This is a genomic window from Streptomyces sp. NPDC007917 (genome assembly GCF_042959105.1).
Classification (GTDB): Bacteria; Actinomycetota; Actinomycetes; order Streptomycetales; family Streptomycetaceae; genus Streptomyces.
Map to the genome: position 1 here is coordinate 1 of NZ_JBIBKK010000033.1, position 53887 is coordinate 53887.

Below are 53887 nucleotides of genomic sequence, written 5' to 3' on the forward strand. Positions count from 1 at the left end.
AGCGGGTACTTCCTCGGGGCAGGCATCGTCTGGTCTCCTCTCCTGAGACCCATCTGACCCGCTGTCACCTCTCCCCGCATCTCGGGGGAACCTCAGACCCGCGGCGGCTGCTTGCTCTGCCGGGGCCGGGAGCAATGGCCGCACCACCCTGTTGCGTCGCGGAGATAGCCCGGTTCGCCGCAGCGCGGGCAGGGCTGCAGGGCCGCGGTCCGCTCGGCCTTGCGGCGGCAGTCCCGGCATAGCCGGTTCCCGGCCGCGCGGACCGGGTGAGCGCACTGTTCGCAGACGCGCGAACAGATGATGCACCGGCCGGTGTCCTCTTGAAGCACCCGGTCCTTGCCGCAGGACGGACACGTCCTCTTCGTGGCCTGTTCCTTCATACGGCGCCAGCACAGGCAGCAGTGCTCGCGGTCGCGATAGCCGACCGGGGCACCGCAGGTGACGCAGTCCCGTTGCCTCTTGCCCACCGCGGTCTCCGCCGGTCACAGGGGCGGCATCGACCGGCCCCGTCCGGAGGCGGCCTGCGGGAGGTCGGCGACCGGCCGGGGCGGTGCGACGGGCCGCTCAACGGGGGTGGTGTCGACCTCGATCAGGTCGTTGGGGGTGCACTCCAGCGCGGTGCACAACGCGGCCAGCGTGGTCATCTTCACCTGCGACGGTTCCTTGGTGAACAGCGCGGACACCGACGCGGAGGACAGTTCCAGGCCGGCTTTCTCGGCCAGCAGACGCCGCAACTCGGTCCCGGTCCACACCTCGCGCTGGGCGGCGGCCATCCGAAGCCTCCATCGGATCTTCATGCCGTGGTGTCCTTCCCGGTCAGCTCGGCCAGAGTGCCGGCGACGGCCCGCTGATAGGCGTCCTCGATGAACGTCGCGGAGGGCCGGACATAACGCATGGTCGAGCTGACCGTCCAGTGACCGGGCATCTGCTGGATCGCCACCAGGTCGACGCCGCGTTCATAGTTGTGGGTCGCGCAGGCCCTCCGCAGGGCATGCGGGCTGAACCGCTCGGACGGCGGGCGTCCTTCGAGTTCCATGAGATAGCGGAGCCGGTTGCGGATCGTCCCACGATGCAGAGGCCCGCCGGACTCGTCGGCGAACAGCACCGGGGAGTAGGGGAGCCTTGGCCGCACGTCGTCCAGGAACCACCGCAGCACCAGGTCCAAGCCGTCTAGCATGGGCACCCAGCGCGGCCGCGGCCCGGAGGTGTGGGCCCCCTTACCGAAGCGGACGTGGAGTTTCCCGAACGGACCTCGCGAGAAGTGCACGTCCGGCTTGTCCAGCAGCGATGCCTCCTCCGAGCGGAGCCCGGCGTGATACAGGGTCCGGAACATCGCATAGTCCCTCGCGGCGGGTCCGTACTTCCTCGCCGTCGCAATCCGCTGCTTCATGAAGTCGAAGAACTCCGCCACCCGCTCAGGTGTCGGCGGCGGCACCAGGGCCGGGGAGTCGTCGCCGACATGCCGGGAGGCATTGAACTCGTCGACCGGGCAGACCAGCCGGATGCCGAACGCGGCCTCGATCTGGGCTGCCTTGCGGGCCTGCAGGAACCGGTGGAATCCCTTGAAGATCTGGACATACTCGCGCCGGGTCGAGGTCTTGCGGCCCTTGACCGCGAGGTCACCGACCACGCGGTCGATGTCCTCCGGGGTCACCTCCCACGCGGGCCGGCCCAGTGCGGTCAGCGTCCGCTCCAGCAGGCCGATGTCGTTGTCGATGGTCACCGGGCTGAACCCGCGGGCCCGCCACGAGGCGACGAACGCGTCGACACGCGCGGCCTGGAACTGCCACGGGTCCGTCGCCAGGGGCTCTTGCGGGACGGCCCCGCCCGCGATGACCTGGAGTCTGGCCTCGCCCACCGGCACACCTTCCTCGCACCTGAACGGTCAAGGCAGCACCTGGAAAACTGGAGTGCTACCGCGAGAACCAACGAGGACCCCAGGAGCGGGATACGGCCAGGTGGCAACGGCAACCCTTGTGAGGGAACAAGTGCCAGCCCCAGATGAATGGGGCCAGGTCTTCGGCGACGAGGTCCTCGCCACCGCCATCCTCGACCGACTCCTCCACCCCTGCGAAGTGATCTCCATCAACGGCCCCAGCTACCGGCTGGAGAACCGCCTCGAAGCCATCGAGCGAGAGAACGACGTGGCCTGACCAGCTGCGATCAGGACACCGGGCTCTCACCCGGCGGGATGAAGGCGTCGGCGCCATCAGCATCCTCGACATGCCCCTGGGCATCGACCGTGATGGCCGTCGCCCGCCCCTGCGACGTGATGAGCCAGGCCAGCACTTGTTCCGTCAGCGGTGTTCCCCCCGGGCCCTCGTCCTTCCAGTGCACCCGCCACCCCCCACCAGGCACCGCAGCCACAACCTGATCGGCTCGCTCCAAGTGAGAGAAGTCCTCGTAGTCCGTCACCGCACGCAGGGCTCCACGCTTGGGATCCACGACCAGAGCCGTCCCCGTCGCCTGGTCCCAGCCCTCCACACGCACCATGCGGCCGATCTCCGTGTCGGTCCCATTGAAGATCGCGATCCAGCCGGTCTGATTGAAATAACGAAGAGACACCGCCCCATCATCTCGAACAACGACGCTCGCGCTTCACAGGGCTCCATGCTCTGCACGTTCATCCGTACGCGGCTCTGCACATAGGCGAGCACGCCGACAAGCGCGCTCCAACAGATCATGGACCTCAGGCCTCGAGCCGTGCTGAAATGGATTGTTCTGGCTACGGCTGCATAAGCGCATGAGTCGGCCCGGCTGGTTCGCCATAGCTGGGTGGATCAGTCCCGCTCGGGACCAAGCCGTCTTGGATGGCCCGGGTAAGTTTTTGAGACCAGTAGTGCATAGATACAGAATTTTGGCACTTGAATTCAATTCTGGACAGATTGAGTTTCCCTGAGTTGCTGGTAGCCGTTTGCGGGCTCAGACTGATTCTTGGGCCGGAGACGGACTCGCCGCGCACCTTCGGATCAAGGTCTGCCGCTGTGTGTGACGGGCAGCTTCGAAGGTCGGTCGCAGTCACCCCGCACAGACTCAGCTCTTGCTCCGAGCGCCGTGCATCGGCCCTTGTGCGTCCTTCGAGGGCTGTGGGACCAGGAACTTGAAAGGAAACCCTTGACATGGCGGGTGCAGCACTGATGAAGGTCCTTGTCGCAGGAGCGGGCACTGACTTCGTGTTCGAAGCCGCCATACGCCTCGCTGAGAAGGGCTTCGATGTGATCGCCGGAGTGGAGATCTACGCCCAGGTGCAGACGCTGAAATGGCAGGCGGCTGAGCACGGGGTCAGGCTTCGGGTCGAGAAGCTCGACGTGACCAACGAGGGAGACCGTCGCAAGGCCCTCGACTGGGGTGTGGAGATTCTGGTGAACAATGCCGGTGTCGGTGAGGGGGGCTCCTCGGTCGACATTCCCGAGTCGAACATTCGGCAAGGGTTCGAGGTCAACGTCACGGGGCTGCTCGCCCTCACCCAGGGAGTCGCCAAGCAGATGATCAACCGCGGGGCCCGCCACATCGTCTGGGTGTCCTCGCGGGAAGGCTTGAACGTCAACCCGTTTACCGGCATCTACTCTGCCTCGAAGCACGCGGTTGAGGCGATCGCCGAGACCATGGCCTACGAGCTGCCGAAATACAACGTCGAAGTCGCCACAGTCAACCCGGGGCCCTTCCTGACAGGCTTCAACGACGGAATGTTCCAGACCTGGGAAAGCTGGGAGGACGACCCGTCGCAGAGGCTCTTCGACCATTCCAGGCTCGCCTTCCCCCGCCCGCGATTCGACCCTGAAGCGGTCTTCGCCACGCTGACGGCTGTCGCCGCCGGAGAAGTCGACAGCTACCGCAACCTGGAGCCCAAGTCGATTCTTGAGGAGACCAAGCGCCTCCAGACGGTTCCGTGGGAGGGCAAGGTCACGGACGGCCTCGGGACCCGCCGCCCGGCCATCCAGCGCTCCTACGAGATGCAGCCCGAGACTCCCGTCGAGTGATCGCCTCCCGGGTAACCGCGAGTGGCAAGGCCGCCTGGGACGCGCCGCGGGCAGAACCCGAGTGTCAAAGCGGCCGTGTGCGGCACGGGAAGGCCGTGAACATGACAGCAATCGTTTGGTGAGAGCCGACCGTGGGCCTGGTGACGGGCCCTCACGCCGGCGTAGCCACGCTCGCCCATGAGCGCACGGCGCTCACGACAGCTGGAGGTACATCAATGCCTGTCAGGCCAACTGTGCTGCAGGATCGCTACCGTAACCGCGGCACGGCTTTCACGCTGGAGGAGCGGGCGAAGCTCGGGATCACGGGTCGGCTGCCGGCAGCCGTTGAGACTCTCGACGAACAGGCCGACCGCGCTTACGCGCAGCTGCGGCAGCAGCCCTCCAACCTGCAGAAGTACATCTACCTCAACGAGGTCCACGACCGCAATCAGGTGCTGTACTTCAAGCTGCTCGCCGACCACCTCGAGGAGTTGCTCCCTGTGGTCTACGACCCCACAGTCGGCGAGGCGATCGAGAAGTGGTCCGTCGACTACCGTGACTCGCGAGCGGTGTACCTGTCGATCGACCGTTCCGAGGACGTGAGGGCCTCGTTCGAGTCGCTGGGTCTTGGCGCAGATGATGTCGATCTGATCGTCGTTTCCGATGCCCAGGAGATTCTGGGCATCGGGGACTGGGGCGTCAACGGGACCGACATCTCCATTGGGAAACTCGCCGTCTACTCCGCTGCCGCCGGCATCGATCCCAACCGTGTCATAGCTGTGAACCTTGACGTGGGGACAGACAACGAGCAGCTTCTCAACAATCCGTCGTACCTGGGTAACCGGCACGCACGGGTCACCGGAAAGCGGTACGACGACTTCATCGCCCTCTACCTCGAGACCGTGTCCGAACTGTTCCCGAGCGCGCTTCTGCACTTCGAGGACTTCGGACCGTCGAACGCCCGGCGGATCCTGGTGGAGAACTCCGACAGATACCGGATCTTCAACGACGACATGCAGGGCACCGGTGCCATCGTCATGGCTTCAGTGTTTTCGGCTCTGAAGGTGACCCGGGGACGCTGGTCCGAGCAACGGCTCGTCGTCTTCGGCGCGGGCACCGCCGGCACCGGTATGGCCGACCAGATCCACGCAGCGATGCTGCGTGACGGTGCGACCCCCGAGGAGGCGAAGAAGAACATCTGGCTCGTCGACGTCCACGGCCTGGTCACCGATGACATGCGAGACCTGCCCGATCACCAGCAGGTCTATGCACGGCCGAAGTCGGAGGTGAGCGACTGGTCTGACGGTGAGATCGATCTGCTCACCACCGTCGAACACGTCAAGCCCACCATCCTCATCGGTACCTCCACCGCACACAACGCGTTCACCGAGGACGTTGTGCGCACGCTGGCCGAGGGCGTCGAGCGTCCGATCCTCCTGCCGCTGTCGAACCCGACGAGCCGTATCGAAGTCATGCCGTCGGATGCAGTGCCGTGGTCCGAGGGCAGAGCACTGATGGCGGTCGGTATCCCGGTCGAGCCGGTCCAGTACAACGGGGTCTCCTATAAGATCGGGCAGGCCAACAACGCCCTCCTCTACCCGGGGCTCGGCCTCGGAACGATCGTCTCGGGTGCCCGGCACGTAACGGATAACATGCTGCTTGCCGCCGCCGAGGCGGTGGCAAGCCAGGTCGATGTGTCGCTGCCAGGAGCATCACTCCTGCCACCGGTCGCGAACCTGAGGGCGTCCTCAGCGACGGTCGCGGTCGCCGTCGCCCGTGCCGCGGCAGATGACGGTGTCGCAACCAAGTCCCACGACGACCTCATTCAGGCTGTCCAAGACTCAATGTGGCAGCCGACCTACCCCACGGACGAACCGGAGGGCGGGCAATGAGCGACAACCAGTTGCCCTCTAAGATGCAGAACACGGCGATCGGGATCCAAGCCAGTGGAAACCGGCAGGAATTCGACAGCATGGGCACCGTCGAGGTGCCGGCAGATCGGTATTGGGGCGCGCAGACGCAGCGCTCGCTCCTCCACTTCTCCATCGGCGACGACCGGATGCCGAAGGAGGTCTATCACGCCTACGGCTACGTGAAGAAGGCGGCAGCGCTGGTGAACGCAGCCGCCGGGCGGCTGCCCGAGTGGAAGAAGCAGGCCATCGTACGGGCAGCTGAGGAGACGATCGCAGGGGAGCTCGACGACCACTTTCCGCTCTTCGTCTGGCAGACGGGGTCGGGCACCCAGAGCAACATGAACGTCAACGAGGTCATATCAAACCGTGCGTCACAGCTGCTCGGCGGCACGCTCGGGACGCAGCAGCCGATCGCCCCGAACGACGACGTCAACATGGGGCAGTCCAGCAACGACAGCTTCCCGACCGCGATGCACATCGCCTCCGTGCAACAGATCGACGAGCATCTCTTGCCTCAGGCCCGGGAACTCGCCGCATCCATCGAGGCAAAGGCCACGGAATGGGCCGAGGTCGTCAAGATCGGCCGCACGCACCTCGAGGACGCCGTACCGCTGACCGTCGGACAGGAGTGGTCCGGCTATGCAGCGCAACTGCACGCCTGCATCCAGGAAATCGAGCACAGCCGCCGCTGCCTGCTCGAACTTGCCCTGGGCGGCACCGCCGTCGGCACGGGGCTGAACGCGCCAAAGGGCTTCAGCCGGGACGTCGCGAACAAGATCGCCGAATTGACCGGCAAGCCCTTCGCCACGGCCGAGAACAAGTTCATGGCACAGGGATCCCTGGACCCGATGGTGCGGGCGCACGGGGCACTACGCGCACTGGCCGTGGCCTTGATGAAGATCGCCAACGACATGCGGTGGCTGGCCTCGGGCCCGCGCACCGGATTCGCCGAGCTGCTGCTTCCACAGAATGAACCCGGCTCCTCGATCATGCCCGGCAAAGTCAATCCGACCCAGTGCGAAGCCATCGTTATGATCGCAATTCAAGTGCTCGGCAACGACTCAGCAGTTGCATTCGCCGGGAGCCAGGGCAACTTCGAGTTGAATGCTATGCGCCCGGTCATTATAAACAACTTCATTCACTCCGCGCGCATCCTTGCCGACGGGATGGAGAAGTTCCGGGAATTCTCCGTCAGCGGCACGGAGCTCAACCGGGAAAGGATTGCCCAGTACGTTGACGAGAGCCTGATGCTGGTCACGGCGCTGAGCCCCGTCATCGGGTATCAGAACGCCGCACACATCGCCAAATCCGCGCTGGCCAATGGTCAGACGCTCAAAGAGGCAGCCCTGGCCAGCGGTCACGTCGACGAGAAGACGTTCGACTCCGTTGTCGATCCGCTCTCCATGGTCGGCCACGGCGTTGCCGGCGCCTGACGCGGAGGCTCCAGACGGCTTCGAGGAATACCCCGAGGCTGGAGAGGAAGTCACACCCAGCGTACTGATCCGCCGGGGCACCCCACGTCGCGGACGCGGGCTCCTGCCTGGCTTGTTGACAGAACTGCGTGGGACATTCCAAGGAAATGTCATGCCCTTCGTTACCGTGGGCCAGGAGAACTCTGGGCCGATCGGGCTGTACTACGAGGACCATGGATCGAGTCGGCCAATCGTGCTGATCGCGGGCTTCCCGCTCAACTGCCGGGCTGGGAGCGCCAGGAGCATGCGCTACTGACGTCGGGACGTCGGGTGATCACCTCCTACCAGCGGGGGTTCGGGCGCTCAAGCCAGCCGGTCACGGGCTACGACTACGACGCGTTCGCCGCGGGCCTGGACAAGCTGCCGTCCGCTTTGGGCCTGACCAACGTTGACCTGGCCGGGCACTTGATGGGGGGCGGCGAGATCGCGCGCTACCTCGCTGTCGGTGGACGCCGGCCTGGCCACGCAACTGCAGACCACCGCACAGCCGACCGCGCCGGGCTGCGACGCCGCCGTCCGGCGCCTGAGCGTGGATCGGGCACCGGACGGCAGACCCGGGCCGTCACCGTCGACCCCGTGACCGCCTTCCGTGCGGCCTTTCGCGGAATGGGAGGGCTGCCCAGCTGGGCAGCGGGGCCAGGGTCTCTGAAATCGCCGCCCGGTGGCAATATTCCGGCACGCCGGGACCTCGATGCTCGCCCTGCACCTGCTCCAGTCCGCGCTCGTGCACGTCAACACCCTGCTGGTGCGAACAGGTCCTGGCCGAACCGGCCTGGGCGAAGAAGCTGACCGACGAGGACCGGCGCGGCCTGACCGCGCTGTTCTGGTCGAACGTCAACCCGTACAGCACCTTCCGCCTGGACATGGACAAGCGCCTCGACCTGAGTCTCGCGGTGCCTCGCTCCCGCACCCCGGCGGAGACCGCTGGCCGATCGGCCACCCAGGTTGGAGGAGTCCAGGCCTCCGGATGATGGCCTCTTGCCGGTTGCCGATCCGATGCGTGCGGACGCCTACCGCCGGTCGCCACTCTCAGAGGCGGCCACCCACATGTTCCCACAGGTTGTCTGTTTCACATGGCGGGGCGCAGGGGGTGGCGTACAGGCAGTCCGGACGGCGCCACGAAACCGCTGTCGCTGCAGGCGCCAGTGGCCTGGCAGATTGCGTCGAGTACCGCCCCGACAAACGCAGCAGCGCCTGCGGAGAAGAAGGCTGCGGCGGCTGCCTGTGCGACCGTCGGGACGCTGAGACTCGTTGCCGTGGCGATCGCAATGATCGCGTCGAACTGTGCGATCCCCGCGGCGGCAGCTGCCAGACCTGCGGGTCCGGTAGCGATGCAGGCAGCGGCGACGAGCACGAACGTGGCGGCAGCACCTCCAGCGACAAGACATTTGCACAGTGTGCAGCTCAGCCAGCTCGCCCACGCCTCGTCACTGAGGGAGGACGCTCTACTGAATTGGACGGTCTTCAGCCACGCGGTGAACTGGTCTTGGCCGCTTGGTGCGCCTGACACGCTGTCACCCAGGTTGTCCATGGCGGAGTCCGGAAGCCCGGCCTGGCTCAGAACTTGCAAAGGATCCGTGTCCCAGGCCTCCCACAAGGGCTGCGCACCGCTCACCAGGAACATAACAAGCTGGACGATCGGGCCGACGTCACTGGCTTGGCTCAACAGTGGGTAACGCTGCCAACCGCCGTTCGTGATCTCCACCGTGTTGTCGTCGAGAACCGAGATGAGGACATCACCCACCACCTGGAGCTGCACGGAACCGTTGATCGTTAGGTTGGTCATGCCATTGGTCGTGCCGGTCGGAACCAGGGTCAGGGAACCGATGTCCCCGCAGGAGACGACGTAGCCGGCGGACTCGTCGGCGAGCGGTGTGCCCAATTGCTGCTGGCCGATGTTGGAACCGGACCCACCCCATACTCCACCGACTGGTTCACCGTTGGCCGCTGTGATGCTCTTGATATCCCACATGGCCGTGCACTCCCATTTCGTCGAAACAGCGTCTCGTCCTCAATGACCCGGAAGTCATCGGGTAGTCCGGTGGTCAGCCTCGCGGCCCGAACTCCTGGCGTGTCCGCGCCGGCCGCCTCGGCTTCCCCAGCGGCGGGCCTCCAGGTCGGCAGCACCCGTCGGCAGGCTGGCCAGTGCCATCACCCGCAGCATGCTGCTCTTGCCGGGATCCGGCCCTGGGCCAGGCCGCTGTGTTACTCCCGCCCCAGGCCCGCCGACGCATGCCGGTAGCGAGCGCTCCTCCGCATCTGCCAGGTCAGTCATGTCGTCGTCCGTGGTAGCCACGTAAACAGACTGCTGGGCCGGTGCCGGACCGGCGAGCCAGGTAACCCGAACGAATGACAAGCGGCAGCGCTTCGCCAAGAACATCGGTGCGGACGAGCTGGGCCCAGGCGGCGGGATGCAGTCGCTTCGCGGACACCGGGCATCTCCAAGACCCGCCGGCCCTGTGCTGGTGAAGCTCCGGCCGGGGGACATGTCCCCCGGCCGGAGCTTCACCAGCACAGGGCCGACTTCGCGGTACTCAGTTGGCTATGCCGACGGGGTGGACCTGGATCTTGTCGTCGTACGGACCGGCCAGCTTCAGCGCCTCCGCGGGCCACTTCAGGGACACACTGTGGGTCTCGTTGGGCGGCGTCACGATGATGTTGGTCGGGGACGCGAGGCTGTCGCCACTGAAGTCGACCTCGTACGAGATGCTGAAGGTGGCGGTGTCACCGGGCTTCAGGTCGGTGATGCGGGGCTGCTCACCGCCGCGATGGACAGGGGCGGACGTGCCATCGATGTCCTTCAAGTCGACGCCCGCGAAGCCCGTCGCCGAGCAGGTCTTCGCGCCCTTGTTGGTCATCTGAACGGTGACCTCACCCACCTTCTCGTCGGGCGAGCTGTCCACAGCCTCCATGATCAGGTCGTTCAGGGCCGCTGCGCTGGAGCATGTGCGGCCAGGGCCGTGGCCGGTCACACACATCACGTGTAGTAGGTGTCGAACGATCCGATCCATGACGCAGCCAACGGCAGGACGCACACCTGTACGCCGGCTGTGATCCAGCACCGACACAGGGCCGCGATCCCGGAGGTCCACCACGCCGTCGTGCGCAGTGCGCTCACCGCTCCGGCCTGATAGCCCTGCCCGGAGGGATCCGTCATCCCGGGGTAACCCATCCAGTCCTCTGTGAAGATGCCGTCCGACCCGAACACGATGACCGCCGACACGAGCCACAGATCGACCAGGAGGGCCGACACGGCGAGCACCACGTCAAGACGCAGGTACGCGTGCGTCGGCACCAGCAGCCGCACCGCCGGGTGTCCGTCGCGCCGCACCCAGTCCCGGGGCGAGATACGTACCAGCACAACGGCGGCGTACACCAGCCCAGCGACGGCCGCCGCCCACCCGCCCATGAAGACCAGTCCGAAGAACAACATCCCGAAACCCATGCCAGGCCAGATGCCGCACCGTTTCGAATGGTTCCCTCCACATCAATGATGCGGGGAAGCTGACGGGATGCGTCGAACAGATTGCCGGGTGTGCTACGGCGACCGCGGTGGGCACTGCCGGGTGCTCGTCCGGCGAAGACGGCAGTTGCTGGTGCGTCTGCGTGCCCTTGCGGATCACTCCCAGCAGTTGCTCACCGGGCAGCGGGTCACGCTGCCGGCTGGTCAGCAGCTCGCTCGCCCAAGCCCCGTTGGAGACTCAGAACGCGAGCAGGGCCCAGTCCCGGTTGTGGCCCAGCGCGGCGAACAGGTCGTTGAACCGGCCGTCGGGTATTCGCCGCGGCAAGCGGCGCGGCACCGAAGGTCGGTACCGGCCTCCGGTCGACTGCCGTGTCGCCCGGCCTGCGGCGCCCGGCCGACGGCGGCGCTCTCGCGCGGTGGGGAACGGGCTGATGATCGGCCCGTGCCCTCCTCCAGATGAAAGGCGTGGAACGACCGCAGCACGGTCTCGCAGTGCCCCTGGTTTGTGTCGATGCCGAGTACAACCCGGCCGGGCGCGGCCCGGCCGGTCACCGGATTCGGCGCCGCGGCCGACGGCAGGGACACCGGCGAGGGGGCGATCGCACCCGGGCTCTGGAGGCGCCCCATACCGTGAAGCGGCGATGCGCAATGGCGGGCGACGTGCCGAACGTCGGCGGCAGATGCCGCCAGGTCCAGCCGCTGGCCAGCGCGTACACCACTGCCGTGATCACGGCCCGCTCGTCACACGGAGCGGTCCCACCACCTTGCGGACGAGCAGCGAACGACGGCAGCAACGGGGCAGGCCAGCTCCCAGAGTTCATCAGGAACCAGACGCTTCGATAGATCAGGACCCACGACCGGCATCATGCCGCACGGACATCAAGTCACGTGAGACAACTCTAAGCCTTGATCGGTGCGGCCGACCTGGCGGCCTGCTCGATCTTCGCGCAGCAGGCTGCACGGGCTTCCTCGTCGATCGGCTTCTCGTTTTCGGCGCGCACCCCGGTCCGGCCGTCGAGGCCCTCGCGCAGGATATCGGCGTGCCCGGCATGCCGGATGGACTCGCCGAGTACATGGACCATGATGGCGAACAGGTTCGTGTTGGGATAAGGCTCCGGCCACCACGGCACGTGGCCGGGGGCGTCCAGGGGAAGCTCGTTGATCGTCGCGTCCGAGTGTTCCCACGTACGCCGGTAGAACCCGATGATCTGATCGCGGGTCTCGTCCTCGGTCGCCCACAGATCACTGCCGTTGGAGTCCTGCCACCGGGGCAGCGGTTCCGGGGAAGGGCGGTCGAAGACCTCGCCGAAGTACCTGGCCTCGACGGTAGCCACGTGTTTGACCAGGCCGAGGAGGTTGGTTCCGGTCGCTGTCAAAGGTCGGCGGGCGTCGTATTCGGACAAGCCGTCGAGTTTCCAGAGCAGCGCCTTGCGGTCCCGCCACAGTCTCCCGTGCAGGTTGCCTTTCGCGAATTCATCGATCATGCGGCATGAGCCTGCCATGGGCTGCTCGCGGTCTCAAGATCCCGTATGTGGTCCGCAAAAACGTGCTGAATTGCATCAGATACAACATTGCGCACGGTGACGGCAGCAGCATTGTCGCTGGTCGGCAGCCCTTGGGGGCAGCCCCGTTGTCAGGCTGATCACGGCGTCGACCTGGACCCCAGCACGCAGACTCAACAATGTTGCATTTGATGCAACAGGTGTGTGAGTGTGCAAGCGCCGGGTTCGGCACGTCTCGTGCTGGCGTGGGCCAGCTGTCTTCGACGCGATGCTGGAGGGGTGGGCGAGGCAGCAGTCCGCGCGGTTCCTGAAGGAGGAGACGATCCGCCCGCGGCTACGGCTGATCAAGCGGCTTGAGGAGTTCACCGGCCTGTACCCGTGGCAGTGGACCCCTGCGGACGGTGAGGCGTTCATCGCGCACCTGCGGAGCGGGGCCGATCCGATCCAGATGTCCACGGCCCGCACCTACGAGGTGACGGTCAGCCTGTTCCTCGAGTATCTGCTGGACGCCCGTTACGAGTGGATCGACACGTGCCTGGAGCGCTTCGGCGAGGTTCCCCAGGCGGTCTTCCACGAGGGCAACTCGGTCCTGCACACCGTCGAGTATGAGGCCGACCCGCGCCGCCGTCCGCTGACCTACGACGAGGTCCAGGCCCTGTTCGACGCCGCCGACGCCCGGCCGGGCCGGATACGCGGCCTGGGCCGCAAGGGATCCTTGTCCGCTTTACGCGATGCGGCCGTCCTGAAGACGATCTACGCCTACGGCACCCGCCGCACCGAGTCATCCAAGGTCGATCTGGCCGACCTGCGGCGGAATCGCAAGACGCCGCAGTACGGCAAGTACGGCAGCGTTATGGTGCGGTTCGGCAAGTCGAGCAAGGGGGCACCGCCGAAGCGGCGGACTGTGCTGCTGATCCCGGAGATGGACTGGGTCACCGACACCCTGGACCACTATCTGGCCGAGGTCCGCCCGCAGCTTTTCCCCACGGGCGGCACCCCGCTCTGTGGATCACCGAGCGGGTCGGCCGGCTGTCCCCGCGGTCGATCAACGAGGCATTCGTCGCCGCCCGCCGGGACGCCGACCTCGACCTGCGCTGCCTGAGGCACAGGTGGATCACACACGCGACTGAATTCGGCTATCCGGCCCGGTTCGTACAGGAAAACGTCGGCCATTCCCACGCATCGACTACGGCGATCTACATGAGCCCTCGGGAATTGCATCAGCCGGGCGAGAAGTTGCAGGTCGCCTGGTCGCGACGGGAATCGGAAGGAGTTCGCGGAGCCTACGAGCTGGCCTTCTGAGCAGGGGTGTTGCCGAACCGATCCCTTCTGATGCATGATCTGCCCTCCAGAAGGGATGGTCTGGAGTGGTGCATCAGCGCAAGGTGGCCCTTGCCGGGGCGGCCCATATGGAGCTCGTCTCCGGGGTGGTCCAGCTGCGTCCCGAGGACGCAATGTTCGACGCGATGCTGCGGGGCTGGCGTGCTCAGTAGAAGTCGCGGGGACTGAAGGACGAGACGATCGACCCGAGGGAACGGCTGATCCGCCGGTTCCTGGACTTCACGAACGAGTACCCGTGGCGATGGGCGCCGGCCCACTTGGACGAATGGTCCGCGTCGCTGACGAGCGAGAAGCGCTTGGCGCCGTCCACGGTTCGCAGTTACCAGGGTACTGTCCGGCTGTTCACCGAGCTCCTCATCGACGCCCGCTACGGCTGGGGTCCGGCATGCGAGGAAGCCTTTGGCACCTTCCCGGTGGCGATCTGTCACGAGTGGAATGCCTTGCCTCACCTGCAGGATTACGAAGGCGACCCGGAGGCGAGGCCCTTCACACGGGAAGAGCTACAGCTCTTCTTCGACTACGCCGACGACCAGGTCGAACGAGCGGTATAAGCGAAACGCAAGGGCGCCCTGGCGGTCTACCGTGACGCCACCCTCTTCAAGGTGATCTACGGGTGGGGGCTTCGCCGGACCGAGACGTCCAAGCTCGATGTGGTCGACTTCGGCCGCAATCCGCAGGCTGGGCAGTTCGGCCGGTACGGCACGCTCAACGTCCGCTATGGCAAGGCGAAGCAGGGGCAGCCGCCGCGGCGGCGGAACGTGTTGTCGGTGATGGACTGGGCCGTCGAGGCGGTCGCCGACTACGTCGAGAACGTCCGCCCGCGCTTCGGATTCCCGGATCATCCGGCTCTGTGGATCACCGAGCGCGGGGGTCGCCTGCAGCCCGGCTCGATCAACGACCGGTTCGAGGCATACCGGGACGCCCTGAGGCTGCCCAAAGAGTTGACCCCGCACGGACTTCGCCACTCATACGTCACACATCTGACCGAGGACGGGGTGGACCGGCGCTTCATCCAGCAGCAGGTCGGCCACGAGTGCGACAGCTCCCTGGCCATCTACACGCACGTCAGCGACGACTTCATGAACACTTCCCTGCACAAGGCACTGGCCCCGGCGTTCGCCGGGGCCTGACGAGGAGGGACCCGGCGATGGCCGCCAAGCTCGACTACCACTGGCACCTGCGCAAAGTCATGGCCGACCGCGGGATGTTCTCCACCACCGACCTCCTCCCCCCGCTCGCCGAACGCGGTATCACCCTGTCCTCCAGCCAGGTCTACCGGCTCGTCGTCGAGCGACCGGAGCGACTGAGCCTGAAGATCCTCATGGCCCTGCTCGACATCCTCGACTGCACCATGGACGACCTCATCGAGCCCATCGCAGTTGCCGGGGCCGTGAAGAAGCCGAAGAAGGCAGCTGCCGGCGGCTCGGCGCCCGATGCGGAGGGACTCGGCGGACTGCGGTCAAAGAAGGCCCGGATCAGAGGAGTTGACCGGTCTTGATCACGGCTGACCAGCTGGATCGTGCCGTCACGGACCCGATCGGCCTGATCACAGACCTCGTCACCGATGTCGAGAAGGAACTCGGCGCCGAGACGATCCGGGCCGTGGTTACCGCGGTTGCGGGCGGCCGCGCGAAGTCGCGCCAGGTGGCCAAGGCCCTGGCGATGCGGTCCGCAGCCCTGACCGACGGCCGGTCCCCGGCGCCCCGGGCGATCGGTGATCTGCTCATCGGGCTCCGCAAGGCCGGCGCCTCGGCGATCGAGGCACCAGTCTGCGCGGAGTGCGGCAAGCAGCTGCGAACCCTCCAGCGCAAGGGCCAGGACTGGTACTGCTCGGTCTGCGGGCAGGAGAGAGCCGAGTGCACCGCCTGCGGCAACGTCAGACGCGTCGGCTTCCGGGACCGCAAGGGCCTGCCACGCTGCAAAATGTGTCCCGACACTGACGACCGCGATCCCGTCACGGTCGTCCACGAGCTGATCGCCACGATTGCTCCGGGCGCCAACCGTGACGTGGTCGCCGAAGCCCTCCGCCGGACGGCACCCCACCGTCCCCACTATCGCCAGCGAGTGGTCTGGGCCCTGGAGGAGAACCCTCGTCTGCTGACCGGAGAGGGCTGTCTGGCGCCGCATCGCGCCATCTTGAAGTTCGTCGACCTGCTACACGAGGCCGGTGTCGCGGGGATCGACCGGCCCGCCTGCCCTCGCTGCCAGCGGGTGGTCCGCATCGACAAGCCGCTCCACGGACAGCGAGTCTGCCGCAACTGCATCGCCAAGTCCCGCGTCGAAGAATGCGTACGCTGCGGAGCCCGGCGCGAGCCGGCCACCCGCGACGACCAGGGGCGACCGCTGTGTCCGAACTGCCTGATCACCGACCCCGCGAATGCCGAAGTCTGCATCAGCTGCCGCCGCGAACGACGGCGAGTGCAAACCCGCACCCCCGAGGGTCCTCAGTGCCCCAACTGCTGCCCCCTGCCCATCGTGGTCTGCTCCATCTGCGGCCGCACCGCACCCGGCATGCTCTCGACCCTCACCGGCCTGCCCCGTTGTCGCGGCTGCTTCCAACGCCAAGCCCGCTGCACCGCCTGCGGACGCGTCCGCGGCATCCACTCCGGCACCGCCGATGCCCCCGTCTGCGGGCCCTGCACCAAACCGGATGCCGAGCTCTGGCACCCCTGCCCCACCTGCGGGCAGGCCGAACGGCTCCGTGCTCCGGGGCCCTGTCGTCGCTGCACGCTCAGACAGCGGCTGCACGAACTCCTCGCCGATGGCACCGGTGCCATACCGCCGAAGCTGCAGCCCCTTCACGACGCTCTGGCCGGCACTGAACGCGCGGCCACCGCCATGCGCTGGCTGGCAGGCGGCATCGTCGCCACCGTGCTGTCCGATCTCGGCTCCGGCCGCCGCCCCCCTGACCCACAAGGCCCTGGACGAGCTCCCCGAGGGCAAGGTCGTCGAGCACATCCGCAGCGTCCTCGTCGCCACCGACGTCCTGCCCGCCCGGGACGAGCAGATGATCCGCCTCGAACGGCACATGAAGGACCTCGTCGCCTCGCATGTGACGGCCGAGGGACGGAAAATCCTGCACCGGTACGCAACCTTCCTGCGCCGGCTTCGCCGACGCAGCCGCGGCAAGGAGATCACCCACTACCAACTCACCGTCGCGCGACAGCACCTGCGGGCGGCCGTCTATCTCCTGGACTGGCTGGAAGGGCAGAACCTGACCTTGGTCACCTGCCGGCAGTCCGACCTTGAGCGATGGATGACCAGCGACGACATCCGCCTGCGCCGGGAGGCAGGCCACTTCGTGCGCTGGACTCTCGCCCAGAAGATCACCCGCGACCTCAGCTTCCCCGCCGAACGATGGAACGGCCCCACCCAGCCGATGGACGACGAAGCCCGCTGGGCCACCGCCCGACGCTTGCTGCACGACCACATGCTCAAGCCCGAAGACCGCCTCGCCGGCTTGCTGTTGCTCCTCTATGCCCAGTGGCCCGCCGCGATCTCCCGGCTCACCGTCAAGGACGTCGAGGAGAGGGACGGAACCGTCCGCATCCGCCTCGGCGCCGTCCCGGTCGAGCTACCAGAGCCCGTCGCCCAACTGGCCCTGCAGCAAGTCGAAGTCCGACGCAGCCATGCCGTCCTCGGCCGCACGGACTCTCCTTGGCTCTTTCGCGGCGGCCAGCCCGGCCGCCCGATCAGTGCCTGGGCCATGGGCGAACGGCTCCGCAACCTCGGCATCCGGCTCGCCGAAGCCCGCTCGACCGCTCTGTTCCAGCTCGCCACCGAGCTGCCCGCAGCCGTCCTCGCCCGCACCCTCGGCCTCGACATCACCGTCGCCGTCAAATGGCAGCGAGCCGCCGCCGGCGACTGGGCCGCCTACGCCGCCGAGGCAGCCACCGAACCAGCACCCAGGAGTGACATGCCTCTTCTTCCCTACGACGCCGTGCTCTGCGACATCGACGGCGTGATCCGCCATTGGCCGGCCGCCGACGAGCTGGAGCAAGAGCACGGACTTCCCATCGGCGCGCTCGCAGCCGCAGCGTTCGCACCCGCCCGCCTGCACCCGGCCATCACCGGGCAGATCACCGACGAGCAGTGGCGATCGGCGGTCGCCGCCGACCTCGCCGCCCGCCACGGATCAAAGGAACGAGCGGATGCGTCGGTGCGGGCCTGGTCCGCCCTCCTGCCCATCGTCGATCAAGAAGTCGTCGCGCTGCTCGAGAAGGTACGCGAGGTCGCGTCCGTCGCCCTGGTCTCCAACGCAACCACCCGGTTGGAGTGGGACCTGGAACGCCAAGGACTCGCCGACCTCGCCGATGCCGTCGTGAACACAGCGCGCATCGGCGTCGCGAAACCCGATCTTCGTGTCTACCGCACCGCTGCCGAGCGTCTCGACGCGGCGATCGACCGCTGCTTGTTCATCGACGACACCGAAGCCAATGTCACAGCGGCCCGCGAAGCCGGGATGACCGCCCTCCACTACCGCCAGCTCGAAGATCTACACGAGGCTCTGTCGCCGCTTCTCAAAGGATCGAGCTGAAGGGCATTCCGGGAGTTCCAATACCCGAGCCCACCATTACACGTGCACGACAACCACATCGAACAGACGTGGGCGGCGGCGAACCAGCGGGTCGCCTCCCGTCTGGGCCTGGGCTGAGGAGCAGGGTATGCGCTGGAACCTGCGGATGAAAGCCGCCGAGCGGGGGATCTGGAAATCCACCGAGATGCGCCGCCGCCTGGGGGAGGCAGGGCTGGAGATCAGCGGGCAAGATGTCCGCGCTGTGGCCGGGAACGCCGACCACCGTTCGGCTCGATGACCTGGACATCATCTGCGCGGTGCTGGAGTGCACCACGGCGGACCTGCTGATCCACGAGCCGGAGGTGGCAGCGGCCCGGCGCCCGAAGCCCGAGCCCCAGGCGGCGACCGGATCGGCGACGGTGGGTGCCGCGGCTGGGTCGCGCCGGACCCTTCCCCCGATCTGATGGCGCTGCCGAGGATGTACCCGCGGTGCCGAACACGGCCGGTGTCCACCTACGGGGCGAAGTACTGCCACCGGTGCCGGCCACAGCCGTGCGACCCGCCGCCGTGCCGCCAGTGCGGCTCGACAGAGGACTACTGGTCAGCCCACAAATGCCGTAATTGTTACCGCGGTTCGTCAGCAGAGCGTCCGGCGTCCTGCCCGGACTGCTTCGCCTGGGGGATGCTGCGTCGCTACGGCGGGATGTGCCTGGGCTGCCGAGGTTGGCGCCGGCTCAATCCCGGCACCGGCCCGTGCCGGGTCTGCGGCCGGGAGCTGTCCCTGCGCGATGGCGCCTGTCGTCTGTGCTTCAAGCAGGCCCAGCTGCTGCGGCGCCCTCACTGCGCCATGGTGCTGGAGGAGGCGAACCGGCACGGGCAGCAGCTGTACTTCGCCGACATGGAACGGCGTGTCCGGCTGATGACGCCGGGGCCGACCTGCCGCCGCTCCGAGCCGCCTCCAACGCCCCGCCCTTGCTCCTGCCGGTGAAGCATCGACAGCTGGTGCTGTCCCCGCCGCACGGACGGGACCTACGGCGCGGGCAGCAGCACGGTTTCCCCGAGGCGGACGCGCCCGAGGCGGCTGCGGCTCTGCAGGCCGCGGCCGACGACTACGCGCGACGGCACGGTCTGGAGTACTTCACCGCACAGGGCCTGGACCGCAGCCTGCGCATTCTCCTGGCCCTCCAGGACACTCCCGGCGCCCCGTTCCAGGCGTCCGACGTTCTGCTCCTGCGAGACCTGCATCTGCCGGCCAGGCCCCTACTGAAGCTGCTATCCCAAATCGACATGCTCGACGACGACCGCATCCCGCCGGTGGTGCCCTGGTTCCGCGAGCTCACCGCCGACTTCCCCGAACAGATGGCCGCTGAGCTGAAGACCTGGTTCGAGCTCATGCTCGCGGGCAGTACCACCGCACCACGGTAAAGGCACGATCGGCCCGGTGGATCCGGCGCATGGTGAGAGCCGCGCTGCCCGCCCTGCGCACGTGGGCAGAACAGGGCAAGGACTCTCTTCGATCCATCACCCGGGACAACGTCCTGGACGTCCTGCCCGACAGCGGAACGCCGCGGGCAACATGCTCCAGGGCCTGCGGCACATCTTCCGGCCTCTCAAGCGTCGGCGGATCATCTTCACCGACCCCACCACCCGGATCTTCTGCGGCATGCCGACCGCCACCATTCCTCTGCCGGTCGAGGTCACCAACCTCCGCCAGGTCCTCCAGGACCAGGCGGCGCCGAAGGCGGCCCTGTCAGCGCTGGTCATCTTCCACGCACTCACCTTCAAGGAACTACGTACCGTCCTGACCACGGACCTGTGCGATGGAAGGCTATTCCTACCCAACCGCACCGTCCTGCTCGCCGAAGCCGTACGCGACCGACTAACGGCCTACCTGGACTACCGCAACAGCCGGTGGCCACGCACGGCCAACTCCCACCTGTTCCTGTCCCAGACCACGGCATGCGGCGTGGAACCCGTCAGCAACGTCTGGATCAACGACGTCCTCGGCATGCCCGCCCGACGCCTCCGCGAGGACCGCCTCCTTCACGAGGCCGAGGCCACCGGCGGCGATCCCCGCCGGATCTGCGATCTGTTCGGCCTGACCGTCGGCGCGGCCCTGCGCTACACCTCCACCGTCAACCAGACGGGCCTCGTCGAATACAACCTTCGCAACGCCGGCCACACCCGAGAACACGAGCCGATGACAGCTGACCTCGGTGCGTGCTGTCGGTCAGAAACGGGCCCCAGCAGCGTCGGCTCTGTTCTCGTACAGCTGCCGCCACCCGACAAGTACACAGTGACAGCGTCAGCGGCGAGACGCCGACGGACACACCAAGGACAAGCTCGAAGACCGACTGGCTTCCGCCTGCGCCTTGCAGAGCCCATCAGGGGTCACCTGGCGGGCGGTGCCGTGATCAGGTCCATGCCTGGGTAGCGGCCAGCGACGAAGCCCGCGGCTTCGTAGACCGGCTTCCCGGCCTCGCTGGTGTGCAGTTGGATGTAGTGGATGCCCGCCCCCTGGAGCCAGCCGACCAGCTCGTCCACGATGCGGCGTGCGTGGCCGCGGCCGCGGGCCGGGGCGTCGGTCACGATGCCGTCGAGGTAGCCGCGGCGCCCCTCGGGCCAGCGCGAACCGGGCAGATGGTAGGTGACCCAGGCCATGCCGCAGGCGACGAGGGGTTCGCCGGGGCCGCCGCCGACGACGAGGCAGACGCAGTCGTCGCGGCGGTTGATGCGCTCCTCGAACCAGTCGCGGGCGATCCGCCGCCACGGTGTGTCGGCCGGTCCGGGATCGGTGCCCAGGCTCTCCAGCGCGACGGCGCGCAGCCGGATCAGTTCCGGTATATCGGCTGTGGAGGCCTTGCGAGGCTGCATGTCGTGGCTCCTCTAGTTTCGGCCCGGTTCAGCGGGCCATGGTGAGCAGGACGCGGCCGAAGGGCCGCTCCTCGATCAGATGACGCTGCGCTTCGGCCGCCTGTTCCAGCGGGAACACGCGGGCGATGGCGGGGGTGATGCGGCCCGCGTCCAGCCATTCCAGCAGGGTCACGCGGGCGGCGCGGGCGACGTCCGGCGGGGTCATCGTGAACGTGTAGCCGTAGGCGGTGGCGTTCTTCCACATCAGGTCGGTGATGTTCACCGTGCCTTCGGTGCCGCCGGAGTATCCGACGCCGACGTAGACGCCGCCGTGTGCGAGGGAAGCGATGCAGGGACCGAGCAGCGGACCGGCGACGCCGTCGACCACGACGTCCACGCCCCTGCCATCGGTGATGCGCGCGACGCCGTCGGTCAGGGATTCGCGGGACAGGTCGATGACGTGCTCGTGGCCGGCGGCGCGGGCGGCTTCGGCTTTGTCGGTGCGGCTTGCGGTGGAGACGGCTAGGGATGCGCCGAGTTCGCGGGCCACCTCCACGGTGCCCATGCCGACGGAGCCACCGATGCCTGGCGCCAGGACGGTACCGCCGGCCTTCAGCCCGGCAAGTCTGGTCAGAACGAGGTAGGCGGTGCTGTATCCGGCACCGGCGAACAGCGCGCAGGCGGCCTCGTCGCTCACCCCGTCGGGGATCGGTATCAGCTGGTTGGCGTCCGCGGTCAGTTGCTCGCGCCAGGTGCCGTCGGTGCGCCAGCCGAGCCCGCCGCCGCCGACCACGACGCGCGCCCCCTCCGCCAGGCCGGTCGCCCCGGGGTCGGTGATCCGCCCCACCGCGCCGCCGCCGGGTATGTGGGGCGGCGTCTGGTGCAGAGAGGGGTCCATCCGGCCTGCCCTGATGGTGTTGTCGGCCGGGCTCACCTCGGCGTAGGAGAGCCGGATCGACGCCCGGCCGCCGGTGGCCGGTTCGGCCGGACGGTCCACAAGTCGCAGTTCCCCGTAGCCGCCGTGGCGGTAGTACTCGATCGCCCGCATGGCGTTCCACCTCCGTACGTCGGATCACGGGCCGCCCGGCGACCCTTGGTGATCCAAGTCAATGAAACAGATTCTGTTACAACTGCACGCAAGGGCAAGCCCCGGCCGACCCCGCTCGGCGGTTCAGCCGGAGCGGGCAGCCAGGGTGTCCCGCAGGACGTCCGCGATCGAAACCCCCGCGAGCTCCCGCCGGACGGCCTCCTCCGCGTCGACGTAGACGTGGCGCAGCGCGGGCTGGATGCCGCGGCCGACGGGGCACGCCTGGTTCGGTTCGCCGTGGTGCAGGGCGAACAGCGGCTCGTCGTGCACCGCGCGGAAGACATCGAGCAGCGTGATGGACTCCGGTGCGCGAGCCAGCGTCCAGCCAGCCCCCGCGCCGTGACGGACCGTCACCAAACCCGCCTTTCGCAGATCGGCGAGGCTGCGCCGGATCACGACCGGGTTGGTGGCCACGCTCGTGGCGATCTGGTCCGAGGTGACCACGTCGCGCCCGCGGCCGTGCACCAGGGCCATCCAGGTCAGCACATGGACGGCGACCGTCATCCTGCTGTTCGCACTCACGTCCTTCACCCCCTTGCTGTAACGATAACAGTTACAGCAAGGCTTCAGCCGGGGGGTCGGGTGGTTCGCATCGAAAGAACAACGAAGCACCCTCTGAGCTGCAGCAATGACGGACCACATGGGTGCCTGGGCTGGCGTTGGTTCGGTTCAGCTCTTCAGACCTGGGTGGTGACGGAGTCTCTCCAAGGTCCCGTCCATGAAGTCGCACCAGGCCAAGCATGCGGAGACGCCAAGGGCCGGTTGTACGCGGCCAGGGCGTTGGTGATCTGCCTCGTAGTCGAGCCGCCGGGGGCACCCGGCCGCGAAGTCCGGTAGCCGTAGGCGTCCCGGATCTCCCACGCGTGCTCGTACCGCCGCTGCAACCGCCCCCGTACTCCGCGTAGTGCGCGTCGTCCACGCCCAGCTGCTCGGCGACGAACCGCACCACCACCGCCGGCACCGCGTCCGGGTCTTCCGTCAGGAACGTCCCCAGCCTCCGGACCGTCCCCCACTGCACCGCCCACCCCAGCCGCGTCGCCGCACGGCGCGTCGCCGCACGGCGCTTCGCCGCCGCCAGCTCCAGCACCCGCGCGTCCAGGCGATAGAACTGCTCCAGCTCACCCGGCGACGGTTCCGCGGCGAACCGACCGAAGCGGCCCTCTTGCTCAACAGGCAGATACTCAACAGGCATGACCAGGACCGCAAGAGCCCCTGACCAGGCAAAACGGACCCGTCATCGAACCGGAACCAAGATCATCCCGCTACCGCTACAACCGGTTCCGATACCCCCCGCCCCCAGGAAGAGTCGTGCCCCGCAGCCTCGATGAGCAAGCGCGCCCAGTCTCACCGGGCGGCTGTTGCGACAGGCAGCGTGGACCTGGGCACGCCCCCACGGCCTGGGGCCCGAGCAAGAACGAAACAGAGAACCGGAACGGGCGGGGTCAGGGGGGTGTGAGTGTGTCGAGTTGTGCAGCGAGGTCGGGGTGGGTGGTGATCAGGTGGGGGCGGGCGGCCTCGAGGGGGCGGATGAGCTCGGCGGGGTCGTCGTGGGCAAGGGCCGCGTGGAGCTGGCTGAGCGGGAGGCGGGCCGTACTGGGAAGGTCGGTGAGGGCGGTGATCTGGCCGGCGATGCGGCGCAGGTCGGCCGCGTTGCGGCGGGCCCAGGTGGCGGTGGTGCGTTCGGCGGCTCGGCGTTCACGGGTGGCCTGGACGCGTTGTTCGCCGGTGGTGCCGGCGGGGCCGGGGCGGCCACGCAGGTAGCGGCGTTCGGCGGCCTGGCGGCTGGCGACGCCGAGGGGGTGAGCGAGGTCGGCCCAGCTGGCTCCCGCGTCGCGGGCGGTTTCGATCAGGCCGGTCTCCCATCCGGCGAGTTGCTCGCGCACCTGCCGCAGCAGCAGCAGGGAGGCCAGCGCCTGCTCCGGCCCGGGTTCGGGCGCATCCGGGGTGTCCGGGGACTCTCGCATGGCGTCGCGCAGGGCGTCGTCTATGGCATGCAGGGCCGCCGCGGCGGCGAGGAACGATGCCGGGCTGTGGGCATTCGTGCTGTTCGTGGGCGGCTGGTCGGCTGCGGCCACGGACACCTCCCTCGGATTGTCATCGAGTAGACGACATTGCGTTTGTCATCCATTGGATGACATGTTACAACGGTGTCAGTGAGGCGCATTGGCAGCAACTGCTGAACCCGCTGGAGGTGTTTTCACAATGTTGATGCGCACTGACCCCTTCCGTGAGCTGGACCGGCTGGCGCAACAGCTGATGGGCCCGGGCACCTGGTCCCGCCCGTCGGCGATGCCGATGGACGCCTACCGCGAGGGCGACGAGTATGTGGTGGCCTTCGACCTTCCGGGCGTTACCGCGGACGCGATCGACATCGACGTCGAGCGGAACATGCTCACCGTCAAGGCCGAGCGGCGGCCGGCGGCGAAGGCCGACGACGTGCAGATGGAGCTGTCCGAGCGGCCGCTGGGTGTCTTCTCCCGCCAGATCGTGCTCGCCGACACCCTCGACACCGAGCACATCCAGGCCGACTACGACGCGGGCGTGCTCACCCTGCGCATCCCGATCGCCGAGCGCGCCAAGCCCCGCAAGATCTCCATCGGCGCCGGATCCGGCCGCAAGGAGATCTCCGGCTGACACCAGCCGGACGCGTGCGGAGGACGGGCACCTGTTCTCCCCCTCACCCCGCCCTCCGCACCCCGTGGCAGTCCGAAGAAAGGGGTGGCGGCCGAGATGACTCTGCGACGCGAAGCGTTCCTCGGCCACGTTAAGGAACGCGGCGAGTGCGAAACTCTGGAGGAAGCCGAGCGCGCGGCCCGTGTGGTGCTCGCCCTCCTCGGCGCGCACCTGGTCGGCGATGTCCGCGCCCGGCTGGCGGCGCGCCTGCCTGAAGCGTTCGCCCTGATCCTGCTCAATCCGCTGCAGAGTGCCGAGCCGCTGTCCCCGGAGCGGTTCGTCCGCGCAACCGCCGCGTGGATCGAAGGCGCCACCGAGCAGACCGCGGCCTGGGACGTCAGCGCCGTGCTGTCCACCGTCGCCGACGCCGCCGGCGAGGATCTGATGGGCCAGATACTGCTCCAGCTCCCCGCCGGCTACGACCTGCTCTTCGGCCGCCCCCAGCCCACCTGATCATCCCGCACACCGGTGCCCGAACACCGGCCACAGCAAGAAAGGCAACCACCCCAGTGATCTCCGACCGGCACGCACCGTCCCGGCAGCCGCACGGGACGGCATACGAGCAGATGCTGGAGAAGGTCCGCTACGAGGGCGCCTACCCCACCCGCGAGAAGGCCGACGAAGCCGTCCGCCTGGTTCTCGCCGGACTGGGGCGCCAGCTGACCGGCGACGAACGCGTCGACCTCGCCGCCTGCCTGCCCTTGGAAGCCGCACGTGTGCTGACCGCGCAGATCCCCGACACCCAGCCGCTGACCGGCTGGGCCTTCGTCAAGGACCTCGCCGCCCGCACCGGCGCCTCCCTGGCCACCACCCGCTGGGACACCGGCTCCGTCTTCTCCGCTGTCGCCGCCCACGCCGGCCCCGATCTGACCGCCCGCATCCTCCACCAGCTCCCCACCGGCTACGCCCTGCTGTTCGGCCAAGCCGAACTCACACGCGCCGCGTAGACGACGACGTGCGCACTCGGGGCGGGCACGACGACCCCTGCGTCGCTGTCCGCCCTGCGCGCCCTGCGCCCCGAGGCGCGCGAGGAGAAGGTCGTCGTTCCTGGCCGAGGTCCCGGTCCCAGGGCCTCTCTAACGCATATCTGGGTCACCCACCCACCACGTCCGCCGTGGCCCCCTGACCTGCTCTTCGGCCGCCGCGATCAGCTTCGGCGCGCTCCGGCGCAGCTTGGCGCCATACGCGGGGGCGGCGGGGACGATGTCCAGGCGGTCGGTGTCCGCGTCGAACTTCACCATTTGGACGTGCCTGAGGAGTTCGGGCGCCGCCACGGCGAGGATGCTCTCCCATTGGGCGAGGACGCTGCCGCCGACGGCCGGGGCGATCATGGCGCGCTCGGTCATCATCAGGGAGATCGTGGCGGCGAGCCCGAGCGGCTCGCGTCCGTTCTGTTGTATCGCCCGGCCGTCCGGGACCGCTTCGGCTTCTCCTTGTGGCGGCCGTTCTTCTTCGCCGCTTCCCGGGCCGCGACCAGGGGCTGGCGCTCGAGGTCGACCCCGCTCAGCTTGGTGCTCATGCGAGCACCGCCCCGGCAGGGTCGCCCTCGAGCGAACGGGCGGCGAGCTCGGGCAGCCGGTCCGCCCACGGCGCGGGGCCGGCCGCCTCGGTGTGGTCCGCGGCCTGCTCGCGCAGCTGCTCCAGCCGCGCCTCGAGCAGGTACTGGGCGGTGCGCCCCGGGCGGTGTCGGCCGCTTTCGTCGCGGCGGCGACGGCGTTCGCGCCGTTCGGGTCGGCCCTGAACCAGCGGCGGTTCTGCCCGGGCGCGTGCGCCCGGCGGGCCTCCGCTTCGGCTTCCTCGGTGCGGCCCAGCATCGCCAGCGCGTTCTGCCGGTACTCCGGCGCCGCCTGCTCCACGGCCTGGAGCGCGGCGAAGGGGAGCGCGGATGCCGCCGCGACCGGGTTCGTTTCCAGTTCGTCGGAGTCCAGCAGCTCCAGGAACTACGCGCGGGCGGCCTCGATGTCGGCCCCAGCGACGCGCGGACGTGGGCGATGACGGCGGCGACGTCGCCCGGGTCGTCCAGGGCCGCGGACCAGGTGGCCGCGACCATGCCGGCCTCCACGATCAGGGCCTCGGTCCGGCGCCGGTAGCCGCACGCCTCGCACAGCCCGGCCGCCCGCTTCTGTCCGCAGTCCTCGCACGGCAGCGCCTGGCGGACCTCTCCGGCGGCCACCGCGGCCGCGCGCTCGCCCTCCCCCATCGGGATGCTGCGAAAACACCGCCTCCGGGCCCGAAACAGCCTCCACAGGGGCCAGGACCCGGCCGTACGCGTGGGCAACCGGCAACAGCATGACCCAGCCGCGGCCGTTCATCCGCGTTGTCGTCGCCTTCCGCTGCCGCGCCACGACCCCGGCCTCCGTCAACCGCATCAGGACCTTCCGCGCCCCGGACCCGGACGGCGAGCAGCCCAGCAGCCGCGCCAGCGTCGCCGCCCCCGCCCCTCCCGCTTCTTCACCGAGCCGCCGCACAGCTGCAGCCAGCCCGACGCCCGCGTGCTCAGCACCATCAGCAACAGCCCGAGCCGATCCGTCGCCGCACCCTTGCCCGTACGGCCGGCCAGCAACCCGGCCGGGATCGGCTCCTTGCCCTTCGGCGCCCAGCACGGCCCGAGCAGCGCCAAGCTCCGCGCCCAGAAAAAGGCAACCACCGCCAAGACCACGACGCGCACCGAGCAGCCCAAGCCATCCCAGAAGAAGGCACAGAGCTCGGACTACCGGGGCAAGGGGGCGTCAGGGCCACGACTGCCTGAGCCTCCAACCCATCGATGTACCGGCGGCGTGGGAGGTGGGTGCGCGCTGCGCTGGCGATTTGACGGGCCGCCGGCCTGGGAGTGTGCGAAGTAGCCCCGTCCTTCTTCCCGCGGTCGTAGCCGCGTGAGGCGGCCGGCACCGTCGCGGCGGCCCGCACCAACTGCACGTCGATGATTCCCGCCGTGGGCTCGGCCTCACGGCCCTCGCGCTCACGGACCTTCCCGCGCAGCCGGTCGTGGAACTCGGTGATCAGCCCGTGTTCGCGCCAGCGGCGGACGAAGGCGTAGACCCGGCCCCAGCCAGGGAAGTCCGCGGGCATCGCCCGCCCCCCTGACGACCGATGCCGGTCTCGAGGTCGTCACCACTGGAATTCCGATACCCCGCATGAACTCGCCCATGGGCTCTGGATACAGACCTGCCGCAGGGAGATGCTGGACCAGACCTCGATCTGGAACGGGAGCCACCTTCTCCACGCCCTGCGCGAGTACAAATCGTTCTACAACGAGCACCACCCGCACAGGGCCCTGAACTGCACGGAAGATTTATCGGCACCCGCAGTGTTCGGCAGGGTTGTGCTGGCACCCTGAACGGAGCAGGGGCGCAAGGCGGGCGGCGGCTGCCGTCGAGGGCGTAGAGCACAGCACGATCGGCCCACGAGAGCCGCGGGCGCTCGACCTGCCGACGCAGCACAGCGCCCTCATGGCGGAGAGCGAGGATCTCGAGGTTGTTCGCGGCGGGCGAGCGGCCCAGCAAGAGGAGGCAGCCCAGCCGGGGGCACAAGATCAGGTAGACCAGTCGCAGACCCACGATCAACGATCACGCCCCTACTTGGGCGATCACAAGATCCCAGGTCAACCACCCTTTCGCGATAAAGACACCGTTCAGACAGGCTGGCGACCCGGCGATCGGCGCCTCCTGCAGATCTTCCCTGTGAACGGTCCACTTCGATGCCTGTTCCCGCATGGGGCCGGCACCGCACGGATGGCAGCGGCACGCAGGTGCGCCTAGCCTGGAGGCTGCCGATCCCCCCGAACTTTCGGAGGCGGACATGGATGACCTCCGTTACAAGATGATCATGGCGTTGACCGCCGCGGACTTCGGCAACCCCCTCTGCGAGCAGGCGGCCGACATCTGCGCCGAGATCGCCGACCAGCACTGCACACAACTGCACGTCGCCGACCGGGGAGCCCCCGACGCTGTGCCGGCGGTGACGGTTCCGCCCGGCGCCCGGGGACGGCCGTGAGCGCGGCGGTACGCCGGGGGCGGAAAGGACGCATGCGATGACCGCTGCTCTGCAACCGACGGTGGACATCCGTCGCAGCCGAGAACGGTACAAAACACAGCTGTCCTGGCTTGATTCCAAGCACTCCTTCTCCTTCTCGCACCACTACGACCCCCAGAACACCCACCATGGACTGCTGCTGGTCAACAACGACGACATCGTCACCGCCGGCACTGGCTTCGAAACGCATCCACACCAGGACATGGAGATCGTCACGTGGGTGCTGCAGGGATCACTGGTCCACCAGGACTCCACCGGCCACGCCGGGCTGATCTACCCCGGACTCGCCCAGCGCATGAGTGCCGGGACGGGCATCCTGCATTCGGAGAAGAATGACTCCTGGCGACTTGAGGGCGTCAGTCCCCACACCGACCCCGTGCACTTCGTGCAGATGTGGGTCGTGCCGGACGAGGAGGGCATCACTCCCGGCTACGAACAGTTGGAGATCGATGATGCGCTGTTGCACGGCCGCCTGGTCACCGTGGCCTCGGGAATGGACCGGCATGCCGACGCATCGGCGATCCGCATCAAGAACAAGTACGCCGGACTGCACGCGGCACGCCTGAACCCGGGCGACTCCGTGCTGCTCCCCGAGGCGCCATTCCTTCACCTCTTCGTTCCCCGCGGCACCGTCACGCTGGAGGCATCCGGAAAACTCGAAGCCGGGGATTCCGCGCGCTTCACCGCAACCGGAGGCCAGAGGATCACCGCCGACGAACCCGCCGAAATCCTTGTCTGGGAAATGCACGCCACTGTCAAAGGTTGGTAAAATCCAACTCAGGCTCATGGCTCTTGGCTCGTCTTTTCATCGGGTGTGCTCTAAATGCTGCCGCGAGAAGGGTCGGCGGCAGAAACCCCTTTCCAGCGCGAGCTTTGAAAGCGGACGCTCGCGACGAGCATAACGATTCCGGCCGCTACTCCCACAGGAAGAGCTGTGGCGAGCTGGGCATGCAGTCCGTAGGCCAGGACGCCGACGTCGGCACCGATGACGACACTCGTGATCACACCAATACTGCCCGCAACGCTGAGCATCCGCTGAAACGGCTGTCGGCGCGGCGTCAACATGGCCACGGCCTGCTCGTGACCGGCCACAGCGAGGAGCAGGTCGGCCAGTTCGGGAACCAGTTCCGCGTACATGGCGCGAAGTCTGGTGATACGGATACTGAACTGCCAGTCGTCAATAGAGATCTCCAGGCAGCGAACGAAGGTGACCACACCCAAGAACGCCAGCGACGACAGCACCAGAATGTAAAAGGTGGTCGTCCCTGCACGGTGCCCGGCGCGACCGTAGAACCCGAGAGCAATGAGGCCGGCCGACAGGGCGCCGAGGAAAATGCTGGCCCGTCCGTTGGCTTCGCTGATCGTGGCGGCGCGTTGCGTCTGCATGTTGTAGTGCTCGGTCGTCAACACAGTGATCCAGGCTGATGCGGCCGCGCCGGCGGCACTGAGCCGCAGTGGTTCATTCGGGCCCGGATCTGGCGGCTGTTCCGGGCAGGATTCGGTCATGGTTGAGTCAATCTGCCGTCCCTTTGTCCATCAAGCATCAATTCTCGCACGCAGCGAGAGTTTCAGGAGTGTGTTGCGCTGCGTGGCGTAGGCCTCGATTCAAATCGTCACCGCAGCAAGACGCCTCCTGGTTTCCGGGAACGGCTGGTCAGCAGCCCATCACACCGTTAGGGCGCGCCTGGGGCGTGGGAAATGCTTTAGCGGGAACGTCCTGGTGAGCGGGGAGCGACCGGTTTCGGCACGGAAGCCGGGCGGGACGCGTTGTCCCCCAGCGCATGGCCGGCGCGTCGTGGGTGATACCTGCGGCCCGGGTCGCCAGGGCCGCGTCGGAGGCGTCCAGCAGCGCGACCGAGCGCAGGCGTGCCGCTCATAGGCCCGCGACCCATTCGGCAAGCCCCATGTCTGCTTCGGCAAGGCGCCCATACTTCCGGACCGCGGCCCCGGTGGGTGCCCATGCTGATGGCCTCGATGGTGCTGCGATGGTTCCTGGAGGACGTGCGGCGCAAGTCTCCCGACTCGCCGGCGCTGTTCGCGGACGAGTCCGGGGGCAGCCTCCATCGCGGGACCATCCGCAACCGCCTGCGCTATCTGATGGAGCTCGAAGGCCGCCCAGCCGCCGAGAGGTTCAGCCCGCATGCCCTGAGAAGAGCGTGCGCGACCCACAACTACGAACGCGGCGCCGACTTAACTTGGTGGCGATCCAGCAGATGCTCGGCCACTGGACGGTCAGCTCGACCATGCGTTATGTCCGGCCGTCGGCGACCTTCATCGAGGATGCCTATCAGCGTGCGGTCGCCAGCACTTTGGCCGAGCTGAGCAGGAAGGACACCACGGCGTGAAGATCCAATGGCGGCTGCGGATGACCGCCGCCCAGCGCGAAGTGTGGACCGGCACCGAACTGCGACGACTGCTGGCCGAGAAGGCCGGCCTGGAGCTGTCCTCGGCGTCGGTGTCCGCCCTGTTCACCAAGGAACCCTCACAGGTGAAGATGACCACGCTGGCCGCGTTGTGCACCGCGCCGGAGTGCACCCCCAACGACCTGATCGAGGTCGACACCACCCCCGTCGAGCGGCCGATCGCGCCCCTTCGCCCGGTCGCCGACCTGCCGCAGGCCGCCTCGGCCCGGGGCCGGTCGATGCCGCCCCTGTGGCGGCAGGCCGCGATGGGCAAGAAGCAACGGACTGCATCACCTGCGGCGGACCGGTCGGATGTCTCGACCGCCAGCACTGCTGCCTGTGCTGGCGCCGTATGAAGGAGGAAGCAGCCAAGGCCCCTTGCCCCTCCTGGGGTCTCGACCGTGTACTGCAGAACGACACCGGCCGGTGCATCACCTGTTCGCGCGTTGGTAAGGAATGCGGTCACCCGCTCCGGTCACCGAGGAACCAGCTGTGCCGGGAATGCCGACACAAGGCTGGCCAACTGGCTGGCCGGCGGACATGCCCACGCTGCGGAAAGCTGGGCTGTCTGCGCGAGAAGACCGGCTGGTGCGGTCACTGTTCACGGCCCCGGCCGGAGAAGAAGCCGCCGAGGATCTGCCGTGAATGCGGGCAGCTGCGGCGGCATTCCGGGCTGGGGTTGTGCTCGGCCTGCTGGCAAAAGCACCGCGGACCCAGGTGCGCCGAGCTCAGCCGGGCCTGAACCCCGAGGCGGAGGAGTCCGGGCGCGGGTCCAGCCGCCCGCTGGGCGCGTCGAACGCGACGGCGGCGACGCCTACGGCCCACTGCGGGGCACAGTCGGCCACTCCTGGAGGCGAGTCCGGAAAGAGTGACAGCCCATGGGATTCCCCGGGCGTTGACCGATGTTCCCGGCCAGCTCACCGGGTGTGCCACCATGTCGCCATGAACAGGCCCCGAGGTCGTTTGCGGACCGAGATGCAGCACGAAAGCGGTGCGGTGACGCCGTTGGAGCTCTTCTTCGACCTGGTGTTCGTGTTCGCGCTCACCGGGGTCACGGCGTTCATGGCCGAGGATCTCACCTGGCACGGGATGCTGCGCGGGATGCTCATCTTCGGGCTGCTGTGGTGGAGCTGGGTGTGCTACTCATGGGTGGGCAATGTGGCGCGCGCGGACGAAGGCGTCACGCGACCGGCGCTGTTCGCCGCGATGGCTGTGATGTTCGTCCTCGCGCTGAGCATCCCCGAGGCGTTCGACGACCTCCCCGGTGGGCTGCACGGCCCCGTCGTCGTCGCGGTCTGCTACTTCCTCTTCCGCGGCGTGCACCTGGTGCTGTTTTGGATCATCTCCGCCGATGACCCGGGGCTGCGCGGGCAGCTGCTGCGTTTCGCGCCGTCGATGCTCGTGGCAACCACTTTGCTGCTGGTCGCGGCCGGGACCGATGGGCCGACGCAGACTGCGCTGTGGGCGGCGGCGCTGGTGGCGGACTACCTGGGCAACTACCTGGGCGGGGCGCGGGGGTGGCGGCTCCGCTCGGCTGGGCACTTCGCCGAACGGCACGGCCTGATCCTGATCGTCGCACTGGGCGAGTCGATCGTTGCTGTGGGTGTCGGGGTGGCCAAGCTGCCGATCTCGTTGCCGATCGTGGCCACCGCGGTATTGGGGCTGGTCCTGTCGGCAGCCCTGTGGTGGTCCTACTTCGACGTCACCGCGCTCGCGGCCGAGCGGGCGTTCGCTGCCACGCCGGACGCTGACAGGCCCCGGCTGGCGCGCGACGCCTACAGCTATCTGCACCTGCCGCTGGTCGCCGGCGTGGTGCTGCTCGCGTTGGGGCTGAAGAAGGTCCTGGCGTACGTGGGCGACCCCGTGCACCACGACCTCGCCGAGCCTCTGAAGGGTGTCGGGCTCACCGCGCTGGTCGGGGGCCTCACGCTGTACCTGCTGGGACATGCCGGGTTCACGTGGCGTGTCCTGCACGTCGTCAACGTGCGGCACGCGGTGCCGGTCGTCGCGTTGCTGTCGATGCTGGGGATCGGGCCGCACATCCCCGCGCTGGCCACCCTCGCGGTGCTCACCGCCGCGATGGTCGGCCTGGTGGTGTTCGAAGCCACCCGCTTCGCCGAGGACCGCCACCGGATCCGCCACGAACACTGAACCCCGCAGGGCGACCCCTCAGGAACTGGCCGCCCCACATGGTTGCCGGTCGCCAGCTCCGGGAGCCCCGGCGACAGGGGCACGGCCCAGCAGGTTGTGGTGGTGCAGGCGTAGGGGTGGAGCCGCCTGGTATAGCGGGCGCCATCGATGGCGCAACTCGGCGGTGCAGGGGAAGGAGCCGCCCAGATCGTACGGCAGCAGCTTCGCGCGCCCCTCTCGAAGCCGCAGTGTGGTTGCCAGGGCGCGCCCTTGGCCTCGCCCGGACCGTACTCCACCGAGCCGAGGTGACCTGCCGGGTTACCTCGTTCCTGCGGGCGGGTCGGCGAACACCCCTTCCAGCATGCCGGTCGCCTGGCCGACCTCGATGAGATAACCGTCGGGGTCGCGGAGATAGCAGCGCAGCTCGGCTTTCCGGTCAATGGGCGGGGTGAGGAATTCCGCCCCTTTGGCGCTCCATTCCCGGTAGCAGGCGTCGATGTCGGCCACACGGATGTTGAGGAAGCTCGACGTGGTGCTGGGGTCATCGGGCGGCCGCAGCGTCACATCGGGTTTGTCAGGGGTCGGGCCGCCGCCGGGGTTCATGATGATCCAGCCGTTGGCGAGCTTGATGACGCACGGGTTCTCTTCCAGCACCACGGTGCCGCCGAGGACGTCCGCGTAGAAGGTGCGCGACCGGGGCACGTCCCGCACGGTCAGGAAGTGGGTGAGGAGCACCCCGGTGACCGGGGCAGGCAGGTCGTCTCGCTGCATTCGGGGGTCCCCTTCGCTGGCGTCGGGTGCTTCAGAACTCAACTACGAACCCACGCGTCGCTCCAGTCCATAGTGCACCCGTTTCCCGGCTCGCCGCCCTCCGGGGCGCAGAGCACAGATCGTCCACCGGTCGGCTGCTTCCGGCCCCTGCGGCCAGGGCCAGGGCCAGGGCCAGCCCAGGATCTAGCCCATGCTTGGGTGGGCGCCGCCCTTCGGGTCGCAGACGCGCGGCGGTTTCGGTAACCGTCACGCGGTCGCCGCGGAGCCGCCCGACCAGATCGATCGGCAACATCTCGCAGGCCCCGAGCCAGGCGGGTCACGTCATAACCGGCGTCGGTCACGATCTGGATGTCCGGACTCCCGGACTCCCGGACTCCCGGACAGCCACTGGCCGGCCGTGATGAGCCGCTCAACGACGTCGCGAGGACGGCCGGCGGCGACGGCGGTGCAGCGTCCGGGCCCGCCTCAACTCGGCCTTCATCGCCACCTTCTTTGTCGGCGGTGCCCTGGGCGTGACTCCAAGCCCGGTGCGGCCCGTCCTCACGGACTGCACCAGGCCAACGCCGCCGTGGGGTGCCCTCGCGGAACACGCCCGCACTCACCCTCGCGTGCAGTGGCAAGCGCAGAAGGTCTGTGTCGGCGGCGGGCAGCGTTCAGCATCGAAGTGGTAGAACCGGGATGATTCGGGCGGCCATGTTCGCATTGCTCGCTGCCGGCAGCAACGCCACGGGAACCGAGCTGCAACGGCGAGCGGCCCTGGGTGTGCCGGACTCTCCGGCCCGCCTCGGCCTCGTCCGACACCTCCTGCGCAGTCCGGCCTGGTTCGGCGGGATCCTGGGGAGCGTCTTTGCCGCGCTCTTTCAGGCTCTGGCCCTGAACGCGGGGACCCTGGCGGCTGTCCAGCCCGTCTTTGTCCCCGATCTTCCCCTGGCTCTCCTGGCCGGCAGCGGGGTTTAGGCGGCTCACCCTTGCCTCCGCCGTGAGACAGTCTCGCGCCCGCGAGCCTGTCCCACGGCGACTTCGCGACAGCTCCGCCGACCACTGCCGTGGTCCGCAGTGCAGCCGATCGCGGCACGGCGGCCACCACCCCAGCCCCCGGGCAGCGCGTTCCGCCCTGGCTCGGCGCACCGCCACGGCACGGGTGGTCTCAGCATCACGGCGGCGCTGGACGCGCGCTGCCTCGAGCGGGGCCGACTGGTCGTCCGAGCGCGCCTCCGCCTCCGCCTCCGCCTCCGCCTCCGCCTCCGCGAACCTACGCCGACTCAGCTCGCGCATCGCTCGGGTCTGCCGCTCGACTGCCTCCGCGATGGCCGGGTCGATGCGCCGCTGGGCCGCGGCAGCCTGCGCCGTGGTGTTTTGCTGCACTGGGTGTCATGGCCCGGGGACGGCTCGCCTGTCCTGGCGCCGCCCGCCTGCAACGCGGATCCTGCGCAGCGGTAGGATCTCGCGGTTCGTGCCGGAGGCGGTTGCCAGGCGGTTTGGGGACGAGCGCGGTGTCAGGTCGGAAGTGCGGGCACGCGTCGACGCCGCCGTCGGCGAGGGCCTGGACTCGGGCTGCCGGAGCTGATCTCGCGTGGATGAGCCTCCGGGTGTGTGACCCGCTTGACCGCGCCGTGCGGTCGATGCGCTTCCCCGGCCGGTCGGGCGGGCGGATCAGCGCAGTCCGGCGAAGAGATCGTTCTCGGGTACGGCCGCGCCGGTGGCGTCCTGGACACGTACGAAGGTCTCCATGCCCATCAACTCGCCGAACCTCTCCTTGCCCATCTTGAGGAAGAAGATGTTCTCGCCCTGACTGGCGTGCGCGGCCAGCGCGTCGAACTTCTGACCGCTGAACCCGGTCGTGTCCACCCACGTGGTGATCTCATCGTCGGGGAGGCCGATCTCGGCCAACGCGGCGGCCTCGGCAGGATCCGGCTCCGGCATGTCCGGATGAAACTCGCGCATGACCTCGCCGAACCGCTGCATCATCGAGCGGGGCATCGTGGTCCAGTACACCTTCGGGACCAGCGCGGTCATCTCCAGCGCCGCCATCGTGATGCGGTGGGCCTGGATGTGGTCGGGGTGGCCGTAGAAGCCGTTCTCGTCATAGGTGACGACCACATCAGGTCGGTAGTGCCGCATGAGTTCCGCGAGTCGGGCCGCGCCTTCCTGCACAGGGGTCTGCCAGAAGGATCCGGCGGCGTCGTTGCTCGGCCAGCCCATCATCCCCGAGTCGGCATAATCCAGCATCTCCAGATCGCTGACCTTCAGGACGTCACAGCTCGCCTCAAGTTCTTGACGGCGCATCAAAGCGACCGCCGCCGGATCGTGCCCGGGATCGCCCGGCTTGACACCCCCCGGCCCGTCACCGCAACCGCCGTCGGTACACGTCACGAGAACCGTCCGGATGCCCTCCGCCGCGTACCGCGCGAGGACCCCTCCGGTTCCGGTGGCCTCGTCGTCGGGATGGGCGTGTACTGCCATGAGCGTCAAGGGCCGGTCAGTCATGAAACAATCCTCCTGCAGAAATACGTCGTGGTCCAAGTGTGCGGTGGGTGTACCGCGCTCTTGGGGCCCGGATCCTGGTGGGGCGGGCGACCTTGTGGTCTCCGTGTTCCCCGCCCGTGCGGCGCCGGTCCCTCGGTCGATGCAACCGCGCCGACCGGACCGGCTGTTCCCGGCGCGGCCGCTTGGCCGCACTGGGCAGCCGCAGCGAGCCGGCCCTCCAGCCGCAATTCATCCACACCCCGGCCCAGCTGCTCCAGGCGATGCGCGCCATGCAGCTCGAAGCCGGCGGCCTGTCCCTGCGGGAGCTGGAGGGGCAAGGGGTGCTTCCCACGGAGGGACCGCCACGCCGAGGCCGGGGAGGTCCGGTACGGCGAGCACGCCGTCGGTGATGGCGAGTGGCTCGGTGAGCAGGTCGTCGCTCATGTCCAGGAAGTTGGAGAGTTCGCCCGGACGGCGGGCGGACGAGGCGTGGGCGGCGCCGAAGACCGCCGTGCACACCGTGCCCAGCTGGCCGTCGATCTGATTGCCCATGACGACCTCGGCGCCCATACCCTCGCACTGGAAGAGCACGCGCTGGGAGTGGGTGAAGCCGGTGCGGGCGGTCTTGATGCTGATCGCGGTGGCTGCTCCGTCCAGGAGCGAGCGGGTCACGTCGGCGGGAGTGGTGGCGGATTCCTCCGCGACGAACGGCACGGGGCTGTTGCGTACGAGCCGCCGGCGGCCCAGGACGTCGTCGGCGGGGCACAGTTCCTCGGCCAGCGTGATGCCGATCGCGTCGAGCTCTCGCAGGGCCGCCGCCGACTCGGAGGCGGTCCAGCCGCGGTTGCCGTCCACGTACAGCTCGGCCTCACCACCCAGGGCGTCGCGCAGGGCCCGGCACACCTCGATGTCGAGCCGGACCGGGCGGCGCCCGACCTTCACCTTGAAGGTGGTGATGCCGTACGTGTCCCGCGTCCGCTCGGCCTCCGCGGCCATGCGCTCCGGGGTGTCGAAGCCGAGCATGTGGGCGACCCGCATCCGGTCGGACCAGCCGCCGAGGAGTCGGCTGACCGGCAGCCCCAGCGACTGTCCCGCGATGTCCCACAGGGCCATGTCGATCGCCGCCTTGGCGGCCGGGTCGCCCACCGTGCGGTGCAGCCGGGCGTGGATCCGCTCGCGGGCGAGGACATCCATACCGGTGAGCTGGGGGGCGAAGATCCGCTCGATCACGCCGGTCACGGAGGCCTGTGTCTCGCCGTAGGTGGCCCGGGGGCGGCGGGGCCGAGGATCGCGTCGGCGTCGGACAGCAGCTCCAGCAGCCGGGCGCGGGCCGCGCGGGCGGCCTCCAGGGCCGCCCGGCCTCGGTGGTCTGGGGCGCCGCGGTCCTGGCCCTCGGCGCCGCCGCCTACGCGGTCCGGCGCCTACGCGGTCCGGCGCCTACGCGGTCCGGCGCCTACGCGGTCCGGCGCCTACGCGGTCCGGCGTGCGGTGGCCGCACGCACGCCGTGACCCGGTGGCGGTTAGACGGGCATCCGATCGGCGGGCCGGTCGGCGAGGTGGCATCGGGTCAGCGCCCGGCGGCCGAGGAGCACGGCGCCCAGCCCCAGCGGGATGGCCACGATGGCGCCGACGAGTCCGTTGCCGGTGCCGGGACCGCCATTGGAGGTGGCCAGGTGCAACACCGCAAGGGCCGTGCCGGCCATGCCCACCGCGATGGCCGACATCCCGCCGGTGCGCGCGTTGCCAGTGCTGATCCGGCCGTCGGCTCGGGCCAGGGCCAGCCAGCCGATGGCCAGGCCGAGCAGCCCTACCCCGAGGGCCAGGTTGGCCCCGGTCCGCCCGTCGCCGATGATCCCGCCCTCGGCGGCCGCCATCAGCGCTGCTGAAGCACTCATGCCGCTCTCCTCCTTCTCCGTCGCTGATTGCGAGGTTCGATGTGCCTTGAGCATGCGAGCCGGGCCCCCCGCCGGTCGTCCAGCAGGTGCAGGCACTTCCCGCTGCCGCCGCTGCGGGGAGGCGGATACTGCGGATGCGGCAGACGGCGCGGTGGTACCGCGCACGCGGTAGCCGACCGCTCGCCCATGAGCCGGACGCGCCCACAACCGCATCCGGCTACGGTGCCCCCATGGGCAAAGGACGGTTCGCTGTCCCGGCCGGGGTCACCGACTGGGCGATCGCTGTGGGCGTGGCGGCGCTGCTGCTGGGCACCGGGCTGTCCGGAACACACCCGTCCGGGGGCCGCGAGCTGCTCGGCTGTGCGCTGCTGGCGGCCGGCGGGCTGGCGCTGGCCGCGCACCGCCGGACGCCGCTCGTGGTCCTGGCCGTCACCGGGCTGTGTGCGGTGGGCTACCTGGGGGCCGGGTTCGAGGTGCTCTCCGTCGCGTACCTGGTCGCGGTCTACGGCGCGGTACGCGCCGGACACCGTGCCGTCACGCTGGCTGCCTCCGCAGGCCTGCTGGCCATGCTCCACCTCACGGCTCTGGTCTTCCACGACGGTCCCGCGCGCGAGGTCGTGGCGCGGGCCCGGAACACCCTTGAGGTCGCCTGGCTGATCGCCGCCTTCGCCGCCGGGGAGGCGGTGCGGCAGGCCGAACGGCGGGCGGACGAAGCCGAGCGCACTCGCGAGGAAACCGCCAGGCGCCGCGCGGATGAGGAGCGGCTGCGCATCGCGCGGGAGCTGCACGACTCGCTCACCCACCAGATCTCGGTTATCAAGGTGCAGTCCGAGGTCGCGGTCCACGTGGCCCGGCGGCGGGGCGAGCAGGTCCCGGAGGCCCTGCTGGCGATCCAGGAAGCCGGCCGGGAGGCGAGCAGGGAGCTGCGCGCGACCCTTGAGGCGCTGCGCGACGACGACACCACCCCACCGCACGGACTCGGCCACATCCCCAACCTGGTGAAACGGTTCCGAACGACCGGCCTGGAGACGACGCTGACGATCGCAGGACATCCGCATGCCGTGCCGGCCGCGGTGGGCCGTACCGCTTACCGGATCGTTCAGGAGTCGCTCACCAACGTCGCCCGGCACGCCGCCGCGACCACTGCCTCAGTGCTCATCGATTACCGGCCGGACACCCTCGCCATCCGTGTCGACGACAACGGAAAGGCCACCTTGCACCCCCCGCCGACGCCCGGCCTCGGGCTGCTCGGCATGCGCGAACGCGTCACAGCCCTGGGCGGCCGACTGCACACCGAGCCGCGCAGCGCGGGTGGCTTCACCGTCCAGGCCGAACTCCCCACGAACGGAGCCTCGTGATCCGTGTCCTGCTGGTCGATGACCAGCCGCTCATCCGCAGTGGCTTCCGCGCGCTACTCGACCTCGAAGACGACATCAAGGTGGTGGCCGAGGCCGCCAATGGCCAAGAGGGCCTGGTGCTCGCCAAGGAGCAGCTGCCCGACGTCGCTCTCATCGACATCCAGATGCCCGTCATGGACGGCATTGAAGCGACCCGGCGCATCGCCGCGGACCCGGCCCTGGCCGGCGTACACGTCGTCATGCTGACCAACTACGGCATGGACGAGTACGTCTTCAACGCGCTGCGCGCCGGCGCCGCCGGCTTCCTCGTCAAGGACATCGTGCCAGAGGACTTCCTGCACGCCGTACGCGTCGCCGCCCGCGGCGACGCCCTGCTCGCGCCCGCGATCACCCGCAAGCTCATCGACCGGTACGTCACCCAGCCGCTCCTCACCCGCGTCGGCACCGGGCTGGAGGAGCTGACCGGCCGCGAACGCGAAGCGGTCGCCCTGGTCGCCCAGGGCCTGTCCAACGACGAGATCGCCGACCGCCTGGTCATGAGCCCGTTGACCGCCAAAACCCACATCAACCGGGCCATGACCAAGCTCCACGCCCGCGACCGCGCCCAACTCGTGGTCCTCGCCTACGAATCCGGTCTGGTGACCCCGCGCGCCTCCTAACCCCCACGCGCCGTTGACCGGCCAGGGCGCGCCAGCGACTCGTCGCCCAGCGGAAGGCGTGGCATGCTTTCAGTTCCGGGCGCAGGTCGGTCTTGCCGGGCTTCTTGTCGGAGAAGACCTTCCGGCACTCGGCGGCTGTGAGGGCGTCGATCTGTCGTTCGAGCTTCTGCCCGCCGGTCGACACCCGTGCGTAGCCGATCTTGACCTCGGTGCGGACGAGCGGCTCGGCAACGAGGGGTTCGGGGTGACCGGACGGCTCCGGAGTGGCACTCATGATCCCGGGTCATGTCGGAAAACTGTGGTCCGGGGTGCTTGAATGACCCAGGTTTTCGAAGGCACTCTCGCCCTCGTCGGGCTGAAAGGCGGCCACGTAGACCAGGGCATCGACGACCAGCGCACCTGGCTGTTCGGCGTGCTGCGCGACCTCTCGGCCGCCATGGGCCACCCCGACCTCGACCACGCCGTACGCGTCCTCGTCCTGCTCCATGACGGCGCGTTCCAGGCCTCCGAACTCGACAACGCCAAGGCTGTCCGCGAAACACTGCGCCGCGCCGTCGACGAGGTGTTCCCCGCTCAGGACGGCTGACGACGGTCCGCCGCTGCGAGTGATCCCCGCTCATCGGGCTTGCCATCTGCCGCTTGTGGCTTCCATCGGACCGGGCACCGACCCGCAGCTCTTTGGCGATCACCGTGTTCGTCTCACCGTGCTCAAGCTCAGAATCGGTCAGTGACCGTCTGCTCAATGGTGGCGGCGCACCAATTCGCTGACTCATTACTTGTCGGTGTGCGGAGCTATCACGGGTAGTTCCACAGTGATGCGGATCCCGCCGGCAGAGCGCGGGGTGAGGGTGAGTGTTCCGTCGTGTGCCTGGGTGATGGTTTTGACGATTGTCAGGCCGAGTCCGACGCCTGCGTGGTCGGTGTGGATGCGCTCGGTGCCGCGTTGGAATGGTTCGGTGAGGGTCGCGACACGCTGCGGGGCGAGCTGCTCGCCGGTGTTTTCGACAGTGAGCACCACAGTCTTGGGGCGGATGCTGGTGTTCACCCACACGGTGCCCTGTTCAGGCATGTTGTGGACGATCGCGTTGTGCACGAGGTTCGTGGTCAGCTGCAGCAGGAGCGCGGGCGATCCGCTCGTGGGGGTGATGCCGCCGGTGGTCTCGATGGTGATGCCGTGCTTTTCCGCGAGGGGCAGGAGTGTCTCGGTGGCCTCTTCCACCACGAGGGACAGGTCGACGCGTTCCCTGGTGAAAGCTCGCTGCTCGGCGCGGCTGACCAGAAGCAGTGCCTCAGTGAGGTCGATCGCTCGGGTGTTGACGGCGTGCAGGCGGTCGATGAGTTCGCCGATGTCACGGTTCGGATCGGTGCGGGCCACGTCGAGAAGTGCCTTCGAGATCGCCAGCGGGGTGCGCAGCTCGTGAGAGGCGTTGGCGGCGAATCTTTGCTGTTCGGCGACGTGTACTTCGAGCTGTGCGAGCATCGTGTCGAAGGCATCGGCGAGTTCGCGGAACTCGTCCCTGCGGCCCGGTAGCCGGATCCGGTGGGAGAGGGATCCGGCCGCGGCCACGCGTGTGGCGTCCGTGATGCGGGTCAGGGGGGTGAGCATGCGGCCGGCGAGGATCCAGCCTCCCAGGAGACCGAACACCAGCAGGAACGCCATGACCACAGCTGCCCCCGACGCGAAGTTGAGTGCGAGCTGGGAGCGGACCTGCAATCCGCCGATGCCGGCTGTCACGTCGGGCAGGTCCCTGAGCAGGAAAACCCACACCGCCGCGACCATCAGGACACCGGCGAGCATGAGGAATCCGGCGTAGCTGAGGGTGAGCTTGAGGCGAACGCTCAACCCAGGCCCTCTATCCACGTGCTCCTCCTTCGTCTCCCGCCTCCGGTTGCGTTTTGATGCGGTAGCCGACGCCCGGCACGGTGGCGATGATCCAGGGTTCGCCGAGACGCTTGCGCAGGGCCGAGACGGTGATGCGCACGGCGTTGGTGAACGGGTCGGCATTCTCATCCCACGCGCGTTCCAGGAGATCTTCGGCGCTGACGACACCGCCTTCTGCAGCGACGAGGACGTCGAGCACCGCGAACTGCTTCCTGGTCAGCGCGACGTAGCGGCCGTCCCGGTAGACCTCGCGGCGGAACGGGTCAAGGCGCAGCCCTGCGATCTCCCGCACGGGAGGCCTGATGTGGGCGCGCCTGCGGTCGAGTGCTCTGAGCCTGAGTGCGAGTTCCTGGAGTTCGAAGGGTTTCGTGAGGTAGTCATCCGCTCCGAGTTCGAACCCGGAGGCCTTGTCGTCGAGCCGGTCGGCCGCGGTGAGCATGAGGATCGGCATGCCGCTGCCGGAGGCGATGATCCGTCGGGCGATCTCGTCACCGGACGGTCCGGGGATGTCGCGGTCCAGGACGGCGATGTCGTAGGTGTTGATGCTCAGCCTTTCCAGAGCGGTGTCGCCGTCACCTGCGATATCGGCCGCGATCGCTTCCAGGCGTAGACCGTCGCGGATGGCTTCTGCCAGAAAGGGTTCGTCCTCGACGATCAGCACACGCATGTCATCAAGGCTACGAGTCGGCACATATCGTCGGCATATCGAAATCCGCATACGTGCCGCCAACACCGAGCTGCCTTGACTGGCGGCATGCATCGAACACCGCCTTCAGTACGAACAACGAGCCGCCCGATGCGCTGGCTCTTGGGCGTCAGCCTGTACGTCGTCATAGCAGTGATCACCGCGGCCCTCGGCTACCAGGTGCCGAAGTCCTCGTCCCTCCGCCAGGCGGCAACGGCTGCCGCGGACGACGGAGTCGAGTTATGGGTGGCCACCGCGGAGACGTCTGCGCACGTGTCCGGGGACGCGGCCGACCTCGGGCGCTGCAACGCGACGGTGTGGCTGGCCGAGCACGGTGCCGAGTACGGGCTGTGCCAGATCTACCGGAACGAACCGTGGCACTACGAACGGCGCACCGATGCGGTCGACGGTGGCTGCCCGCGTGTATATGCCGACCCCACCCAGGACCCGAGGATGCAGCAGTGACCGGCAGTGAACGAGGACAGACGATGGTGCAGGTCGACACGGCGGAGCAGACCGGGCAGGAAGGCGTCGGCCGCCGGGACACCGGCTGCGGTGCCTGGCGCGCGGGCATCCGCCGGGTGATCCGCATCGGCTCCCGGCCGGGGCCCTGGAAGCGCGGCCTGGTGCTCGCGGCGCTGGCGCTGCTGCTGGGCCTGTCCATGCTGCTGCACGCGAAGATCCCGAACCGGATCGGGAACCTCGGCAGCCTGGTGGAGACCTTCCTGCCGTGGTTCGGCCTGTTCATCCCGGTGCTGCTGGCCGGGGCGCTGTGGCGCCGCTCCGCCTCCGCGGTGGTCGCGCTGCTGTTGCCGGTTGCGGTGTGGCTGAACCTCTTCGGCGGGCTGCTCATCGACAAGTCCCACCCGGGCAGCGACCTCACCGTGGTCAGCCACAACGTCAGCGCCGACAACCCCGACCCGGCCGCCACCGCCCGCGACCTGGCCGCCTCCGGCGCGGACGTGCTGGCGCTGGAGGAGATCACCCCGCAGGCGAAGCCGCTGTACGAGAAGGAACTGACGAAGGCGTACCCGCACCACACGGTGCAGGGCACGGTCGGGCTGTGGAGCAAGCTGCCTCTGTCGGACACCCAACCGGTCGACATCAAGATGGACTACGGGCCGCTGGCGGAGACCAAGCCGGTCGACATCAAGATGGCCTACACCCGGGCGCTGCGCACCACGGTGGCCACGGACCAGGGTCCGCTGGCGGTGTATGTCGCCCACCTGGGGTCCGCACGGGTGAATCCCAGGGTGGGCTTTTGGACAGACTCGCGGGATCGAGGCGCGCAGGCGCTCGGCAAGGCCATCGCCGCCGAGCAGAATGAGCGGGTGGTGCTGCTCGGCGACCTGAACGGCACCATGGACGACCGCGCGTTCGCCGACATCACCTCGCAGCTGCGCTCGGCCCAGGACGCGGCCGGCAACGGCTTCGGCTTCAGCTGGCCGGCAAAGTTCCCGGTGGTGCGGATCGACCACATCCTGGTCCGCGGCGTGAAGCCGGACAGCTCGTGGTCGCTGCCGGCCACGGGCAGTGACCACCTGCCGGTGGCGGCCGGAATCAGCTGGTGAACACCGCGGATGCGGGGGATGAGCCCGCTCCTGCCTGCCACCGGCGGCAGGCACGAGCGGTCGCGAGGCGGTGCTCAGCCGGCGGCGTTCAGGCGGTACGCCGCCCCGGGCTCCGTGTCGAAAACGATCAGCCCCGGCTCCGGGCGCCGTGTCCGGACCCGACGGCCGTGCGCGGTCACCTTCAGATCCGTCGCGGACCGCAGTGTCACCTGGTTGCCGGAGCGGGAACGCAGCTCGCCCGTCAGCAAGGCGCCCTGGCCCCACGTCAGGTCCACCTCGAAGCCACCGCGCGCCAGCAGACCGCGTACCCGGCCGTCGAGCAGGGCCGGCGGAAGCGCGGGCAGCAGATGCAGCTCACCCGCGTGGGACTGGAGCAACCACTCCGAAATGCCCGCCGTCGCCCCGAAGTTGCCGTCGATCTGGAAAGGCGGGTGCAGATCGAAGAGATTCGGCGCGGTGCGCTCGGGGGTGAGCAGGTCGGTCAGCAGCTTGTAGGACCGCGCCCCCTCCTCCAGCCTTGCCCAGAAGTTGATCTTCCAGGCGAGGGACCAGCCGGTGCCCGCGTCACCGCGCTGCTCCAGGGTCGTGCGCGCCGCGGCGAACAGCTCCGGGGTGCCCCGCTTGGTGATCTGGTTGCTGGGGTGCAGACCGTACAGGTGCGAGACGTGCCGGTGGTTCTGCTCAGGAGCAATCGCGTCCCAGTCCTCCTGCCACTCCTGCAACTGGCCCTGGGCACCGATCTTCATGGGCGGCAGTTTCTCGCGTACGGCCCGCGCCTCGGCCCGTATCCCGGCGTCCACGTCTTCGCCGAGGAGCTCGGATGCCTTGATGAACCCGTCGAAGAGATCACGCAGGATCTGGTTGTCCATGGTGGGCCCGGCGCAGATGGACACGTCCGTGTGGTGGGCGTGCTCCGGGGAGACCGCGGGGCAGGTAACGAGGTGTCCGCCGGCCGGATCGGGGACCAGGGTGTCGAGGAAGAACCGCACCGCGCCCCGGAGCACCGGATAGCGACGACGCAGCGCCTGCTTGTCGCCCGTGAACAGATAGTGCTCCCAGATACCGGTCGCCAGCCAGGCGCCGCCGGTCTGCCACATGCCCCAGAACGCACCGTCCACCGGTGCCGTGCCGCGCCAGGCGTCGGTGTTGTGATGGGTGACCCAGCCTCCGGCCCCGTACTGCAGCCGTGCGGTTGTGGCCCCGGCGACCGACAGCTCCGCGAGCAGGTCGAAAACCGGTTCCCAGCACTCCAGGAGGTTGGTGACGGGTGCCGGCCAGTAGTTCATCTCCGTATTGATGTTGATCGTGTACTTCGAGTCCCAGGACGGGCTGAGCGAGTCGTTCCAGATGCCCTGAAGGTTGGCGGGCTGGGTACCGGGCCGTGACGAGGAGATCAGCAGATAGCGCCCGTACTGGAAATGCAGGGCGATCAACTGCGGGTCGGCGGTTGAGGCGAAATTGGCCACTCGTTCGTCGGTGGGCAGCGCCGCCGCGTCGGTCGTGCCGAGGTCGAGTGCGACCCGCCGGAACAGGCTCTGGTAGTCGGCGACATGGCGCTTCCGGAGCCGTGCGTACGGGACGTCCGACGCGGCATTGAGGGGGGCGGTGGCGCGGGCGGCGTGGTCGCCGGTCGGGTTCCGGTAGTCGGTGTAGCTCGTGCCGACCGAGACCAGCAGGGTGACGGAATCGGCCCCCGTCACCGTGAGAGTCCCGTCCTCGCTGCTGACCGTTCCGCCGTCGGCCCGGGCGCGGGCCAGCGCCCGGAACCGTACCTGCCCGGTGATGCCCTCGCGGGTCTGTGACGTTCCGTCGATCGCGACGGTGATCCGGTCGGGCGAGGACGCGGTCACGGTCTGAGGGCTGTCGAAGGCCGCGGTGAAGGACACGGACCCCGGCGCGTCCGCGGTCAGACGCATGACGATCACCTGGTCGGAGTGGCTGGCGAAGCACTCACGGTGGTAGGTCACGCCACCCTGCGCGTAGCGCACGGAGGTGACGGCGGAGTCGAGGTCCAGGGTGCGCCGGTAGTCTCCGACCTCGCCCCCGGCGTCGAAGGCCAGTCGCAGGTTGCCGACCGTCTGGTACATCAACTCGCCCTTGGGGATACCGAGAAAGTCCGAGTCGATCAGGGACTGGGCGGCATCCCATTCCCCGGCGAAGACCCGCCTCCGGATCTCGGGCAGACTGGCCAGGGCCTTCGGATTGGCGGGCTCGTACGGTCCGCCCGCCCACACCGTGTCCTCGTTCAGCTGCAGCAGTTCACTCTCAGCGCCGCCGAAGACCATCGCCCCGAGCCGTCCGTTGCCGATAGGCAGCGCCTCCAGCCACGCGGAGGCCGGACGGGGATACCAGAGCACGAGATCGCCGGGTCTCGTGTCGAGCCCCGGTGCGCCCGACGCCGACGTCCAGCCGGCGTCGGGCCCTTCGGCCGCATACGCACCACTGGACAACGCCACGTCCGCCACACCGGCACCGGCCATGGTCGACCATGCAAAGAAATGTCTGCGGTCCATGCCAACAGCTTCAACTCATAGGATGTCTGCTGTCGACGGGCAGGTCCGACTTTCGATGGTTTTCGATACCGGACCTATCCGCCGCCCCCTTCCGCAGCACGGCTCGACACGATGGCCACGAACCTCACTACAGAGAAAGTCACAGGTGAGTGCCGCTTCGGGTTGGCTCATCCAGGTCGACGGATACCGCACTGCCAGCTCCACGCCCGCAGTCGGTGGAGCGCTTGCGCCGCTTCGCGACGATCAGTGAATGACCGGATGTTTGCCAGGCCGGCAGCATATCCGCGTGACCGTCTCGCCGGTGTACAAGATCGTCCGCAAGCTCTTGTCCATGCACGCGGGACACCGGGCCTGTCACCGACCACGACGTCCCCGCCGACGGCCGAGAAAAATCCGGAGCGAAGTGCTGGGCGTGTCGGTCGGTCCGGGTTCTGGCCCGTCGATGTGTGTGTCGCCGTACGGTCCCGGGCTGCGTCGGCGGCCTGTGACGTACCGCCATGCTCGCCGGACGCAGTCACGTTGTCTTACGGACTCGTGACGTGGTGGGCGCGGTCCCGTGGGGTGGCGGGGGTGCCGCCCTACCGTGGGCGCATGCGTGTATTGGTCACCGGCGGTGCCGGGTTCATCGGGTCCCATGTCGTCGAGGCGCTCCAGGCGCGCGGGCACGAGCCCGTCGTGTTCGATACGAGCGAGGACGTGGGTGCGGACGTGCGGGACCGGGACGCGGTGGTGCGCGCCCTGGCCGGGGTGGACGCGGTGTGCCATCAGGCCGCGATGGTCGGGCTCGGTACGGGGTTCGCCGACGCGGCGGAGTACGTCTCCCGCAACGACCTCGGCATTGCGGTACTGCTCACCGCCATGGCCGAGCAGGGTGTACGGCGGCTCGTGCTGGCCGGGTCGATGGTGGTCTACGGGGAGGGCCGGTACACGTGCGAGCGGCACGGGGTGGTGCGGCCGGGGCCTCGGACCGTCACCGATCTGGAGGGCGGGCGCTTCGAGCCGCGCTGTCCGGTGTGTGGGGAGGAGTTGTCGCCCGGTCTGGTCGCCGAGGACGCCCCGGCCGATCCGCGCAACGTGTACGCCACGACCAAACTCGCCCAGGAACATCTGGCCGCCGCGTGGGCACGGTCGACGGGCGGGGCGGCGGTCTCGTTGCGCTACCACAACGTGTACGGACCCCGGATGCCCCGGGACACGCCCTACGCCGGGGTCGCCTCCTTCTTCCGTTCGGCGCTCGCCCGGGGTGAGGCGCCGCGCGTGTTCGAGGACGGCCGGCAGCGGCGGGACTTCGTGCACGTACGGGACGTGGCGGCGGCCAATGCGGCGGCGCTGGAGGCGGATGCCGCCGTCGGTGTGCTCACCGCGTACAACACCGGCAGCGGCGAGCCGCACACGGTCGGCGAGATGGCGTCGGCGCTGGCCGTGGCGTACGGCGGGCCCGAACCGGTCGTGACCGGGGAGCACCGGCTGGGGGACGTGCGGCACATCACGGCGGACTCGTCCCGGTTGCGGTCGGAGCTGGGGTGGAAGCCGGAGGTCGGGTTCGAGGAGGGCATGCGGGAGTTCGCGCGGGCCGGGATGCGCTCGTAGGGCCCGTGGTGGGCCGGTGGAGCTGTCCGCGTTCAGGAAGCCGCTGCGGGCAGCACCACTTCGAAGCGGCAGCCGCCGGGGATGTTCCGGACCGTGGCGCGGCCCTGGTGGGCCTCCACGATGCCGCGGACGATGGCCAGGCCGAGCCCGGCGCCTGCCGGAGGCGTGCGGGCGTGGGTGCCGCGCCAACCGGTGTCGAAGACGCGGGGCAGGTCCTCCTCGGGGATGCCGCCGCAGCCGTCCGTCACGGACACCACCACACCGTCGGGCAGTCGCTCGGCGGCCACCATGACCGTGCCGTCCGCGGGGGTGCGCCGGATCGCGTTGACCAGGAGGTTGCCCAGCACGCGGCTCATCTCCTTGCCGTCCACCTCCACCGGCACCGGCTCGACGCGGTCCCCGACGAGTCGCACCCCGTGTTCGTGGGCCAGCGGATACACCCCGGCGAGGGCATCACCGACCAGGTCGTAGACGGACATCCGGGAGGGCGACAGGGCCAGGGTGCCGGCATGGATGCGGGAGAGTTCGAAGAGGTCGCCGACCATGTCATTGAGGCGTTCGACCTCGGTACGGATCTGCTTCAGGTAGCGGCCGGGGTCGGTGGCGACGCCGTCCTCCAGCGCCTCGGACATGGCGCGCAGGCCGGCGAGCGGTGTGCGCAGGTCGTGCGAGATCCAGGCGACGAGTTCACGGCGGGAGGACTCCAGGGCGCGCTCGCGCTCCCGGGACTCGGTCAGTTTGGCACTGGTGGCCTCCAACTCGCGGCTGAGGGAGGCGAGTTCGGCTGTGACCGGACCGTCGGGCGCCGTGAAGTCGCCGCCGTCACCGAAGGAACGGGCGGCGAGGGCGAGTTCACGGCTGCGCGCGACCACCCAGCGGCCCAGCAGCATTGCGGTGGCCAGGGAGACGACGGCCGCCATCGCGACCACCGTCGTGACCACGGACAGGTCGTGTGCGGACAGGAACATCGCCTGTGCCACGGCCAGTGTGCCCGCGAGCATCGCGGTCACGGCGACAGAGGCCACCACGGTGAGTGAGGTGGTCAGTGAACGGCGCCGCAGCAGCCGCAGTGTTCCCGCGCCGAGCAGCCCGGCCGCGGCGGCGCCGAGGAAGGCGTACAGGGCGATGAGGAGGGTGTCGCGCATGATCACTTCTCGCCGTCGTTCCGTGTGCTGGTGGGGTCGAAGCGGTAACCGACGCCCCATACCGTCTGGATCAGTCGAGGCCGGGCCGGATCGTCCTCGACCTTGTTGCGGAGCCGTCGGACGTGGACCGTGACGGTCGACAGGTCGCCGAAGTCCCAGCCCCACACCTCCCGCATCAGGTCCTCGCGGCTGTACGCCCGGCCCGGATGGCGGAGGAAGAACGCGAGCAGGTCGAATTCGCGCAGGGTGAGGGTCAGTTCGTCACCGTTCTTGGTGACGCGGCGGGCAGCCGGGTCGACGGTGAGTCCGGCCGCGCTGAGGGTACGCGTTCCCGCGAGGGGCCGCGTGCGGCGCAGTACGGACTCCACCCTCAGCACCAGCTCCCTCGGGCTGAACGGCTTGGTGACGTAGTCGTCGGCGCCCACCTCCAGGCCCAGGATGCGGTCGTCCTCGTCGCCGCGGGCGGTGAGCATGATGACCGGGACGGGGCCGCGCCCGCGCATCCGGCGGCACACCTCCAGGCCGTCCATGCCGGGCAGCATCAGATCGAGTACCACCAGGTCCGGCCAGTGCGCGGCGGCGCTGGCCAGGGCGGTCGGCCCGTCCCCCGCGCGGTCCACCACATACCCGGCGCGATCCAGGTAGCCCGAGACGACCTCCGCGACTGTGGGATCGTCGTCGACAACGAGGACACGGGCGTCCCCGGTCCCTCTGCCGGCGGCCACGTCCGCCACCGACTCGTACGGCTGCTGTTCCATACGGCCAGCCTCGCACCGCGCGCTCTTCCACGTCGCCCTCCAGCCGCCCGCGGGTACCGACGTCCGTGTTTCGTAAGGAGCCGGAGTCTGTTATGTACCTTTCGTGTTCGTAGGGTGAGAGCCGTGATGACCTCTTCCACACCCGAGGACGTCGATGTCGTCCTCCCCTGTCCGAACGAGGCCGAGGCACTCCCCTGGGTACTCCCCCGCATTCCACCCCGGTGGCGCGCGCTGGTCGTGGACAACGGCTCCACCGACGGCTCGGCGGACATCGCCCGGGAACTCGGCGCGACCGTCGTCCACGAGCCGCGCCGCGGTTTCGGCTCCGACCTCGGTCCCCTGCGCGCCGCATGCCGCGAGCCACTGCTCGCCCTCGGTCTGACCGACCGGCGCAGCGGCTACCCGCTTGAGATGGTCGTGCGGGCCGCCGACGCGGGCTGGCGTGTCACCGAGCACGACGTCCCCTGTCTGCCGCGCGCCGGTGTCTCAAAGGTGACGGGCACCTGGCGCGGCACCTGGCAGGCGGTACGGGACATGAGTCGCGTTCCGGCCGAGGCGCCCGTCGTACCCGCTGCGGCCCCAGCACACGCGGGAGGAGGCCGATGACCACCCTGCTCGTCATCGCCAAGGAACCGCGCCCGGGACGGGTGAAGACCCGGCTCACACCGCGCTTCACGCCCGAGGAGGCGGCGGCGCTCGCCGAAGCGGCTCTCACAGACACCCTGCGCACGGTGGCCACGGCACCCGCCCGGCGCCGGGTCCTGGTCCTCGACGGGGAGACCGGGCCCTGGCTGCCGCCCGGTTTCGACGTCGTACCGCAGAGTGCGGGCGGCCTCGACGAACGGCTGGCCGCGGCCTTCGCGGGCTGCGACGGCCCGGCCCTGCTGATCGGAATGGACACACCGCAGGTCACCCCGGGCCTGCTCACAGTGGACTTCGACGGGTGTGATGCCTGCTTCGGTCCGGCCGAGGACGGTGGCTTCTGGGCGCTCGGGCTGGCACAGCCGGACCCGGAGCTGCTGCGCGGGGTCCCGATGTCGACGCCCGCCACCGGCGCCGTTCAGCGCGCCCGGCTCGTCGCGGCGGGTCTGCGAGTGCGCGATCTGCCGAGCCTGCGGGACGTGGACACGCCCGCCGACGCCGAAGCGGTCGCCGCGATGGCGCCGCGCGGCTGCTTCGCCGCGGAACTGGCCCGGCTGCGGGCGGTCAGCGGTCGATGAGCACAGCGTATGAGGTGATGGCGCGGGACACCTCCGAGCACAGCTGGGCCGCCGACCCCTACGCCGACGCCCTGCGGGCCGGACACGGCCCCCTCTTCCTCCGCCGCGACGACGGCTGGCTGCTGCCCTTGGACGTGGAGCGGTGGTGTGCGCGCGCCGACGCCGTGGACCTGCGGATCCTGGACCGCTGTGAGGGTGCCGTCCTCGATGTCGGGTGCGGTCCGGGACGGCTGGTCGCGGAGCTCGCCGCCCGGGGCCGGAGGGCGCTCGGCATCGACGTCAGCGAGGCCGCCGTCGCCCACACCGTACGGCTCGGCGGGCAGGCGCTGCTGCGCTCCGTCTTCGAACCGCTCCCGGGCGAAGGCCGGTGGGGCAGCGCCCTCCTTGTCGACGGGAACCTCGGCATAGGCGGCGATCCGTGCGCCCTGCTCGAGCGGCTGGCCCGGCTCCTCGTCACCGGCGGCCTGCTGATCGCCGAGACGGCTCCTGTGGACATCGACGAGCGCGTCAGCGTCCACCTCGTCGGCGTCACCGGTGGTACCAGCGCCCTGGGCGCCGCCGACGCCCCGTTCCCCTGGGCCCGGCTCGGCACCCCGGCGCTGCTCCGGTACGCCCGCCCGCTGGGCTGGCTCCCCGTCGATCAGTGGTCGGCCGGTGGCCGTTGCTTCGTCGCCCTGCGCAGCCGCAGCACCAGCAGCAGCGCCGAGCCACCGAAGAACACGGCTGTGATCAGCAGCCAGCGGGCGAGGAAGCCGTCCCCGGGCAGCCCGGTCGTCGACGGGTAGTGGTCCGCCACCCGGCCGCTGATGAGCGGGAACCACACGAGCAGGAGCAGCCCTGACAGGGCGGCCGGGACCCGGACGTACATGGCCCACCCCCGGTGGCCGACCGCGCCGAGCCACCGTACGACCGCGCGGTCCGCCACCGCGTACAGCGGCAGCAGCACCAGATCGTGGACCAGCGCCGCCCCCACGAACCACAGCGCCACCTGGAACCAGTCACCCGCCAGCAGCCGCGTCCCCGCATACCCGGCCAGCGCGAACGAGCAGGCCAGAAGCAGAAGTTGCAGTGGGCTGCCCACCTTCACACCACGTCGCATCGCAGATCTCCTCGGAAGTCCCCTCACAGCCGGCCGAACCTCATCCGGGCGACCCACTTCGTATTGAGCACGCCCGGCGCCGCCGGCACGATGATCCGGGCCGGGTAGCCGTGGTCAGAGGTCAGCGGCTCACCGTTGACGTCCAACGCCAGCAGGGAGCGCGGGTCCCGTACCTGGTTGGCGCGCAGGGCCGCCCGCCGGAAGGCCCCGTGGCGCTGGAGGGACTCCACCAGAACATCGGGCGCCGCGTCCGCGTCATATCCCACCAGGGCGGCGAGATCCCGCAGCGGTACGCCCCGCCACCACTGGTCGGAGGTCGACCAGCCCTCCACACAGGCAATGGGCAGCGACGAACTGGACAAGGGAAGGTCCAGCAGCTCGGCCCGGCTCAGCCGGACAGTCCCAACGGGCCCGGTGACGGCCAGCTGCCACGCCTCCTCACTCGTCTCCGCGGCACTGATCCCCCGGGACGCGGCCGTCTTGTTGATCTGGAAGCCGCCGGGGCCGTCTCCTGGATCGGCTCCACCGTGCGGCGCGAGCAGGGCTGTCCGCCGCAGCGGGCCGCCGAAGCTCTGTCCTGCCGTGGTCCCGAACAGCACCAGCGCACCACCTCCGACCAGCCACAGCCCACCGCGCCGGGACACGGTGGGCTCCATGGGCCGCGGGGAGACCAGCGGGAACTCCCGCTGCGCGCCGGTCTCCTCCTGCGTGCTCTTGCCCTCCCGCATGCGACGCAGATTCCGTACGGCAGCCGGCGCCCGCAGCACCACGTGCACGAGGAACGCGGCGAAGAACACCCATGCCCCGTAGAAGTGCAGCGGGTAGAAGGAGCCGGGGAAGACGTAGTCCAGCTGGATGTTGAGCACGCCCGTGACGAATTCGAAAAGCGCGCCACCGACCAGCAGGAGCAGCGAGATCCGCTCCAGGGCATG

The 53887-nt window shown here is 69.0% G+C and carries 59 protein-coding genes and 4 pseudogenes (1 of these 63 cut by a window edge); 36 read left to right on the forward strand and 27 right to left on the reverse strand.

Annotated features, from left to right (window positions below; translation table 11 throughout):
- Positions 1–482: 482 nt before the first annotated feature.
- Both ACFZDL_RS40305 and ACFZDL_RS40310 read right to left on the reverse strand, forming a co-directional pair.
- Complete coding sequence (locus tag ACFZDL_RS40305; protein ID WP_353597262.1) at positions 483–797, reverse strand: helix-turn-helix transcriptional regulator; 315 nt, start codon at positions 795–797, stop codon at positions 483–485.
- Positions 794–1858: a tyrosine-type recombinase/integrase gene (locus ACFZDL_RS40310; protein WP_353597263.1), complete on the reverse strand. Its 1065-nt coding sequence runs from the start codon at positions 1856–1858 to the stop codon at positions 794–796. The genes ACFZDL_RS40305 and ACFZDL_RS40310 overlap by 4 nt, the downstream gene beginning before the upstream one ends.
- A 145-nt stretch (positions 1859–2003) precedes the next feature.
- On the opposite strand from ACFZDL_RS40310, the pseudogene ACFZDL_RS40315 reads away from it, so the two are divergent.
- Positions 2004–2153: pseudogene (locus ACFZDL_RS40315) on the forward strand (ATP-binding protein); the annotation flags it as partial.
- A 10-nt stretch (positions 2154–2163) separates the two neighbouring features.
- On the opposite strand, the gene ACFZDL_RS40320 reads toward ACFZDL_RS40315, so the two are convergent.
- A complete protein-coding gene (locus ACFZDL_RS40320) occupies positions 2164–2565 on the reverse strand; it encodes a hypothetical protein (RefSeq protein ID WP_353597264.1) in 402 nt (133 codons plus the stop codon).
- A gap of 554 nt (positions 2566–3119) precedes the next feature.
- Between ACFZDL_RS40320 and ACFZDL_RS40325 the strand changes: the two genes are divergently transcribed.
- The 5 genes from ACFZDL_RS40325 (at position 3120) to ACFZDL_RS40345 (ending at position 8133) form a co-directional block, all read left to right on the forward strand.
- Positions 3120–3980: an SDR family oxidoreductase gene (locus ACFZDL_RS40325; RefSeq protein WP_353597265.1), complete on the forward strand. Its 861-nt coding sequence runs from the start codon at positions 3120–3122 to the stop codon at positions 3978–3980.
- Between the two features lie 140 nt (positions 3981–4120).
- The gene (locus tag ACFZDL_RS40330) at positions 4121–5851 is read left to right on the forward strand and encodes an NAD-dependent malic enzyme (protein ID WP_353597266.1); all 1731 of its coding nucleotides are present in this window, start codon (positions 4121–4123) and stop codon (positions 5849–5851) included.
- Complete coding sequence (gene fumC / locus ACFZDL_RS40335; RefSeq protein WP_353597267.1) at positions 5848–7305, forward strand: class II fumarate hydratase; 1458 nt, start codon at positions 5848–5850, stop codon at positions 7303–7305. The genes ACFZDL_RS40330 and fumC overlap by 4 nt, the downstream gene beginning before the upstream one ends.
- A 151-nt stretch (positions 7306–7456) precedes the next feature.
- Positions 7457–7600 (forward strand): hypothetical protein, encoded by a 144-nt coding sequence (locus tag ACFZDL_RS40340; protein ID WP_391193801.1) that lies wholly within the window; start codon positions 7457–7459, stop codon positions 7598–7600.
- Positions 7597–8133, forward strand: coding sequence for an alpha/beta fold hydrolase (locus tag ACFZDL_RS40345; protein WP_391193857.1), 537 nt, complete (start codon positions 7597–7599; stop codon positions 8131–8133). Before ACFZDL_RS40340 ends, ACFZDL_RS40345 begins: the two co-directional genes overlap by 4 nt.
- Positions 8134–8413: 280 nt before the next feature.
- Here the strand turns inward: ACFZDL_RS40345 and ACFZDL_RS40350 are convergent, their stop codons facing one another.
- From ACFZDL_RS40350 to ACFZDL_RS40370, 5 genes are all read right to left on the reverse strand, one after another.
- Positions 8414–9316, reverse strand: coding sequence for a hypothetical protein (locus tag ACFZDL_RS40350; RefSeq protein WP_353597268.1), 903 nt, complete (start codon positions 9314–9316; stop codon positions 8414–8416).
- Between the two features lie 562 nt (positions 9317–9878).
- Positions 9879–10355 (reverse strand): DUF4232 domain-containing protein, encoded by a 477-nt coding sequence (locus ACFZDL_RS40355; protein ID WP_391193803.1) that lies wholly within the window; start codon positions 10353–10355, stop codon positions 9879–9881.
- A complete protein-coding gene (locus ACFZDL_RS40360; protein WP_353595559.1) occupies positions 10322–10789 on the reverse strand; it encodes a hypothetical protein in 468 nt (155 codons plus the stop codon). The genes ACFZDL_RS40355 and ACFZDL_RS40360 overlap by 34 nt, the downstream gene beginning before the upstream one ends.
- A gap of 566 nt (positions 10790–11355) precedes the next feature.
- Positions 11356–11628 carry a transposase gene (locus ACFZDL_RS40365; protein ID WP_353595558.1) on the reverse strand — a complete coding sequence of 91 codons (273 nt, stop codon included), beginning with the start codon at positions 11626–11628 and terminating at the stop codon, positions 11356–11358.
- Between the two features lie 78 nt (positions 11629–11706).
- On the reverse strand, positions 11707–12291 hold the full coding sequence (locus ACFZDL_RS40370; protein ID WP_353595557.1) for a DinB family protein: 585 nt from the start codon (positions 12289–12291) through the stop codon (positions 11707–11709).
- A 286-nt stretch (positions 12292–12577) separates the two neighbouring features.
- On the opposite strand from ACFZDL_RS40370, the gene ACFZDL_RS40375 reads away from it, so the two are divergent.
- The 10 genes from ACFZDL_RS40375 to ACFZDL_RS40420 all read left to right on the forward strand — a co-directional run bounded on the left by ACFZDL_RS40375 (position 12578) and on the right by ACFZDL_RS40420 (position 20600).
- Positions 12578–13411: a site-specific integrase gene (locus ACFZDL_RS40375; protein WP_353595556.1), complete on the forward strand. Its 834-nt coding sequence runs from the start codon at positions 12578–12580 to the stop codon at positions 13409–13411.
- Positions 13354–13611: a tyrosine-type recombinase/integrase gene (locus ACFZDL_RS40380; protein ID WP_391193860.1), complete on the forward strand. Its 258-nt coding sequence runs from the start codon at positions 13354–13356 to the stop codon at positions 13609–13611. Before ACFZDL_RS40375 ends, ACFZDL_RS40380 begins: the two co-directional genes overlap by 58 nt.
- A 68-nt stretch (positions 13612–13679) precedes the next feature.
- Entirely contained in the window at positions 13680–13802 is a 123-nt protein-coding gene (locus tag ACFZDL_RS40385) for a hypothetical protein (RefSeq protein WP_353595555.1), read from the forward strand.
- 105 nt (positions 13803–13907) lie between these two features.
- On the forward strand, positions 13908–14201 hold the full coding sequence (locus ACFZDL_RS40390; RefSeq protein ID WP_353595554.1) for a hypothetical protein: 294 nt from the start codon (positions 13908–13910) through the stop codon (positions 14199–14201).
- Between the two features lie 18 nt (positions 14202–14219).
- Positions 14220–14780, forward strand: coding sequence for a tyrosine-type recombinase/integrase (locus tag ACFZDL_RS40395; protein ID WP_353595571.1), 561 nt, complete (start codon positions 14220–14222; stop codon positions 14778–14780).
- 17 nt (positions 14781–14797) lie between these two features.
- Positions 14798–15148, forward strand: a complete 351-nt coding sequence (locus tag ACFZDL_RS40400; RefSeq protein ID WP_353595553.1) for a helix-turn-helix transcriptional regulator — start codon at positions 14798–14800, stop codon at positions 15146–15148.
- A gap of 1263 nt (positions 15149–16411) precedes the next feature.
- Positions 16412–18187 (forward strand): HAD-IA family hydrolase, encoded by a 1776-nt coding sequence (locus ACFZDL_RS40405; protein WP_353595552.1) that lies wholly within the window; start codon positions 16412–16414, stop codon positions 18185–18187.
- Positions 18188–18417: 230 nt separating this feature from the next.
- A complete protein-coding gene (locus ACFZDL_RS40410; protein WP_391193810.1) occupies positions 18418–18630 on the forward strand; it encodes a helix-turn-helix domain-containing protein in 213 nt (70 codons plus the stop codon).
- 520 nt (positions 18631–19150) lie between these two features.
- Positions 19151–19591 carry a hypothetical protein gene (locus tag ACFZDL_RS40415; protein WP_353595551.1) on the forward strand — a complete coding sequence of 147 codons (441 nt, stop codon included), beginning with the start codon at positions 19151–19153 and terminating at the stop codon, positions 19589–19591.
- A gap of 16 nt (positions 19592–19607) precedes the next feature.
- A complete protein-coding gene (locus ACFZDL_RS40420; protein WP_353595550.1) occupies positions 19608–20600 on the forward strand; it encodes a hypothetical protein in 993 nt (330 codons plus the stop codon).
- Here the strand turns inward: ACFZDL_RS40420 and ACFZDL_RS40425 are convergent.
- The 5 genes from ACFZDL_RS40425 to ACFZDL_RS40445 all read right to left on the reverse strand — a co-directional run bounded on the left by ACFZDL_RS40425 (position 20558) and on the right by ACFZDL_RS40445 (position 24181).
- Positions 20558–21040, reverse strand: coding sequence for a GNAT family N-acetyltransferase (locus tag ACFZDL_RS40425; RefSeq protein WP_353595549.1), 483 nt, complete (start codon positions 21038–21040; stop codon positions 20558–20560). The two genes, ACFZDL_RS40420 and ACFZDL_RS40425, sit on opposite strands and share 43 nt — an antisense overlap.
- Positions 21041–21068: 28 nt before the next feature.
- Positions 21069–22067 (reverse strand): zinc-binding alcohol dehydrogenase family protein, encoded by a 999-nt coding sequence (locus ACFZDL_RS40430; protein WP_353595548.1) that lies wholly within the window; start codon positions 22065–22067, stop codon positions 21069–21071.
- A 123-nt stretch (positions 22068–22190) separates the two neighbouring features.
- On the reverse strand, positions 22191–22628 hold the full coding sequence (locus ACFZDL_RS40435; protein ID WP_353595547.1) for an Rrf2 family transcriptional regulator: 438 nt from the start codon (positions 22626–22628) through the stop codon (positions 22191–22193).
- 31 nt (positions 22629–22659) lie between these two features.
- Entirely contained in the window at positions 22660–23298 is a 639-nt protein-coding gene (locus ACFZDL_RS40440; protein WP_353595546.1) for a DUF4158 domain-containing protein, read from the reverse strand.
- Between the two features lie 250 nt (positions 23299–23548).
- Positions 23549–24181, reverse strand: a complete 633-nt coding sequence (locus ACFZDL_RS40445; protein ID WP_353595545.1) for a type III effector protein — start codon at positions 24179–24181, stop codon at positions 23549–23551.
- 127 nt (positions 24182–24308) lie between these two features.
- Here ACFZDL_RS40445 and ACFZDL_RS40450 point away from each other — a divergent pair, with 127 nt between their 5' ends.
- From ACFZDL_RS40450 to ACFZDL_RS40460, 3 genes are all read left to right on the forward strand, one after another.
- Positions 24309–24740: an Hsp20/alpha crystallin family protein gene (locus ACFZDL_RS40450; protein ID WP_353595544.1), complete on the forward strand. Its 432-nt coding sequence runs from the start codon at positions 24309–24311 to the stop codon at positions 24738–24740.
- 96 nt (positions 24741–24836) lie between these two features.
- On the forward strand, positions 24837–25232 hold the full coding sequence (locus tag ACFZDL_RS40455) for a DUF2267 domain-containing protein (protein WP_353595543.1): 396 nt from the start codon (positions 24837–24839) through the stop codon (positions 25230–25232).
- 56 nt (positions 25233–25288) lie between these two features.
- On the forward strand, positions 25289–25726 hold the full coding sequence (locus tag ACFZDL_RS40460; protein ID WP_353595542.1) for a DUF2267 domain-containing protein: 438 nt from the start codon (positions 25289–25291) through the stop codon (positions 25724–25726).
- Positions 25727–25855: 129 nt separating this feature from the next.
- On the opposite strand, the gene ACFZDL_RS40465 is transcribed toward ACFZDL_RS40460, so the two are convergent.
- Both ACFZDL_RS40465 and ACFZDL_RS40470 read right to left on the reverse strand, forming a co-directional pair.
- Positions 25856–26128, reverse strand: coding sequence for a hypothetical protein (locus tag ACFZDL_RS40465; RefSeq protein WP_353595541.1), 273 nt, complete (start codon positions 26126–26128; stop codon positions 25856–25858).
- Positions 26128–26298, reverse strand: a complete 171-nt coding sequence (locus ACFZDL_RS40470; RefSeq protein WP_353595540.1) for a hypothetical protein — start codon at positions 26296–26298, stop codon at positions 26128–26130. Before ACFZDL_RS40470 ends, ACFZDL_RS40465 begins: the two co-directional genes overlap by 1 nt.
- A gap of 1561 nt (positions 26299–27859) precedes the next feature.
- Between ACFZDL_RS40470 and ACFZDL_RS40475 the strand changes: the two are divergent.
- From ACFZDL_RS40475 to ACFZDL_RS40485, 3 genes and pseudogenes are all read left to right on the forward strand, one after another.
- Positions 27860–28056: pseudogene (locus tag ACFZDL_RS40475) on the forward strand (integrase); the annotation flags it as partial.
- Positions 28057–28577: 521 nt separating this feature from the next.
- On the forward strand, positions 28578–28772 hold the full coding sequence (locus ACFZDL_RS40480) for a hypothetical protein (protein ID WP_353595539.1): 195 nt from the start codon (positions 28578–28580) through the stop codon (positions 28770–28772).
- 37 nt (positions 28773–28809) lie between these two features.
- Positions 28810–29580 (forward strand): pirin family protein, encoded by a 771-nt coding sequence (locus ACFZDL_RS40485; protein WP_353595538.1) that lies wholly within the window; start codon positions 28810–28812, stop codon positions 29578–29580.
- 50 nt (positions 29581–29630) lie between these two features.
- On the opposite strand, the gene ACFZDL_RS40490 is transcribed toward ACFZDL_RS40485, so the two are convergent.
- Positions 29631–30317, reverse strand: a complete 687-nt coding sequence (locus ACFZDL_RS40490; RefSeq protein ID WP_353595537.1) for a hypothetical protein — start codon at positions 30315–30317, stop codon at positions 29631–29633.
- Positions 30318–30785: 468 nt separating this feature from the next.
- Between ACFZDL_RS40490 and ACFZDL_RS40495 the strand changes: the two are divergent.
- The 4 genes and pseudogenes from ACFZDL_RS40495 to ACFZDL_RS40510 form a co-directional block, all read left to right on the forward strand.
- A pseudogene (locus tag ACFZDL_RS40495) lies at positions 30786–30944 on the forward strand (site-specific integrase); the annotation flags it as partial.
- 65 nt (positions 30945–31009) lie between these two features.
- Entirely contained in the window at positions 31010–31156 is a 147-nt protein-coding gene (locus ACFZDL_RS40500; RefSeq protein ID WP_353595575.1) for a hypothetical protein, read from the forward strand.
- A complete protein-coding gene (locus ACFZDL_RS40505) occupies positions 31153–31569 on the forward strand; it encodes a helix-turn-helix transcriptional regulator (RefSeq protein ID WP_353595536.1) in 417 nt (138 codons plus the stop codon). The genes ACFZDL_RS40500 and ACFZDL_RS40505 overlap by 4 nt, the downstream gene beginning before the upstream one ends.
- Positions 31570–32155: 586 nt before the next feature.
- Positions 32156–33364, forward strand: coding sequence for a low temperature requirement protein A (locus ACFZDL_RS40510; protein ID WP_353595535.1), 1209 nt, complete (start codon positions 32156–32158; stop codon positions 33362–33364).
- Positions 33365–33661: 297 nt separating this feature from the next.
- On the opposite strand, the gene ACFZDL_RS40515 is transcribed toward ACFZDL_RS40510, so the two are convergent.
- On the reverse strand, positions 33662–34114 hold the full coding sequence (locus ACFZDL_RS40515) for a VOC family protein (RefSeq protein WP_353595534.1): 453 nt from the start codon (positions 34112–34114) through the stop codon (positions 33662–33664).
- 693 nt (positions 34115–34807) lie between these two features.
- On the opposite strand from ACFZDL_RS40515, the gene ACFZDL_RS40520 reads away from it, so the two are divergent.
- Positions 34808–35071 carry a hypothetical protein gene (locus ACFZDL_RS40520; RefSeq protein WP_353595533.1) on the forward strand — a complete coding sequence of 88 codons (264 nt, stop codon included), beginning with the start codon at positions 34808–34810 and terminating at the stop codon, positions 35069–35071.
- A gap of 696 nt (positions 35072–35767) precedes the next feature.
- Here the strand turns inward: ACFZDL_RS40520 and ACFZDL_RS40525 are convergent.
- The 3 genes and pseudogenes from ACFZDL_RS40525 to ACFZDL_RS40535 all read right to left on the reverse strand — a co-directional run bounded on the left by ACFZDL_RS40525 (position 35768) and on the right by ACFZDL_RS40535 (position 38475).
- Positions 35768–36601 carry a PIG-L family deacetylase gene (locus tag ACFZDL_RS40525; protein ID WP_353595532.1) on the reverse strand — a complete coding sequence of 278 codons (834 nt, stop codon included), beginning with the start codon at positions 36599–36601 and terminating at the stop codon, positions 35768–35770.
- Positions 36602–36931: 330 nt separating this feature from the next.
- Positions 36932–37861 (reverse strand): annotated as a pseudogene (locus tag ACFZDL_RS40530) (mandelate racemase/muconate lactonizing enzyme family protein); the annotation flags it as partial.
- Positions 37862–38100: 239 nt separating this feature from the next.
- Positions 38101–38475, reverse strand: a complete 375-nt coding sequence (locus ACFZDL_RS40535) for a DUF6223 family protein (protein ID WP_353595530.1) — start codon at positions 38473–38475, stop codon at positions 38101–38103.
- A gap of 230 nt (positions 38476–38705) precedes the next feature.
- On the opposite strand from ACFZDL_RS40535, the gene ACFZDL_RS40540 reads away from it, so the two are divergent.
- Positions 38706–39833, forward strand: a complete 1128-nt coding sequence (locus ACFZDL_RS40540) for a sensor histidine kinase (protein ID WP_353595529.1) — start codon at positions 38706–38708, stop codon at positions 39831–39833.
- Positions 39830–40492, forward strand: coding sequence for a response regulator transcription factor (locus ACFZDL_RS40545; RefSeq protein ID WP_353595528.1), 663 nt, complete (start codon positions 39830–39832; stop codon positions 40490–40492). The genes ACFZDL_RS40540 and ACFZDL_RS40545 overlap by 4 nt, the downstream gene beginning before the upstream one ends.
- Here ACFZDL_RS40545 and ACFZDL_RS40550 read toward each other — a convergent pair.
- Positions 40398–40766, reverse strand: a complete 369-nt coding sequence (locus ACFZDL_RS40550; protein WP_353595527.1) for a recombinase family protein — start codon at positions 40764–40766, stop codon at positions 40398–40400. The two genes, ACFZDL_RS40545 and ACFZDL_RS40550, sit on opposite strands and share 95 nt — an antisense overlap.
- A gap of 42 nt (positions 40767–40808) precedes the next feature.
- Between ACFZDL_RS40550 and ACFZDL_RS40555 the strand changes: the two genes are divergently transcribed.
- Complete coding sequence (locus tag ACFZDL_RS40555) at positions 40809–41078, forward strand: hypothetical protein (protein ID WP_353595526.1); 270 nt, start codon at positions 40809–40811, stop codon at positions 41076–41078.
- 186 nt (positions 41079–41264) lie between these two features.
- Here ACFZDL_RS40555 and ACFZDL_RS40560 read toward each other — a convergent pair whose 3' ends face one another.
- Both ACFZDL_RS40560 and ACFZDL_RS40565 read right to left on the reverse strand, forming a co-directional pair.
- Complete coding sequence (locus ACFZDL_RS40560) at positions 41265–42353, reverse strand: HAMP domain-containing sensor histidine kinase (RefSeq protein ID WP_353595525.1); 1089 nt, start codon at positions 42351–42353, stop codon at positions 41265–41267.
- A complete protein-coding gene (locus ACFZDL_RS40565; protein WP_353595524.1) occupies positions 42346–43041 on the reverse strand; it encodes a response regulator transcription factor in 696 nt (231 codons plus the stop codon). The genes ACFZDL_RS40560 and ACFZDL_RS40565 overlap by 8 nt, the downstream gene beginning before the upstream one ends.
- Before the next feature lie 129 nt (positions 43042–43170).
- Here ACFZDL_RS40565 and ACFZDL_RS40570 point away from each other — a divergent pair, with 129 nt between their 5' ends.
- Together ACFZDL_RS40570 and ACFZDL_RS40575 are read left to right on the forward strand one after the other, a co-directional pair.
- Positions 43171–43524 carry a hypothetical protein gene (locus ACFZDL_RS40570; protein WP_353595523.1) on the forward strand — a complete coding sequence of 118 codons (354 nt, stop codon included), beginning with the start codon at positions 43171–43173 and terminating at the stop codon, positions 43522–43524.
- Between the two features lie 23 nt (positions 43525–43547).
- On the forward strand, positions 43548–44630 hold the full coding sequence (locus ACFZDL_RS40575) for an endonuclease/exonuclease/phosphatase family protein (RefSeq protein ID WP_353595570.1): 1083 nt from the start codon (positions 43548–43550) through the stop codon (positions 44628–44630).
- Between the two features lie 74 nt (positions 44631–44704).
- Here ACFZDL_RS40575 and ACFZDL_RS40580 read toward each other — a convergent pair whose 3' ends face one another.
- Positions 44705–47143, reverse strand: a complete 2439-nt coding sequence (locus tag ACFZDL_RS40580) for a glycoside hydrolase family 95 protein (protein WP_353595522.1) — start codon at positions 47141–47143, stop codon at positions 44705–44707.
- A gap of 591 nt (positions 47144–47734) precedes the next feature.
- Between ACFZDL_RS40580 and ACFZDL_RS40585 the strand changes: the two genes are divergently transcribed.
- A complete protein-coding gene (locus ACFZDL_RS40585) occupies positions 47735–48733 on the forward strand; it encodes an NAD-dependent epimerase/dehydratase family protein (protein ID WP_353595521.1) in 999 nt (332 codons plus the stop codon).
- A 32-nt stretch (positions 48734–48765) separates the two neighbouring features.
- Here the strand turns inward: ACFZDL_RS40585 and ACFZDL_RS40590 are convergent, their stop codons facing one another.
- Positions 48766–49878, reverse strand: coding sequence for a HAMP domain-containing sensor histidine kinase (locus ACFZDL_RS40590; RefSeq protein ID WP_353595520.1), 1113 nt, complete (start codon positions 49876–49878; stop codon positions 48766–48768).
- 2 nt (positions 49879–49880) lie between these two features.
- Positions 49881–50636 carry a response regulator transcription factor gene (locus tag ACFZDL_RS40595; protein WP_353595519.1) on the reverse strand — a complete coding sequence of 252 codons (756 nt, stop codon included), beginning with the start codon at positions 50634–50636 and terminating at the stop codon, positions 49881–49883.
- Positions 50637–50762: 126 nt separating this feature from the next.
- Between ACFZDL_RS40595 and ACFZDL_RS40600 the strand changes: the two genes are divergently transcribed.
- From ACFZDL_RS40600 to ACFZDL_RS40610, 3 genes are read left to right on the forward strand one after another with little or no spacing between them, the layout of a single operon-like run.
- Entirely contained in the window at positions 50763–51242 is a 480-nt protein-coding gene (locus ACFZDL_RS40600; RefSeq protein ID WP_353595518.1) for a glycosyltransferase, read from the forward strand.
- Positions 51239–51856 (forward strand): DUF2064 domain-containing protein, encoded by a 618-nt coding sequence (locus ACFZDL_RS40605; RefSeq protein WP_353595517.1) that lies wholly within the window; start codon positions 51239–51241, stop codon positions 51854–51856. The genes ACFZDL_RS40600 and ACFZDL_RS40605 overlap by 4 nt, the downstream gene beginning before the upstream one ends.
- On the forward strand, positions 51853–52641 hold the full coding sequence (locus ACFZDL_RS40610; protein WP_353595516.1) for a class I SAM-dependent methyltransferase: 789 nt from the start codon (positions 51853–51855) through the stop codon (positions 52639–52641). Before ACFZDL_RS40605 ends, ACFZDL_RS40610 begins: the two co-directional genes overlap by 4 nt.
- Before the next feature lie 337 nt (positions 52642–52978).
- On the opposite strand, the gene ACFZDL_RS40615 is transcribed toward ACFZDL_RS40610, so the two are convergent.
- Positions 52979–53887: the 3' portion of a molybdopterin-dependent oxidoreductase gene (locus ACFZDL_RS40615; RefSeq protein WP_353595515.1), read on the reverse strand. Its footprint extends 378 nt past the window's final position; the window shows 909 of its 1287 coding nt (coding positions 379–1287); its start codon lies beyond the right edge, outside the window — the gene reads right to left on this strand; it ends in the stop codon at positions 52979–52981.

Bases quoted from the DNA above. Each gene is read 5' to 3' on its own strand.
- ACFZDL_RS40465 (WP_353595541.1), bottom strand. From the start codon at position 26,128: ATGATGACCGAGCGCGCCATGATCGCCCCGGCCGTCGGCGGCAGCGTC.
- ACFZDL_RS40405 (WP_353595552.1), top strand. From the start codon at position 16,412: ATGGCACCGGTGCCATACCGCCGAAGCTGCAGCCCCTTCACGACGCTC.
- fumC (WP_353597267.1), top strand. From the start codon at position 5,848: ATGAGCGACAACCAGTTGCCCTCTAAGATGCAGAACACGGCGATCGGG.
- ACFZDL_RS40535 (WP_353595530.1), bottom strand. From the start codon at position 38,475: ATGAGTGCTTCAGCAGCGCTGATGGCGGCCGCCGAGGGCGGGATCATC.
- ACFZDL_RS40430 (WP_353595548.1), bottom strand. From the start codon at position 22,067: ATGCGGGCGATCGAGTACTACCGCCACGGCGGCTACGGGGAACTGCGA.
- ACFZDL_RS40340 (WP_391193801.1), top strand. From the start codon at position 7,457: ATGCCCTTCGTTACCGTGGGCCAGGAGAACTCTGGGCCGATCGGGCTG.
- ACFZDL_RS40595 (WP_353595519.1), bottom strand. From the start codon at position 50,636: ATGGAACAGCAGCCGTACGAGTCGGTGGCGGACGTGGCCGCCGGCAGA.
- ACFZDL_RS40585 (WP_353595521.1), top strand. From the start codon at position 47,735: ATGCGTGTATTGGTCACCGGCGGTGCCGGGTTCATCGGGTCCCATGTC.
- ACFZDL_RS40600 (WP_353595518.1), top strand. From the start codon at position 50,763: ATGACCTCTTCCACACCCGAGGACGTCGATGTCGTCCTCCCCTGTCCG.
- ACFZDL_RS40515 (WP_353595534.1), bottom strand. From the start codon at position 34,114: ATGCAGCGAGACGACCTGCCTGCCCCGGTCACCGGGGTGCTCCTCACC.
- ACFZDL_RS40305 (WP_353597262.1), bottom strand. From the start codon at position 797: ATGAAGATCCGATGGAGGCTTCGGATGGCCGCCGCCCAGCGCGAGGTG.
- ACFZDL_RS40455 (WP_353595543.1), top strand. From the start codon at position 24,837: ATGACTCTGCGACGCGAAGCGTTCCTCGGCCACGTTAAGGAACGCGGC.
- ACFZDL_RS40520 (WP_353595533.1), top strand. From the start codon at position 34,808: ATGTTCGCATTGCTCGCTGCCGGCAGCAACGCCACGGGAACCGAGCTG.
- ACFZDL_RS40480 (WP_353595539.1), top strand. From the start codon at position 28,578: ATGGATGACCTCCGTTACAAGATGATCATGGCGTTGACCGCCGCGGAC.
- ACFZDL_RS40360 (WP_353595559.1), bottom strand. From the start codon at position 10,789: ATGGGTTTCGGGATGTTGTTCTTCGGACTGGTCTTCATGGGCGGGTGG.
- ACFZDL_RS40525 (WP_353595532.1), bottom strand. From the start codon at position 36,601: ATGACTGACCGGCCCTTGACGCTCATGGCAGTACACGCCCATCCCGAC.
- ACFZDL_RS40575 (WP_353595570.1), top strand. From the start codon at position 43,548: ATGGTGCAGGTCGACACGGCGGAGCAGACCGGGCAGGAAGGCGTCGGC.
- ACFZDL_RS40490 (WP_353595537.1), bottom strand. From the start codon at position 30,317: ATGACCGAATCCTGCCCGGAACAGCCGCCAGATCCGGGCCCGAATGAA.
- ACFZDL_RS40350 (WP_353597268.1), bottom strand. From the start codon at position 9,316: ATGTGGGATATCAAGAGCATCACAGCGGCCAACGGTGAACCAGTCGGT.
- ACFZDL_RS40570 (WP_353595523.1), top strand. From the start codon at position 43,171: ATGCGCTGGCTCTTGGGCGTCAGCCTGTACGTCGTCATAGCAGTGATC.
- ACFZDL_RS40605 (WP_353595517.1), top strand. From the start codon at position 51,239: ATGACCACCCTGCTCGTCATCGCCAAGGAACCGCGCCCGGGACGGGTG.
- ACFZDL_RS40610 (WP_353595516.1), top strand. From the start codon at position 51,853: ATGAGCACAGCGTATGAGGTGATGGCGCGGGACACCTCCGAGCACAGC.
- ACFZDL_RS40450 (WP_353595544.1), top strand. From the start codon at position 24,309: ATGTTGATGCGCACTGACCCCTTCCGTGAGCTGGACCGGCTGGCGCAA.
- ACFZDL_RS40540 (WP_353595529.1), top strand. From the start codon at position 38,706: ATGGGCAAAGGACGGTTCGCTGTCCCGGCCGGGGTCACCGACTGGGCG.
- ACFZDL_RS40365 (WP_353595558.1), bottom strand. From the start codon at position 11,628: ATGAACTCTGGGAGCTGGCCTGCCCCGTTGCTGCCGTCGTTCGCTGCT.
- ACFZDL_RS40555 (WP_353595526.1), top strand. From the start codon at position 40,809: ATGACCCAGGTTTTCGAAGGCACTCTCGCCCTCGTCGGGCTGAAAGGC.
- ACFZDL_RS40485 (WP_353595538.1), top strand. From the start codon at position 28,810: ATGACCGCTGCTCTGCAACCGACGGTGGACATCCGTCGCAGCCGAGAA.
- ACFZDL_RS40370 (WP_353595557.1), bottom strand. From the start codon at position 12,291: ATGATCGATGAATTCGCGAAAGGCAACCTGCACGGGAGACTGTGGCGG.
- ACFZDL_RS40550 (WP_353595527.1), bottom strand. From the start codon at position 40,766: ATGAGTGCCACTCCGGAGCCGTCCGGTCACCCCGAACCCCTCGTTGCC.
- ACFZDL_RS40440 (WP_353595546.1), bottom strand. From the start codon at position 23,298: ATGCCTGTTGAGTATCTGCCTGTTGAGCAAGAGGGCCGCTTCGGTCGG.
- ACFZDL_RS40510 (WP_353595535.1), top strand. From the start codon at position 32,156: ATGAACAGGCCCCGAGGTCGTTTGCGGACCGAGATGCAGCACGAAAGC.
- ACFZDL_RS40580 (WP_353595522.1), bottom strand. From the start codon at position 47,143: ATGGACCGCAGACATTTCTTTGCATGGTCGACCATGGCCGGTGCCGGT.
- ACFZDL_RS40590 (WP_353595520.1), bottom strand. From the start codon at position 49,878: ATGCGCGACACCCTCCTCATCGCCCTGTACGCCTTCCTCGGCGCCGCC.
- ACFZDL_RS40375 (WP_353595556.1), top strand. From the start codon at position 12,578: ATGCTGGAGGGGTGGGCGAGGCAGCAGTCCGCGCGGTTCCTGAAGGAG.
- ACFZDL_RS40355 (WP_391193803.1), bottom strand. From the start codon at position 10,355: ATGGATCGGATCGTTCGACACCTACTACACGTGATGTGTGTGACCGGC.
- ACFZDL_RS40410 (WP_391193810.1), top strand. From the start codon at position 18,418: ATGTCCGCGCTGTGGCCGGGAACGCCGACCACCGTTCGGCTCGATGAC.
- ACFZDL_RS40565 (WP_353595524.1), bottom strand. From the start codon at position 43,041: ATGCGTGTGCTGATCGTCGAGGACGAACCCTTTCTGGCAGAAGCCATC.
- ACFZDL_RS40425 (WP_353595549.1), bottom strand. From the start codon at position 21,040: ATGCAGCCTCGCAAGGCCTCCACAGCCGATATACCGGAACTGATCCGG.
- ACFZDL_RS40400 (WP_353595553.1), top strand. From the start codon at position 14,798: ATGGCCGCCAAGCTCGACTACCACTGGCACCTGCGCAAAGTCATGGCC.
- ACFZDL_RS40470 (WP_353595540.1), bottom strand. From the start codon at position 26,298: ATGAGCACCAAGCTGAGCGGGGTCGACCTCGAGCGCCAGCCCCTGGTC.
- ACFZDL_RS40325 (WP_353597265.1), top strand. From the start codon at position 3,120: ATGGCGGGTGCAGCACTGATGAAGGTCCTTGTCGCAGGAGCGGGCACT.